General features: G+C 43.0%; 63 protein-coding genes, 1 tRNA gene and 2 pseudogenes (2 of these 66 running past the window's edge). 43 read left to right on the plus strand and 23 right to left on the minus strand.

Annotation, left to right across the window (positions count from 1 at the left end):
* The 4 genes in view from GB993_RS01000 to GB993_RS01015 are tightly spaced (at most 34 nt apart) and all read left to right on the plus strand, a layout consistent with a single transcriptional unit that may run on beyond the window.
* A protein-coding gene (locus GB993_RS01000; protein ID WP_161002722.1) for a zinc ribbon domain-containing protein crosses the window boundary here: on the plus strand, window positions 1–119 show its 3' end. The gene continues 718 nt to the left of window position 1, outside the view; 119 of the gene's 837 nt are visible here — the last part of the coding sequence; the start codon falls outside the window, past its left edge; the stop codon is at window positions 117–119.
* Between the two features lie 14 nt (window positions 120–133).
* Window positions 134–436, plus strand: a complete 303-nt coding sequence (locus tag GB993_RS01005) for a zinc-ribbon domain-containing protein (protein ID WP_161002723.1) — start codon at window positions 134–136, stop codon at window positions 434–436.
* A gap of 34 nt (window positions 437–470) precedes the next feature.
* The gene (locus tag GB993_RS01010) at window positions 471–1,046 is read left to right on the plus strand and encodes a hypothetical protein (RefSeq protein ID WP_161002724.1); all 576 of its coding nucleotides are present in this window, start codon (window positions 471–473) and stop codon (window positions 1,044–1,046) included.
* Window positions 1,047–1,070: 24 nt separating this feature from the next.
* Window positions 1,071–2,813 carry a zinc ribbon domain-containing protein gene (locus GB993_RS01015; protein WP_161002725.1) on the plus strand — a complete coding sequence of 581 codons (1,743 nt, stop codon included), beginning with the start codon at window positions 1,071–1,073 and terminating at the stop codon, window positions 2,811–2,813.
* Window positions 2,814–2,982: 169 nt separating this feature from the next.
* Here GB993_RS01015 and GB993_RS01020 read toward each other — a convergent pair whose 3' ends face one another.
* Complete coding sequence (locus GB993_RS01020) at window positions 2,983–3,516, minus strand: TetR/AcrR family transcriptional regulator (protein WP_161002726.1); 534 nt, start codon at window positions 3,514–3,516, stop codon at window positions 2,983–2,985.
* A 120-nt stretch (window positions 3,517–3,636) separates the two neighbouring features.
* Between GB993_RS01020 and GB993_RS01025 the strand changes: the two genes are divergently transcribed.
* Window positions 3,637–4,560, plus strand: a complete 924-nt coding sequence (locus tag GB993_RS01025; RefSeq protein ID WP_161002727.1) for an oxidoreductase — start codon at window positions 3,637–3,639, stop codon at window positions 4,558–4,560.
* Between the two features lie 457 nt (window positions 4,561–5,017).
* Here GB993_RS01025 and GB993_RS01030 read toward each other — a convergent pair.
* Both GB993_RS01030 and GB993_RS01035 read right to left on the minus strand, forming a co-directional pair.
* A tRNA-Lys gene (locus GB993_RS01030) sits at window positions 5,018–5,090 on the minus strand.
* 135 nt (window positions 5,091–5,225) lie between these two features.
* On the minus strand, window positions 5,226–5,639 hold the full coding sequence (locus GB993_RS01035) for a nuclear transport factor 2 family protein (protein ID WP_017262493.1): 414 nt from the start codon (window positions 5,637–5,639) through the stop codon (window positions 5,226–5,228).
* A gap of 145 nt (window positions 5,640–5,784) precedes the next feature.
* Here GB993_RS01035 and GB993_RS01040 point away from each other — a divergent pair, with 145 nt between their 5' ends.
* The 8 genes from GB993_RS01040 to GB993_RS01075 all read left to right on the plus strand — a co-directional run bounded on the left by GB993_RS01040 (window position 5,785) and on the right by GB993_RS01075 (window position 13,274).
* Entirely contained in the window at window positions 5,785–6,786 is a 1,002-nt protein-coding gene (locus tag GB993_RS01040; RefSeq protein ID WP_161002728.1) for a helix-turn-helix transcriptional regulator, read from the plus strand.
* A 49-nt stretch (window positions 6,787–6,835) separates the two neighbouring features.
* Window positions 6,836–7,165, plus strand: a complete 330-nt coding sequence (locus GB993_RS01045; protein WP_161002729.1) for a TMEM175 family protein — start codon at window positions 6,836–6,838, stop codon at window positions 7,163–7,165.
* A complete protein-coding gene (locus tag GB993_RS01050) occupies window positions 7,153–7,398 on the plus strand; it encodes a hypothetical protein (protein WP_161002730.1) in 246 nt (81 codons plus the stop codon). Before GB993_RS01045 ends, GB993_RS01050 begins: the two co-directional genes overlap by 13 nt.
* Before the next feature lie 107 nt (window positions 7,399–7,505).
* The gene (gene yycF, locus GB993_RS01055) at window positions 7,506–8,216 is read left to right on the plus strand and encodes a response regulator YycF (protein WP_017262496.1); all 711 of its coding nucleotides are present in this window, start codon (window positions 7,506–7,508) and stop codon (window positions 8,214–8,216) included.
* Between the two features lie 26 nt (window positions 8,217–8,242).
* A complete protein-coding gene (walK, locus tag GB993_RS01060) occupies window positions 8,243–10,096 on the plus strand; it encodes a cell wall metabolism sensor histidine kinase WalK (RefSeq protein ID WP_161002731.1) in 1,854 nt (617 codons plus the stop codon).
* Window positions 10,086–11,414 carry a YycH family regulatory protein gene (locus tag GB993_RS01065; RefSeq protein WP_161002732.1) on the plus strand — a complete coding sequence of 443 codons (1,329 nt, stop codon included), beginning with the start codon at window positions 10,086–10,088 and terminating at the stop codon, window positions 11,412–11,414. The genes walK and GB993_RS01065 overlap by 11 nt, the downstream gene beginning before the upstream one ends.
* Before the next feature lie 14 nt (window positions 11,415–11,428).
* Window positions 11,429–12,340, plus strand: a complete 912-nt coding sequence (locus GB993_RS01070) for a two-component system regulatory protein YycI (protein WP_161002733.1) — start codon at window positions 11,429–11,431, stop codon at window positions 12,338–12,340.
* A 145-nt stretch (window positions 12,341–12,485) separates the two neighbouring features.
* A complete protein-coding gene (locus tag GB993_RS01075; protein WP_161002825.1) occupies window positions 12,486–13,274 on the plus strand; it encodes an MBL fold metallo-hydrolase in 789 nt (262 codons plus the stop codon).
* Window positions 13,275–13,395: 121 nt separating this feature from the next.
* Here GB993_RS01075 and GB993_RS01080 read toward each other — a convergent pair whose 3' ends face one another.
* From GB993_RS01080 to GB993_RS01090, 3 genes are all read right to left on the minus strand, one after another.
* Window positions 13,396–14,751, minus strand: a complete 1,356-nt coding sequence (locus GB993_RS01080; RefSeq protein WP_161002734.1) for a threonine/serine exporter family protein — start codon at window positions 14,749–14,751, stop codon at window positions 13,396–13,398.
* A gap of 192 nt (window positions 14,752–14,943) precedes the next feature.
* The gene (locus GB993_RS01085) at window positions 14,944–15,420 is read right to left on the minus strand and encodes a GNAT family N-acetyltransferase (RefSeq protein ID WP_161002735.1); all 477 of its coding nucleotides are present in this window, start codon (window positions 15,418–15,420) and stop codon (window positions 14,944–14,946) included.
* 54 nt (window positions 15,421–15,474) lie between these two features.
* Window positions 15,475–16,110, minus strand: a complete 636-nt coding sequence (locus GB993_RS01090; protein WP_161002736.1) for an HAD family hydrolase — start codon at window positions 16,108–16,110, stop codon at window positions 15,475–15,477.
* A 241-nt stretch (window positions 16,111–16,351) separates the two neighbouring features.
* On the opposite strand from GB993_RS01090, the gene GB993_RS01095 reads away from it, so the two are divergent.
* The 5 genes from GB993_RS01095 to GB993_RS01115 all read left to right on the plus strand — a co-directional run bounded on the left by GB993_RS01095 (window position 16,352) and on the right by GB993_RS01115 (window position 20,228).
* Window positions 16,352–16,744, plus strand: a complete 393-nt coding sequence (locus tag GB993_RS01095) for a winged helix-turn-helix transcriptional regulator (RefSeq protein ID WP_161002737.1) — start codon at window positions 16,352–16,354, stop codon at window positions 16,742–16,744.
* Between the two features lie 102 nt (window positions 16,745–16,846).
* Complete coding sequence (locus GB993_RS01100) at window positions 16,847–17,167, plus strand: winged helix-turn-helix transcriptional regulator (protein WP_161002738.1); 321 nt, start codon at window positions 16,847–16,849, stop codon at window positions 17,165–17,167.
* Between the two features lie 85 nt (window positions 17,168–17,252).
* A complete protein-coding gene (locus GB993_RS01105; RefSeq protein ID WP_161002739.1) occupies window positions 17,253–18,440 on the plus strand; it encodes an NADH-dependent flavin oxidoreductase in 1,188 nt (395 codons plus the stop codon).
* A 59-nt stretch (window positions 18,441–18,499) separates the two neighbouring features.
* Window positions 18,500–19,285: a glucose-1-dehydrogenase gene (locus tag GB993_RS01110; RefSeq protein WP_161002740.1), complete on the plus strand. Its 786-nt coding sequence runs from the start codon at window positions 18,500–18,502 to the stop codon at window positions 19,283–19,285.
* 76 nt (window positions 19,286–19,361) lie between these two features.
* A complete protein-coding gene (locus GB993_RS01115) occupies window positions 19,362–20,228 on the plus strand; it encodes a GRP family sugar transporter (RefSeq protein WP_161002741.1) in 867 nt (288 codons plus the stop codon).
* A gap of 83 nt (window positions 20,229–20,311) precedes the next feature.
* On the opposite strand, the gene GB993_RS01120 is transcribed toward GB993_RS01115, so the two are convergent.
* Window positions 20,312–20,692 (minus strand): winged helix-turn-helix transcriptional regulator, encoded by a 381-nt coding sequence (locus tag GB993_RS01120; RefSeq protein WP_017262510.1) that lies wholly within the window; start codon window positions 20,690–20,692, stop codon window positions 20,312–20,314.
* Window positions 20,693–20,897: 205 nt separating this feature from the next.
* Between GB993_RS01120 and GB993_RS01125 the strand changes: the two genes are divergently transcribed.
* From GB993_RS01125 to rlmH, 4 genes are all read left to right on the plus strand, one after another.
* Window positions 20,898–21,647, plus strand: coding sequence for an SDR family oxidoreductase (locus GB993_RS01125; protein WP_161002742.1), 750 nt, complete (start codon window positions 20,898–20,900; stop codon window positions 21,645–21,647).
* Window positions 21,648–21,659: 12 nt separating this feature from the next.
* Window positions 21,660–22,277, plus strand: coding sequence for a putative quinol monooxygenase (locus GB993_RS01130; protein WP_161002743.1), 618 nt, complete (start codon window positions 21,660–21,662; stop codon window positions 22,275–22,277).
* 182 nt (window positions 22,278–22,459) lie between these two features.
* Complete coding sequence (locus tag GB993_RS01135; protein WP_161002744.1) at window positions 22,460–23,770, plus strand: S1C family serine protease; 1,311 nt, start codon at window positions 22,460–22,462, stop codon at window positions 23,768–23,770.
* Between the two features lie 894 nt (window positions 23,771–24,664).
* On the plus strand, window positions 24,665–25,144 hold the full coding sequence (gene rlmH, locus GB993_RS01140) for a 23S rRNA (pseudouridine(1915)-N(3))-methyltransferase RlmH (protein ID WP_161002089.1): 480 nt from the start codon (window positions 24,665–24,667) through the stop codon (window positions 25,142–25,144).
* Window positions 25,145–25,251: 107 nt separating this feature from the next.
* Here the strand turns inward: rlmH and GB993_RS01145 are convergent, their stop codons facing one another.
* The gene (locus tag GB993_RS01145; RefSeq protein WP_161002745.1) at window positions 25,252–25,614 is read right to left on the minus strand and encodes a TIGR02328 family protein; all 363 of its coding nucleotides are present in this window, start codon (window positions 25,612–25,614) and stop codon (window positions 25,252–25,254) included.
* A 222-nt stretch (window positions 25,615–25,836) separates the two neighbouring features.
* Here GB993_RS01145 and GB993_RS01150 point away from each other — a divergent pair, with 222 nt between their 5' ends.
* From GB993_RS01150 to GB993_RS01165, 4 genes are all read left to right on the plus strand, one after another.
* On the plus strand, window positions 25,837–26,433 hold the full coding sequence (locus GB993_RS01150; RefSeq protein WP_161002746.1) for a DUF3841 domain-containing protein: 597 nt from the start codon (window positions 25,837–25,839) through the stop codon (window positions 26,431–26,433).
* 88 nt (window positions 26,434–26,521) lie between these two features.
* Window positions 26,522–28,084, plus strand: coding sequence for a hypothetical protein (locus GB993_RS01155; protein WP_161002747.1), 1,563 nt, complete (start codon window positions 26,522–26,524; stop codon window positions 28,082–28,084).
* Window positions 28,085–28,172: 88 nt separating this feature from the next.
* Window positions 28,173–29,279 carry an ImmA/IrrE family metallo-endopeptidase gene (locus tag GB993_RS01160; protein ID WP_161002748.1) on the plus strand — a complete coding sequence of 369 codons (1,107 nt, stop codon included), beginning with the start codon at window positions 28,173–28,175 and terminating at the stop codon, window positions 29,277–29,279.
* Between the two features lie 93 nt (window positions 29,280–29,372).
* On the plus strand, window positions 29,373–29,771 hold the full coding sequence (locus GB993_RS01165) for a DUF4411 family protein (protein WP_161002749.1): 399 nt from the start codon (window positions 29,373–29,375) through the stop codon (window positions 29,769–29,771).
* Between the two features lie 76 nt (window positions 29,772–29,847).
* On the opposite strand, the gene GB993_RS01170 is transcribed toward GB993_RS01165, so the two are convergent.
* Window positions 29,848–31,017: a DUF2075 domain-containing protein gene (locus tag GB993_RS01170; protein ID WP_161002750.1), complete on the minus strand. Its 1,170-nt coding sequence runs from the start codon at window positions 31,015–31,017 to the stop codon at window positions 29,848–29,850.
* Between the two features lie 222 nt (window positions 31,018–31,239).
* On the opposite strand from GB993_RS01170, the gene GB993_RS01175 reads away from it, so the two are divergent.
* Window positions 31,240–33,186, plus strand: coding sequence for an elongation factor G (locus GB993_RS01175; RefSeq protein WP_161002751.1), 1,947 nt, complete (start codon window positions 31,240–31,242; stop codon window positions 33,184–33,186).
* Here the strand turns inward: GB993_RS01175 and yaaA are convergent, their stop codons facing one another.
* Entirely contained in the window at window positions 33,187–33,933 is a 747-nt protein-coding gene (yaaA, locus tag GB993_RS01180; RefSeq protein WP_161002752.1) for a peroxide stress protein YaaA, read from the minus strand.
* 242 nt (window positions 33,934–34,175) lie between these two features.
* Here yaaA and GB993_RS01185 point away from each other — a divergent pair, with 242 nt between their 5' ends.
* Together GB993_RS01185 and GB993_RS01190 are read left to right on the plus strand one after the other, a co-directional pair.
* Complete coding sequence (locus tag GB993_RS01185; RefSeq protein ID WP_161002753.1) at window positions 34,176–34,565, plus strand: type II toxin-antitoxin system RelE/ParE family toxin; 390 nt, start codon at window positions 34,176–34,178, stop codon at window positions 34,563–34,565.
* Entirely contained in the window at window positions 34,558–34,866 is a 309-nt protein-coding gene (locus tag GB993_RS01190) for a helix-turn-helix domain-containing protein (RefSeq protein WP_161002754.1), read from the plus strand. Before GB993_RS01185 ends, GB993_RS01190 begins: the two co-directional genes overlap by 8 nt.
* Window positions 34,867–34,876: 10 nt before the next feature.
* Here the strand turns inward: GB993_RS01190 and GB993_RS01195 are convergent, their stop codons facing one another.
* Both GB993_RS01195 and GB993_RS01200 read right to left on the minus strand, forming a co-directional pair.
* Window positions 34,877–35,821 (minus strand): linear amide C-N hydrolase, encoded by a 945-nt coding sequence (locus GB993_RS01195; RefSeq protein WP_161002755.1) that lies wholly within the window; start codon window positions 35,819–35,821, stop codon window positions 34,877–34,879.
* A gap of 65 nt (window positions 35,822–35,886) precedes the next feature.
* Window positions 35,887–36,693, minus strand: a complete 807-nt coding sequence (locus tag GB993_RS01200; RefSeq protein WP_161002756.1) for a MerR family transcriptional regulator — start codon at window positions 36,691–36,693, stop codon at window positions 35,887–35,889.
* 103 nt (window positions 36,694–36,796) lie between these two features.
* Between GB993_RS01200 and GB993_RS01205 the strand changes: the two genes are divergently transcribed.
* Both GB993_RS01205 and GB993_RS01210 read left to right on the plus strand, forming a co-directional pair.
* Entirely contained in the window at window positions 36,797–37,753 is a 957-nt protein-coding gene (locus GB993_RS01205; RefSeq protein ID WP_161002757.1) for a zinc-binding dehydrogenase, read from the plus strand.
* 12 nt (window positions 37,754–37,765) lie between these two features.
* A complete protein-coding gene (locus tag GB993_RS01210) occupies window positions 37,766–38,110 on the plus strand; it encodes an MmcQ/YjbR family DNA-binding protein (protein ID WP_161002758.1) in 345 nt (114 codons plus the stop codon).
* Window positions 38,111–38,319: 209 nt separating this feature from the next.
* On the opposite strand, the gene GB993_RS01215 is transcribed toward GB993_RS01210, so the two are convergent.
* Both GB993_RS01215 and GB993_RS01220 read right to left on the minus strand, forming a co-directional pair.
* Window positions 38,320–39,783 carry an MDR family MFS transporter gene (locus GB993_RS01215; RefSeq protein WP_238331558.1) on the minus strand — a complete coding sequence of 488 codons (1,464 nt, stop codon included), beginning with the start codon at window positions 39,781–39,783 and terminating at the stop codon, window positions 38,320–38,322.
* Window positions 39,784–39,932: 149 nt separating this feature from the next.
* On the minus strand, window positions 39,933–41,426 hold the full coding sequence (locus GB993_RS01220) for an amino acid permease (protein ID WP_161002759.1): 1,494 nt from the start codon (window positions 41,424–41,426) through the stop codon (window positions 39,933–39,935).
* A 241-nt stretch (window positions 41,427–41,667) separates the two neighbouring features.
* On the opposite strand from GB993_RS01220, the gene GB993_RS01225 reads away from it, so the two are divergent.
* Entirely contained in the window at window positions 41,668–42,402 is a 735-nt protein-coding gene (locus GB993_RS01225; RefSeq protein WP_161002760.1) for a class I SAM-dependent methyltransferase, read from the plus strand.
* A gap of 320 nt (window positions 42,403–42,722) precedes the next feature.
* Here GB993_RS01225 and GB993_RS13230 read toward each other — a convergent pair whose 3' ends face one another.
* From GB993_RS13230 to GB993_RS01240, 3 genes are all read right to left on the minus strand, one after another.
* A complete protein-coding gene (locus tag GB993_RS13230) occupies window positions 42,723–42,848 on the minus strand; it encodes a putative holin-like toxin (RefSeq protein ID WP_431188873.1) in 126 nt (41 codons plus the stop codon).
* Between the two features lie 425 nt (window positions 42,849–43,273).
* Window positions 43,274–44,038, minus strand: a complete 765-nt coding sequence (locus GB993_RS01235; protein ID WP_161002762.1) for an ABC transporter permease — start codon at window positions 44,036–44,038, stop codon at window positions 43,274–43,276.
* Entirely contained in the window at window positions 44,019–44,780 is a 762-nt protein-coding gene (locus GB993_RS01240) for an ABC transporter ATP-binding protein (RefSeq protein ID WP_161002763.1), read from the minus strand. Before GB993_RS01240 ends, GB993_RS01235 begins: the two co-directional genes overlap by 20 nt.
* A gap of 116 nt (window positions 44,781–44,896) precedes the next feature.
* Here GB993_RS01240 and GB993_RS01245 point away from each other — a divergent pair, with 116 nt between their 5' ends.
* The 4 genes and pseudogenes from GB993_RS01245 (at window position 44,897) to GB993_RS01260 (ending at window position 47,231) form a co-directional block, all read left to right on the plus strand.
* The gene (locus GB993_RS01245; protein ID WP_161002764.1) at window positions 44,897–45,586 is read left to right on the plus strand and encodes an ArsR/SmtB family transcription factor; all 690 of its coding nucleotides are present in this window, start codon (window positions 44,897–44,899) and stop codon (window positions 45,584–45,586) included.
* A gap of 172 nt (window positions 45,587–45,758) precedes the next feature.
* A pseudogene (locus GB993_RS01250) lies at window positions 45,759–46,166 on the plus strand (GNAT family N-acetyltransferase); the annotation flags it as partial.
* A 144-nt stretch (window positions 46,167–46,310) separates the two neighbouring features.
* Window positions 46,311–46,886 (plus strand): TetR/AcrR family transcriptional regulator, encoded by a 576-nt coding sequence (locus tag GB993_RS01255; protein WP_161002765.1) that lies wholly within the window; start codon window positions 46,311–46,313, stop codon window positions 46,884–46,886.
* Window positions 46,887–47,231: an iron-sulfur cluster biosynthesis family protein gene (locus GB993_RS01260; protein ID WP_161002766.1), complete on the plus strand. Its 345-nt coding sequence runs from the start codon at window positions 46,887–46,889 to the stop codon at window positions 47,229–47,231.
* Between the two features lie 60 nt (window positions 47,232–47,291).
* On the opposite strand, the gene GB993_RS01265 is transcribed toward GB993_RS01260, so the two are convergent.
* The gene (locus tag GB993_RS01265) at window positions 47,292–47,606 is read right to left on the minus strand and encodes a hypothetical protein (RefSeq protein WP_161002767.1); all 315 of its coding nucleotides are present in this window, start codon (window positions 47,604–47,606) and stop codon (window positions 47,292–47,294) included.
* A gap of 30 nt (window positions 47,607–47,636) precedes the next feature.
* The gene (locus tag GB993_RS01270; protein ID WP_161002768.1) at window positions 47,637–48,005 is read right to left on the minus strand and encodes a MerR family transcriptional regulator; all 369 of its coding nucleotides are present in this window, start codon (window positions 48,003–48,005) and stop codon (window positions 47,637–47,639) included.
* A gap of 131 nt (window positions 48,006–48,136) precedes the next feature.
* Here GB993_RS01270 and GB993_RS01275 point away from each other — a divergent pair, with 131 nt between their 5' ends.
* Entirely contained in the window at window positions 48,137–48,520 is a 384-nt protein-coding gene (locus GB993_RS01275) for a carboxymuconolactone decarboxylase family protein (protein WP_161002769.1), read from the plus strand.
* Window positions 48,521–48,609: 89 nt separating this feature from the next.
* On the opposite strand, the gene GB993_RS01280 is transcribed toward GB993_RS01275, so the two are convergent.
* The 4 genes from GB993_RS01280 to GB993_RS01295 all read right to left on the minus strand — a co-directional run bounded on the left by GB993_RS01280 (window position 48,610) and on the right by GB993_RS01295 (window position 50,007).
* On the minus strand, window positions 48,610–48,861 hold the full coding sequence (locus tag GB993_RS01280; protein ID WP_017262540.1) for a hypothetical protein: 252 nt from the start codon (window positions 48,859–48,861) through the stop codon (window positions 48,610–48,612).
* 175 nt (window positions 48,862–49,036) lie between these two features.
* A complete protein-coding gene (locus GB993_RS01285; RefSeq protein ID WP_161002770.1) occupies window positions 49,037–49,222 on the minus strand; it encodes a small multidrug resistance protein in 186 nt (61 codons plus the stop codon).
* Between the two features lie 138 nt (window positions 49,223–49,360).
* Complete coding sequence (locus GB993_RS01290) at window positions 49,361–49,675, minus strand: type II toxin-antitoxin system PemK/MazF family toxin (protein ID WP_347877336.1); 315 nt, start codon at window positions 49,673–49,675, stop codon at window positions 49,361–49,363.
* A gap of 29 nt (window positions 49,676–49,704) precedes the next feature.
* Window positions 49,705–50,007 (minus strand): AbrB/MazE/SpoVT family DNA-binding domain-containing protein, encoded by a 303-nt coding sequence (locus GB993_RS01295; RefSeq protein WP_238331559.1) that lies wholly within the window; start codon window positions 50,005–50,007, stop codon window positions 49,705–49,707.
* A 249-nt stretch (window positions 50,008–50,256) separates the two neighbouring features.
* Between GB993_RS01295 and GB993_RS01300 the strand changes: the two genes are divergently transcribed.
* The 6 genes and pseudogenes from GB993_RS01300 to GB993_RS01325 form a co-directional block, all read left to right on the plus strand.
* Window positions 50,257–51,948 carry a hypothetical protein gene (locus tag GB993_RS01300; RefSeq protein WP_161002771.1) on the plus strand — a complete coding sequence of 564 codons (1,692 nt, stop codon included), beginning with the start codon at window positions 50,257–50,259 and terminating at the stop codon, window positions 51,946–51,948.
* Between the two features lie 17 nt (window positions 51,949–51,965).
* On the plus strand, window positions 51,966–52,658 hold the full coding sequence (locus GB993_RS01305) for a response regulator transcription factor (RefSeq protein ID WP_161002772.1): 693 nt from the start codon (window positions 51,966–51,968) through the stop codon (window positions 52,656–52,658).
* A complete protein-coding gene (locus tag GB993_RS01310; protein WP_161002773.1) occupies window positions 52,655–54,034 on the plus strand; it encodes a HAMP domain-containing sensor histidine kinase in 1,380 nt (459 codons plus the stop codon). Before GB993_RS01305 ends, GB993_RS01310 begins: the two co-directional genes overlap by 4 nt.
* Before the next feature lie 117 nt (window positions 54,035–54,151).
* A complete protein-coding gene (locus GB993_RS01315; protein WP_161002774.1) occupies window positions 54,152–54,796 on the plus strand; it encodes a VTT domain-containing protein in 645 nt (214 codons plus the stop codon).
* A gap of 53 nt (window positions 54,797–54,849) precedes the next feature.
* Window positions 54,850–55,791, plus strand: a pseudogene (locus tag GB993_RS01320) (glycosyltransferase family 2 protein).
* A 29-nt stretch (window positions 55,792–55,820) separates the two neighbouring features.
* Window positions 55,821–56,424, plus strand: partial view of a phosphatase PAP2 family protein gene (locus GB993_RS01325; protein WP_161002775.1) — the 5' portion only. The gene runs 56 nt beyond the window's last position; only the first 604 of its 660 coding nucleotides appear in the window; it begins with the start codon at window positions 55,821–55,823; its stop codon lies beyond the right edge, outside the window.

A 56,424-nucleotide genomic window follows, 5' to 3' on the forward strand; every position in this document is an offset into this window, starting at 1 on the left:
ATTCCGCTTACACAGCAATTTTAACGACAGTCGTTATTAATGTACTTTTATTCATCGTTGCGGATATTGCCGCACAGTCCGCTTTATCAAGTTTGATGACGCTGCTTAAACAGTTCTAGTGGGGTATAGATAAATGGATGATAAGGTCTTTTGTTCAAACTGTGGCAAACAGATTTCGCGGACGACTAAGTTTTGTCCTTATTGTGGGGTGGCTAATCGTGAATATGCTAGTTCAGCAAATAGCGTAGAGGCGGCTCCGAGCAATAATGGGACAGATGTTCAGCAAGCAACGATGAGTCAAGGATCAGCAACACAACAACAGGCTACTAAACAAACCAGAAAGCCCCACCGACATGGAAAACTTACTAGAGGAAAGCTAGTCGCGTTGATTGTTGGTCTAATCGTGCTTATTGGGGGCAGGAGTTTTCGGAGCTAAACAATATTATGGAAATCGCTATGACATTTACTCAATGCCACATGATTATGATGCCGCGCCAGAGAGTTATACGCTTAAGTTTATTCCTAAGACATATATTCAAATTAATGATCATTTCATCAATATGGTGACTGTTGCGGTGCCGTCGGACAATAATAATCAAATATTTTTAGTTTCGAGCCGTATTCCGATTCATAAAAAAGGATCGCAGTTGCAGCTAGATTACAATGACGGGCAATATTTAACGAAGCTTTATTGTCCAGAACAATTCGCAAGTATACAAAAAGGATTGCCAAAGAATGATAAGGCTGAAATTAACTTGATTAAGTCGCTTGGAGTGTCTGATAAGTCTGCAGCTGGGGCCACCTTCAAGGGCAAAGTGGAAACAATGGGATGGTCAAAGAATTTCAAAGGCCAAAAGAACTTTAATTCGCGTCAGCAAATTGTTCACTATTTTTATGGGACAAAACATTTACGACTCCTAGATATTCATAAGCCTAGTTTTGATTTCGATGCTGCAATTTCAAGCAAAAAGGTTAAAACAATGCCAAATGGCGCGAAGTTTAACCAGGAAGTTACACGCATAGAAAATATGCATTATTTGAACTAAATAAAACAAGGAAAGGATCAACTCATGGCTCAACAAGATTCACTACAGTTCTGCCCAAATTGTGGTGCAAAATTAAAACCAGGCGCGCTATTCTGTGGCAATTGTGGATTTAACATTGCTAACTATAAGGCGTCAAAAAAGAATACCGGTAACGACAATCAAACAAGCCAACCGGCTAGTGCGTCGACTGCTCCTAAGTCTGGTAATCGTTTCAATCAGCCAAATCAGACAGGTGGCCAGAGCAATAGTGTGCTTCACACTGGCACTAGAGAAGCAAGTCAGCCTGTTCAGTCACAGGCTGACTCTAAACCAAAACCATCAGCTGTCAGTTCAACACCAACGCGAAGAACTAAAAAAACAAAAAAATGGCCGTGGATTACGGCCGCCATTGTGCTTATTATCTTAGCCGGTGGATATATGTTTGGCAAAAACTACTATTCCCAAGATAATCAATTGAAGCGCGCAATGACCTCTGTTAAAAAGAACGATAAGAATTTAGCGAAAAACTTTGCGGTTTCTGATAAACAATTCAAACTGAGTCACAAAAGTTTGCAACCCTTGATCAAGGAATTGAAAAATAAACCCTCGGGGATGAAGCAGTTTGAGTCACAACTCAAAAATAATGGTGTGACCGAAGATGGCGCGTATTCGTTTACCCCTTCTGGACGGGCATGGTTACTATTCCCACGATATAAAATCAAGGCCAAAACTTTTTCGGCTAAGTTACGAACCAATCAACCGAATATCAAATTGACTGTCAACGGTCAACATGCATATAAAACCACAATGACGAGCGTTTCGCATAGCTTTGGTCCATATATTGCCGGGCAGTACGAATTGACGGCTGAGGGAAATGTTCATGGGCACCACATGAAAAATGACGGTAACTATTGGCTTACGCCAAGTAATGCTAGCGATGTTTATCTAGAGTTAAAGACGATTTCCTTCACAGCAAAAGGTTATCCTGGTGCTGAGGTTAGGATCAACAACAAATCATATGGCAACCTAGATAATACAGGCTCCCTGTATCTTCAGGACATTCCGTGGTCTAATGACATGGAATTAACGATGGTTTACAGCGGCGACGGTGGGAAGGCTACGTCTAATCAACGCAAAATTCGTGATTCAGACGAAGATGAAGAAGTATCTGTCAGTTTCCCAGGAGTGATGTCTCATGATGATGCTCATAATTTAATTTCTGACGTCTTTACAGATATGGACTTACTGTCAGCTAGTGGTGATGTTCCTTCTGACCTTGCTTCTCTGTTTGACGATGGCACGTCGAGCCAACAGTACAAAGATATTGTTAGCATGGCTAAGAACTACAATAACGATAAAAAGATCAGTAGTGTAAACTTCACTGTCCAAGACTTCCACGTAGTGCCTAATAAGAACGCTGAAACAAAGGCCACCTATAACGTGAAGTACAAGTTTTACGGTGACAGTGGTGCTTCACATACACAGGTTTTCCAGTACGTAGCTGTACTCGATGGTACTGGCAGCGCTGGTAAGATTAAGAGCATCCATGCTACCAAGAAAATTAGTGATACGTCGGCACCGGGGGATGATGATTCGGATTCCAATAGTGATTCAAACTCCAGCAATGACGATGATTCCAGCTCAGACTCTTCGGATAGCGACTCAGATTCGACTGATAATTCTGATGATAGTAATTCAGATACGGATTCAACTGATAATGAAGCGTACCAAACGAACCAACGTTATGTTAGCCAAAATTTGAGTTATAAAATCGGACATACCGAATAGACTGTGGTTTTACGGAATGATTTATTAGAATTTTTCAATAAAGCGCGTGATCAGTTTAAATTGATCACGCGCTTTTAAAATTGCATGTGTTATTTAATTAAATGGGTCACCGAATAAGAAGCTACGAACTTATTCAATTATTCCGAAATCAGTTAAACGATGCGTTCTGTTAGCAGTATTCACTGAACAAATCCGCCAAGTATTCTTCGCTTTCCTTGAAGTCGTGTGACGCCCATTCAATTAACAAATTAAAAAAGCCGCCACATAAGAATTTGATTGTAAAAGTTTCTTTTATTGGAGAATAAAGTTTATCGCATACGGATTTTTCACAAATTTGTTCTAGGAAAGAATTACATTTATCAAGAAGAAGAAAGGTTAAATCGCATTTAATTAAGTTCACCAGCAGTTGCTGTTCAGATTTAAAATCAGAAAGAAACATTAATATGATATCGTGAGTGTTTTCTATACCCACCGAGGATATTTGCCGCTCGTACTCATTGAAGAAAGTATCAAGATAGTCCGTTATGACGTCTTCTAAAGTTTCATAGTTTCGATAAAATGCCATTCTGGAAACGCCGGCCTTAGCGGTGGTTTCAGTAATAGATATTTTATGGAAGTCCTTTTTCTCCATCAATTGCATTAACGCTGTAAAAATGCTTTCTTTTGTGATTGCGTTTCTATGCCCGTTAAATTTGTTTGGCATTACAATTCGCTCCAGTCTGTAACGTTTCGCTCTGATAGGCTTGAAACGCCTTAATGTCCAGAGTATATTGCAAATGTCGAGAGGTTACAACTGTAACGCTAAAAGGATGGATAATGTTATATGAGAGAGAATAGAAACGATAAAAAGAGATGGACACAAAGAGATATTGGTTCTCAAAAGGGCAAGAATATTGTGGTTACTGGCACAGGAGGACTGGGATTTGAAACTGCGATAGTTTTGGCAGGAGCTGGAGCAAATGTCATCATAACTGGTCGCAACGTAAGTAAAGGATCCAAGGCCGTTCAAAAAATTAAGGCTAAATATCCGAAGGCAAACATTGAGTTTCAACGACTTGATTTGGCCGATTTATCCTCAGTTGCAAGTTTTAGCAAAGCACTCAATTTGAAATTAAAAAAACTGGACGTCTTAATCAATAATGCTGGCGTGATGGCAGTACCGGATAGGCAGGTCACAAAAGATGGGTTTGAATTACAATTTGGTACGAATTATCTTGGCCATTTTGCTCTGACCGCGCACCTACTTCCTCTTTTGCGCAGAACCCGAAATGCTCGTGTTGTTACCGTTAGCAGCATGGCACACCGATCTGGTAGAATAAATTTTAACGACTTGCAATCACAACAAAGCTATAATCCGGACGTTGCCTATTCTCAATCTAAATTGGCTTGCTTGATGTTTTCTTCTGAATTACAAAGGCATAGTCTCGCAAATGGTTGGGGAATTACAAGCATTGGTGTTCATCCCGGTGGTGTTGCAACTAACTTAATTGAAAATGGTCCAGGAAAAACGTTGTATACTCGATTAATTTTTCGTTTTCTGCAGACCCCCAGTCAAGGGGCTAGATCAGCTTTGTTTGCAGCTACTTCGCCAAAAGCTAAGGGTGGATACTTTTATGGGCCAACTGGTTTAATGGAAATATGGGGCAAACCGAAATTAGATAAACCTGCCAAACAAGCAATGGATTTAAAAGTGTCAAATAAATTATGGGATGTATCAAGTCGCTTAGTTAACGTTGATTTTAGTTAGTTAGCAATTCATATGACTATCTTTGGTGTACATTCAGCCAGTTCATTACTTGTTGGCGTCCTAGCTGTGTCCGTCTATGTCTTTGCTAAGGTAACAGTTTTGTTTTCCAAGGCTTACGACATAATAAAAAAGGCTAATCGCAGTTAGCGACTAGCCGACTGTATAGCATCTATCCCAGCGGGTAGCGAGTGCCGGAATCACTCGCTATCTTTCCAATGACATTTTTATAGGCAAGTTTGCTAGATTTCGCGAACGTAAACTGTTGTTACATCTCAGAGAACCTAGATTTAGATTTTTAGGATTTCGTTCAAGGGCTGCTCACTGATGAGTAGCCCTTTATTTATGGGCAATTTGGCTATGTTTTCATGTTGTGTAGTACTTTTCAATAATCTATGAGAACGAGAAAAAACCACCAATCACGGGCTGAGCCAGCGTGATTGGTGGTTAATTGTTTTGATGGATCGCCAGGGGATCGAACCCTGGACCCACGGATTAAGAGTCCGTTGCTCTGCCAGCTGAGCTAGCGATCCATATCAATTCAACTTTTATATAGTATCATATGCTCCAAACCCTGACAACAGGTTTTTCAGAAAAAGTTTAGATTATGACAAAACAAAGCCGTTGCAGGCGTAGTGATTCGTCTACAGCGGTAATTTTAGTGCAAATTATACAGGTTGATAATTCAATCGATGAATCAACCAACGATTGTGATCTTGGCTACGGATCAGGCGATCCGACACGAGTGTCATCGTGAAGCTATAAGGTTCTGAATAATTATCAGTTCCTTGGATAACTACATGACCGTGAACAAGTGCGACTAATTCTAGTGATGGGACATCGATCGTCATGTTAGTTAGGTGTTGTGGGTTTGTTAGTAAGGTTTGAATCATTTCTAGAATGGCTGCATGACCAGCCCGTTCATGACTTTTAAAACGTAAAAAGGATTCAGAACAAAATAGACTCGTTAGCGTAGCTGCATCCATACCCCCATCCAATGCCTGAAAATAGGTTTCAATTGTATGCTTAACGGCCTCCTGCTTTGTTTGTTTTTGCAAACGTACTTCATCAATATTGAACATTTTAAAGCCCCCTAAATGTAATCAATCACTGACGTCTATTACTAACCCTTACCAACTGTTTAGAGTGTAATTAGTTCGCTTATATTCAGATATGATAAAGGCGACTTAATGGTTGAAATCCGTCGCGGATATGGAGGCAAAAAAGATGACTAGCAAGCAGCGTCTATTGGAATCAGAAATTGCTAAATTAATGAAAATTCAACTGGTTGAGTTGGACGAACTTGGACACATAAAAAGAAACGTTACAGACAATGACCTCGATATCCTAGATCGTGCCTTAATCAAGGCGGCCGTTCAAGAGGTGCAACAAACAGAAATAACGATGTTAAAGCACACGTCGGTAAAGCATCGGCAAGCCTTTTGTTTTAAGGCAGAGTTAGGCGTCATCGTTTGCGGCGTTGGCTTTTCGGATATGGACGAACAGCAGTTACGGTTATGTGCGCTCTGTTTATATGTCGGTTTGCTAGGCAGATCACCATTGATGGTACCGAAACTCAGCGAAGCCAGACTTGAGCCGTTTCACACAGAACCTGCGCACACGTTGATTCAAGCAATTGCCAAGGAAAACTGGGAAGTTTTAAGCAACTTTGTTAAAACACATTTTGTCAAAGTTACGCCGAGACCCCAACATCTGATCGGGCTAACGCTGATTGCAGGACTGTTTGTGGGGCATCAATTGACAGTAAACGGACGTTTACGCCACTTTACGGAGATTGTCAGTCAATGGTGGCAGGATGTCCGCAATGATGATATGACTAGCGCAAAACTGGCAGGACAGTTGGTGGTGGCGTTTGAGCGGCGTCGCGATCATAGTTCTCGCCTCAGTGGAGATCACTTGGTGAACCAGATTGTGAAGGATATCAATGTACATATAGAAACTCGCCTGCGTGTTGTGGATGTTGCCAAACGGATGCAACTGTCCCCAGATTACATTACCAGGCACTTTCACCAGCAAACGGGGTGGACGCTGAAACAGTACATTTTGATGCGTAAGGTGACGGTGGCTAAAACACTATTACTTCAGCAGAGTGTGACGGAAGTCTGCTATCAGCTGCATTTTGGTGATCAGAGCCATTTTGCCAAAGTGTTTAAACAGTATGTTGGGCTGACACCACATGAATATCAGCGCCAACAACAGGATCGTTAACGACAAGCACGCTGAATCTGTTAAACTCTGACATGGAGGCTGTAAACACATGTCAAAGTCACGAATAGAGGCATTTACTGATGGCGTTGTTGCTATCATTATTACCATTCTAGTTTTGGATCTAAAATTGCCCGAACAACACACTTGGGCCGCGTTGTGGCAAATGCGAATGCCGTTTGTCGTGTACGTCGCTAGTTTTCTAATGATTGCCGAAATTTGGAACTTCCATCATCAGATGTTTGCTGCAGTCGAAAAAACGGATGCACATGTTTTGTGGGCAAACATGAATTGGCTGTTTTGGATGTCCTTAATTCCTGCGGTAACGGCTGGTATGGGACGGACATCTTTGCTAGACCGAGTGCGGCATTGTACGCATTGATTGTCTTGCCGTTTAATATTTCGTTTATCATCTTGAACCATGCTGTTCAACACGCTAATCAACTGTCTACTAAAGAGGGCATATCGGCCGATTCCGAGAGAAGAAACCAGTGGTCCTTGATTATTAATGTTTTGATGATCATCATTACGTTCTTTTTTCCACCGTTTGCGTTGTTATCAATGATTTTAAACGTCATCATATGGTTAATTCCGCTTCGACGCGTGCATCGTTAGTCAATTTAGTGGCTGTGATATAATAGTAGAGGTTGCTCATAGTCTTGAGCGACGTTTTATATGAAATTCGTATTCAATTACTTAACTCCAATGGAGGATATGTTTACATGAGTAAAATTCTTGTTGTTGATGATGAAAAACCAATCTCTGATATTATCAAATTCAACCTTGAAAAAGAGGGCTACGACGTTGTTACGGCGGCTGATGGCGAAGAAGCAATTGCCAAAGTTGATGATGAACAGCCAGATTTGATATTACTTGATTTAATGTTGCCTAAAATTGATGGGCTGGAAGTTGCCCGTCGTGTTCGGACTAAGTACACCACGCCAATCATTATGGTTACGGCCAAGGATTCTGAAATCGATAAGGTTCTGGGATTGGAACTGGGTGCTGATGATTACGTCACGAAACCATTCTCAAACCGTGAGCTGGTTGCCCGTGTGAAGGCCAATTTACGCCGGCAGGATACAGTGGTTAAAAATTCTGCTGCTGCGGAAAATGAATCCAACTCAATTGAAGTCGGCGATCTAAAAATCGATCCAGATGCCTACATGGTTTCCAAACGTGGGGATGACATCGAGTTGACCCACCGTGAATTTGAATTGCTGTACTACCTTGCTCAGCACATCGGTCAGGTTATGACACGTGAACACTTGTTACAAACGGTTTGGGGCTATGACTATTTCGGTGATGTCCGGACTGTCGATGTTACGATGAGACGATTGCGTGAAAAAGTTGAAGATACACCAAGTCACCCAGCTTGGTTAGTTACCCGCCGGGGTGTCGGTTATTACTTACGCAACCCAGAAACAGATTAAGTTAAAAACTAGGAGCAGTTTGGATTGTGAACAAAAAGATTCGTTTTTTCCAATCAATTAATTTTAAAATTGCGCTCATTTTTGCCCTGATGCTATTGATTACGCTGGAAGTCGTCGGGGCTTTTTTCGTACGCCAATTGGAACAGCAGAACTTGAGTACGTTTAGACAGCAGATTCAATTGTCAGCTTATATTGATAATTCATTATCTGACCAGTTAATACGCAGTAATACTACAGCTGCCAATACGAGAATCCGTAGCATTTTATCCGAAGTGAATAACGCAAATATCACTGAAATTCGCGTTATCGATAACAAAGGAACAGTCCGTGGTACCAGTAATGTCAACGATCAAACGATTGTTGGCCAGAAGACCACGGATAGTAATGTTAAGAACGCAATTTACAACAATCGTTCCTATCAACGAGATGTTTACGATGCTCGCGATAATAATCGGTACTACGTTTCGATTGTGCCGTTGTTAAGTTCCTCGGGTAATAACGGGAACACGCTGGTTGGGGTGCTTTACATTCGTGCCTCACTAGAAGGTGTTTATCAGAACATTAATAACATCACGTTGATTTACCTGTCCGCAGCGGCGGTCGCTATCATTTTATGTTTGATCATGTCGATTGTTATTTCCCGGGCAATAACTCGCCCAATTGACGAAATGAAGCGACAAACGGTTCAAATTGCTCAAGGTGACTATTCTGGTCAAGTGCGTGTCTATGGAACCGATGAGCTAGGTCAATTGGCCAGTGCGGTTAATAACCTTTCTGTGCGTGTTGAAGAAGCGCAGGAGTCCACAGAGGCTGAGCGACGCCGGTTGGATTCGGTGCTGGCCCATATGAGTGACGGGGTCATCGCCACCGATCGACGCGGAAACATTAATATCATCAACTCGGCAGCTCGCGATTTCTTGAACGTTGATGAAATAGAAGCGGAAGGCACATCTATCCTAGATATTCTGCATATTCGTGATCAGTATACGCTCCGGGAGCTGCTGGAAAGCCAAGATGAGGTCGCTCTTGATTTATCAGAAGAGGGCCGTGATCTGATCTTGCATGCGACGTTCTCACTGATTCAACGTGAATCTGGGTTCATTTCAGGGCTGGTTTGTGTTCTTCATGATGTAACTGAACAGCAAAAGGAAGACGAAGACCGTAAGCAGTTTGTTTCGAATGTTTCTCACGAATTGCGGACACCGTTAACCTCCGTCCGCTCATACATCGATGCTTTAGTCGATGGCGCTTGGGAAGATAAAAAAGTTGCCCCTGGCTTTTTGAAGGTCGCTCAAGATGAAACGGAACGGATGATCCGGATGGTCAATGATCTGTTAGCCCTTAGCCGGATGGATTCTGGAACCACTAAACTTGAAATGGAAACGGTCAATTTGAACGAACTGTTCAACTATATTTTAAATCGTTTTGACATGATGATAAAAACGGATGACAATCCCGAAAAGCATTATCGAATTGAGCGCGACTTTACCGACAAAGACTTATGGGTTGAAATCGATACTGATCGGTTTACACAAGTGGTCGATAATATCATGAATAATGCAATCAAGTACTCGCCAGATGGTGGTGTGATTACTTGTCGTTTACTAGAGACGCATAACCAGGTCATCATGAGTATTTCCGATCAGGGATTAGGTATTCCACATAAGGATCTGACTCACATCTTTGACCGATTTTACCGAGTTGATAAGGCCCGTTCCCGTGCTCAAGGTGGTACAGGACTAGGACTAGCCATCTCGAAGGAAGTTATTCAGATGCTGGGCGGTAGAATCTGGGTTGATAGTACCGAAGGCAAGGGTTCCACGTTCTATATTTCACTGCCATTCGAGCAATTTGAGGAGGATGACTGGGATGTGGACTAGACTAAGAAATGGTTTATTACCGGTCGCACTAACGTTGTTGATCGGACTCAGTGTTGTTTTATCACTACTAATTTGGATTAATCCGGCCCGTTTTGATCGCGCTAGGACTGCTACTTCATCGACCCGGTCGGCTCATTCAACAGTATCGACCCGGTCCATTGATGATATTTACTTGCCAACGCAGGTAATCGTGACGGATTCGCGCGGACACGCTGAATCAATTTATAATCCCAAAATTAATTTGGTCACCACCGTTAAAAACGAAGTTAAGAATTGGCGCATGACGAATTTTCGCAAGGTTAGCCAAAAGGATAAAGACGCCTATCAAAAATTGCTGAATCAAAAGAACACAGTGCAGTTAAGTTACGCCGATAGCATTGGCCGCTCTATTTTTAACAGTTCTTATGATCAACGATTGCTTATGTCGCCCACTGCTAAGTTCTCACGGATTCTGTTTTCAACGACGAAACCAGGTGAGCTGTACCTGCTGAATGATAACGACCTAACGATTTACAAAATTAGTGTTTCCAAACAGCAATTGAGCAAGGTTCGTCGCGTGATTGCCAAGGGGGACAAGCGTTATCCAGTTGAGCAGATTACGTCAAAGGATCATACGCTAACTTACTATACTAATGAAGTTCATATTCCTAAATACAGTTACCTTATTGGTGAACAGAGCGCAAACTTTTTTGTTACGTCGTTGCTGAATTCTGGAGAAGCCACTTCCGTCAGTGTTCAGCGTCATGATGGTCACACGATTTATTTTGACGGTGCGTACAAACGGATGACCGTAAACGATAAGACGGGCGCAGTCATGTTTGAAAACTACAACGCTAAGAATTCAATTTCTCGTGATTTAGGCAGAAACCTAAAGACTTCGTTTGCTGGGCTGAGCAGCACTGGCATGCCGTTGGATTCTATACGGTATTTTGATAATGAAAACAATGGTCGGGAAGTAACCTACCGTTCGTTTGTTGAAGGATTTCCAATCTTTAACCAAACGGATTTTGGCGCGGTTCAGGTCAAAAACAAAAAGTCTGGTACCGAAGAAATTGACTTTACGTTGACCAATCTTCAGGTGCCACTGCCAACAGATTCTAATAGTAACGTGACGTTGCCAGCAACATCGACAGTGATGGCACAACTTGAGGCGGCTGGTATTTCGAAAAACAAAATTAAAGATATTGTGCTCGGCTATCAATGGGAAAATAATTACGATTCCAAACAGGTTGTGGATCTACAACCGACTTATTACGTTTACACGAGTGGTAAGTGGCAACTATATACGGATCTGCTTAATGGCGGCGGTACCCAGTAGGAAGGAGGGGCAGTATGGATTTTCGCAGAATTCAATGGATTTTTATTGTGGCCTTTGTAGCCATTAATACTTTTTTGTTTGTAACTTGGCAGAAGAGTGATTCAACCGTAACGGAATCCTCACAACGAAACGCGAATAATGCGACCACCATTCTTCGTGAAATGAAAAATGATGGCATTACGTTTACTACTCCCTCGTCTAAAGAGGCGGAAGGTTATTATGTATCCGCAAAGTCTGGCCTCTCACGCTTGCGCGCAGGTGTTGATAATTTAACCTACCAGGATCTCCGTTTTAACGCTACTGAAATGACCAGCTATCTGCATCAGACATTGACGGTTAGTCCTAAAAAGCCACAAACGCAATTGAACCGGTTTGTTAAGAGCAATGCCAACGTCACAGCCGGAGATGAATATGTTTACAGCGCGGAACTTTCTAAAGTTTCTGCCAACGAAGTAGTCTATGTTCAGAAAGTTCCATCCGGCACGATTATGGCGCCTTCTGGTCAATTGCGTTTCCGCATCGGTGCTAAAAATCAGGTGATTAGTTACACACAGAGTTATGTCATTCAGGCTGAACCACTTCGCGAAAAAACAACCACCATTAGCCAACAAAAGGCATTGATTTGGTTATACCAGTACAACGAATTGCCAAACAGCACGAAGGTATTGTGGTCTAAACTGGCTTACTCACGTTTGCTACGCGTATCGGATAATAATGTGTACGTGCCAACCTGGTTCATTGCCTTGAAGTCGAAGAACACGGATAACGTGGTCATCAAGCGGGTCAACGCGTTTACCGGCGCTGTTATGAAATCGACAGATTCAACAACTCAGGTGACAAATAGCAGTAGTTCCTCAGGCAGCAGTAGCAGTACATCAAGCATTACCGTGGATAATGAAGATGACACAGCGACCACTGGAAATTAAATTATGATTGCAGCACTAAAACTACCACGCATTTCATGTTACGATGAGTGGTAGTTTTTATTTGGACATAAATAATGGAGATGGCTCTGTGATTGATTTAAGTAATCCGCATTCCTTAAACGCAGTATCTACAGATACTGACGAAATGAAGATTAGTGTGCTGGCCAGCGGAAGTACTGGCAACACAACATATATCGAAACGCCCACGCATAAGGTCTTAGTCGATGCCGGACTCTCCGGGAAAAAGATTAATGAGCTGATGCATCAAATTGGGCGTGATTTGAACGATGTCGACAGTTTATTTGTAACGCACGAACATACCGATCATTCCAAGAGTGTTGGTGTTCTGGCGCGAAAATATGGCATTAACGTGTATGCAAACGAAAAAACATGGGATGCTATTTCTGGCAAGGTTGGCAAAATTCCGTTGGAACAAAAGTTTGATCTTGAGGCCGGTGAAATTCAGTCGATGGGCGACCTGGATGTTCAAAGCTTTCCAGTGTCACACGATGCTGTGGACCCTCAATTTTACGAATTACATTCTAACGGCAAATCATTTGTGATTTTAACAGACACGGGTTATGTGTCTGAACGAATGGCTGGTGTGATTAAAAACGCAGACGCCTATCTATTTGAATGTAATCACGACATGGAAATGTTGCGAATGGGCGGGTACCCGTGGCCATTAAAACAACGGATTTTGAGTGATACGGGTCACTTGTCCAACGAAGATGGCGCTAATGCCTTGATGCAGGTGCTGGGAAACCGGACCAAACGAATTTTTCTTGGCCACTTGAGTAAAGAAAACAACATGAAAACGTTGGCTCACTTAACGGTCGCGTCCATGATGGAAGAACATGATTTTGGTGTTGAACATGATTTCCGTATTTTAGATACGGATCCCGATTCAGCAACGAATTTGATGACTTTGTAAAAGTTACACATGAAACAGTTTTGTTTGAATAAGTGACAACAGTAAAACAGCTATCAATTATCGACATTTCATTATGCCGAGAATTGATAGCTGTTTTTGATTGATGCACATAAAGGTGTTTTTAGTCGAAATGACGCCAACTCTTATCTAGGATGGCTCGCGCCACAAACAACCCTAATGGCAGGAACATAATGATCAAAATTGCTTTTGTCAGCCATAGGGAGCCAACCGCAATCTGATTACTGCCGATGTTAAAGACGGCCCGATAAATGTACAAGCCAGGAACCATGATAACAATCGAAGGCACAGTCAAAGAAATTCGTGGGTAACCATTGAACCGATTAACCACTGAAGCAATCAGACCTGCTACAAGAGCCCCAAAGAATGCGGCAGATGCTGGTGGAATGTTTGTTAAGTCGACCAGTTCTAGTCGGAGTGTGTTTGCTACGGCGCCAATCAGTCCAGCAGTAATCGCCATTTTCTGAGAACTGTTAAACATAATCGAGAATCCGTAAACCCCGAAAAAACTAGCTGGCAAACGTAATAGCATTAATACTAATGGAGATAATCCAAGTGGCAAGAAGTTGGCAGGTTTAAATCCAAAAATTGTGGCCACTAACCAACCCACTAATGTTGCGACCAGCGTGATCATGATTGCGTAAGCTAGCCGTTCTAGACCAGAACGCATGTCCAGCTTGGAAATATCCAGCATGCTGGTAATAAACGGAAATCCTGGAATCACGAAGAGGAGCGCGCCAATATAGCCGGCTTCGTGTAACGCTAGGACATGGAAATACATTTCGAAAATTCGGAAAGCAAACATATAGGTTAGACAAGCGACGGCGACACTAACTGCAATGCTAGCAATTACTGTAATGGAATGTTTACCCATCAGAGCCCGAACAAAATTGCCAAGTCCCGCACCAATGAAGGTACAGATCATTTCAGGAATACCGCCACCTAGCAAAAATATAAATGATGCACAGGCAATTGCGGCAGCCAAACCAGAAACTAATGGCGAATATTGTTTTGGTCGTTGTTGAACTTTATCAATGAACTGATGAATTTTCTTAACTGGCAAGAACGAGAAATCGTTATTAAAGTTCTTGACCATTTCCTCTAGAATGTTTAATTTGTCGGTGTTAACACCGGTGCTTGGCAAGGATAACACCTGTGTGTAACTGTGCTCATCGCTGAAACAAGTATATGAAATCGAGATTAAGCTGATGTCAGCAGAACAGGTTAGTTTTAAGGATCTGGCGACCGTGTTCATTGCTTCTCTGACTCGCCAAGCCCCAGTACCACAGGACAACATCGTGATGCCAATTCGGCCGACAATGGATGCCCGTTCTTGCAAGCTGGCATCACGAGCCTCAACATCATTGTCCTCAATCAGATCCTTCCACGGGATTTTCATGTGATGTCGTCTTGATAGCGGCACATCTGACGTAGAACCCGTATGATTATCTTTATCCATGCTTTCCCCCATAATGACTGAAATAATTCAGATATAGTTTTAATTATGCCAGTATTGGTCTAATCTGCAACTTTTTCCGAAAGTAATATGACAAAAATGCTGTAGTGTAAATAAAAGGTCGACCGTTCCACGTGAAACAAATAGCGGATTAGCCAAACAAAATAAAATTTGGTTAATCCGCTATTTGTGTTATTAAATGTCTCTCGTAAAGTAAATGATGTGCATGTTACCGCTAATAGTTTTTTCTTTGTTTGGCAATCTTGTATAACCTGCTTTTTGGTATAGAGAAACTAACTTCTTTTCTTCTTTAATCGTATCAAGAGACCAATGATGAATAGATGGAAATTGAGATTCAACATCTTTCAACATCTTCTGAGCATAACCGTGTCCTTGAAAATCGGGCAAAATAAGTAATGGTGAAATTCTTCCCAGTGACATGGAAGAATCGGTAGTGAGTCGAAACATACCCACATTCTTTTTGTGTATGTGAAACAGATAGTAGGCACTATTAGGTTGCTCGGACTTTTTTCGCAAGGTTTCAAGCGTTTCCATGTATGGATTAGTGTATTTATCGTGATATTTTTCGAACAACTGTTTAAAGGCAAGTTTATACATTTGCTGAATGATAATTAATTGTTGGTCATCGACCAATTGAAATTCGTTTTCCATTATTACTCATGTTTCTGAAAAAATGAGTGTGCATTTAAACGACAACTAGTGCACTTATTCCGGCAACACAATCTGTCGGAAGTCAGCCACACTATGACACGTATAGTCAGGCTTCAACGCAGCCACTTTTTCTGGTTCAATGATGCTACCCCAAAGTGCGGCAGCAATCTTAATGTTAGCTGCGTGAGCGGATGTGATATCGCTTGGCGCATCACCGACGTAGAGAGCATCAGACGCATCAGTGCCAGTTTCTTTCAGGGCTTTGACAATATTTTCAGGTTTGTTAGGTCCTTTTGGAGAACCTGTCAGAATCATTTTGAAATCTTTTGTGAGTCCGTATTGTTCAAGTGAAATATCGGCGCTGGTGCGAGCTTTACCAGTAACAAGGATGTTTTGAAAACCAGCTTTAGCAGTGTCATCAAGCAATTCCGGAATGCCGTCAAATGCTTTAGGAGCCATGTATTGCAGTTCTTTGTAAGCTTGCCAATAAGCGTGAATTCCTTCGTCGAAGTGATCAGGAATTAAAGCCTGAATCGTACCCTCTTCACTGGGGCCAAACGTCGAGACAATTTCTTCGTCAGAAATGTCACGATCTAAAAAGGGGGTCACCGCTTTTTTGAAAGCAGCGATGCAAATTGGTAGTGTGTCGCCGATAGTGCCGTCAAAATCATAAATTAATGTTTTATACATATGAACCTCCAGTAGTGTTCGTTTGAAACGCTCAGTACCATAAGTATACGTTACTCACTGTCAGGATTCTAATTAGGTTAGATTGTAATCTTCAGTGAAAACTTTCTAAGCCAGCTAGTCGCCAGCAAATTGAACACTTCAGTTAAGTTCATGGCTAGGTTACCCAAAAGTACCTACTTCACACGTGAAGTTGAAGCCTGTAGACTGGTGAACAACCGATGATGGTTGAGGAGGTCTAAGAATGGCAAAGACATACAATATTGGGGTTGAAGCAACGTTAGAAGTGATTGGTGGTAAGTGGAAACCGATTATTTTGTGCCATTTGGGCAAGGGTCAACAACGCAGCAGTGAGTTACGACGTGAAATCCCTGACATTACCCAAAAAGTGCTGACCCAACAACTGCGTGAGCTAGAAGGCGATGGCATCATCGTTCGCCATGTTCATGGCACGAAGGCGCCGTTCTGTGTGACGTATGATTTAACGGAGTTTGGCAAAACATTGGGTGGTATTCTGGTTCAAATGTCTGTGTGGGGCGAACGAAGAATTGAGCAGTTAAACGAAGCCGGCGAACCCGTTGAAATTTTAAATCCTGATCATAGCGGTTACGCAGATATTTTGAATCAAGTTGGTTAAATTAAATTGTTTTTTAGGAAGGTACTCAAAAGTGCCTTCTTTTTTTGTCCATACAGAGTCAGTACACTAGCGTCATTCACTTGAGAAATTGGAGGATGGCTAATGGGTGATGAAGATAAAGGGCTCCGTTATACAACCAGCGTATTAGCTGGCACATGTCGACCATTGATTGTGACAGCACTGCTAGATGGCCCACAATCGCTACTGAATTTATATCAACACTTACCGAAACGTAATTTGTGTTCGTTTGTCTTTCAACTATGTAGTTTATGGCGAAATGGTCTGATTCAACTTCGGTTGACGACAAATCGGGGATTAAGCTGTCGGTTAACAAAGGCCGGTCAATCAACGCGTCCGTTTTTATTATTAATGGCTGAATGGGGTCAACATCGTCAAGAAGCATCTACCGACAGATCAATTTAATGGTACTAAAAAGTGCCTTATTTCAGTTTTAGATAGCAGCCATCAAACTATGAATCATTCAAGAAAACAGAGGGAGAGAAAAGTTATGAACTATCAATTTGAACAACCATATACGTTTGCTAACGGTGTCACGATTAAAAACCGCGTGGTGATGGCACCAACCACCACAATGTCTAGTTATTATGATGGTCATGTGACTAATGAAGAAATTGACTACTATAAAATGCGCGCGGGTGGTGTTGGCATGGTAGTCGCCGAGGTTGCCAATGTTGTTCCTGGTGGGAAGGGATTTGAAGGCGAACTGTCAATTGCAGATGATAGCGACATTGACGGATTGGCAGAGATGGCTCGTGCAATCAAACGGAACGGGACTAAGGCTGTGCTACAGATTTTTCATGCTGGACGAAAATCAAATTCACAGATTTTACGCGGCACGCAAACTGTCAGTGCCAGTGCTGTGAAACCTAATCGCCCTGAAGATGCAGAAACACCAAGGGCGTTGTCCGAAACGGAAATTGAGTCAATTATTCAAGCATTTGCCAACGCAACTCATAGGGCAATTGAAGCAGGTTTCGATGGCGTTGAACTCCATGGCGCTAACACGTATCTATTGCAACAATTTTACTCACCGCATTCCAACCGCCGCGAAGACCGTTGGGGCGGCAATCGTGACAAACGGATGAACTTTGCCAGAGCCGTTATTCAGTCCGTTCACAAGGTTATTTCCCAGGAAACGAATGGCAAGTTCTTGCTAGGGTATCGGATTTCACCGGAAGAAATCGGCGAACCAGGTATTCGTTTGGACGACACGATGGCTTTTATCGAAATGCTGAGTGAGACACCAATTGACTATGTACACACCTCAATGGGATCGGCATGGCGCACTTCGTTGAATGACGCAACGGATAAGGAACCGATTTTGGACAAAATAGTTCGGCAGTTAGATGGCCGTAAACCATTGATAAGCGTGGGCTCGATTGAAACGCCTGCTGATGCTGAGAAGGTGTTGGCTGCTGGCGCTAGTTTTGCTGCAATCGGTCGCGAAATGATTCGTGAACCGCAATGGTACGAAAAGGTTGCTGGGGATGATGAAGATAGTATTCGATACCGGATTTCACCGTTTGAAATGGACGAGTTGGGTATTCCAGTGGCGATGCAGCATTATTTAAAAGGTGCGTTTTATTCAGTTATGCACTTTAGTAATGATCACACACCGGTTGTGGACTATACGAATTCGGTCGCACCGATGGAAGGCTTTGAGAAGAAAATGTAAGGAACTAAATGGTCGGACAGAGTTCAGATCATTAACGAGAAGATTCGGAGGAAGAAAAAATGTATTCAGATTTAAAGAACAAAGTAGCGGTTGTAACAGGCGGTTCAAAGGGGATTGGTCAGGCAATTGCAAAACGGTTTGGCGAAGAGCACATGTCAGTTGTCATCAACTATCGGTCAGATAAAACGGGTGCCGATGAAGCGGTCAAACTGATTGAAGAAAATGGTGGCCAAGCAGTAGCCGTTCAAGCAGATATTAGCGAAGAAGACGGTGCCACGGCATTGCTGAATGCTGCGCTAAATAACTTCGGTACGCTTGATGTATGGGTTAACAACGCGGGGATGGAAAACCGTGTTGCGACAAACGAAATGCCACTATCAGATTGGCAACGTGTGTTGAACATTAATCTAACGGGTGTTTTCTTGGGATCACGCGCAGCGCTGGATTATTTCGTGAAGAACGATAAGAAGGGCAACATTATCAACATGTCCTCTGTGCATGAACAAATTCCGTGGCCTGGCTTTGCCCATTACGCTGCTTCAAAAGGCGGCGTGAAATTATTCAATGAGACGATTGCGATGGAATATGCTAACCGTGGCGTGCGCGTGAATGCCATTGGCCCTGGCGCCATCAACACGCCAATCAACGCTGCTAAGTTTGCTGATCCACAACAAATGAAGGACACGCTAGAAATGGTACCAATGAAACGAATCGGTGATCCAGAAGATGTTGCGGCCGCCGCAGCGTGGTTGGCATCCGACCAATCTAGTTACGTTACCGGTGTGACCCTGTTTGTGGATGGTGGGATGACGCTGTATCCATCATTCCAGAACGGTAAGGGCTAGTATTCAAGGATTTAGATGAGATAGAAAAATGCGGACAGTATAAGTCTGACGTAGCGACAGAAGAGGGGTTTTGATTGTGAGTATTTTGATTGGATTGATTCCGGCAATTGCGTGGGGCATTTTGCCAATCGTGGTAACTAAAATTGGTGGAAAGCCTGTTAATCAGATTATTGGTACGACGTTTGGCACCTTTATTGTGGCCGTCATCACGTGGCTGTTCATTCGCCCGGCAATTGGCGTTGGTCAGTTTTGGCTGACTGTTTTGTCTGGTGCTTCTTGGGCGTTTGGACAGTATCTGCAGTACATGGCGTTTCAGCGGATCGGCGTTTCGAAGGCGATGCCAATTTCTACGGGGCTGCAATTAGTTGGCACGTCGTTGTTGGGGGTACTGGCATTCGGTGAATGGTCAGGATCAGTGGAGTTATTGATTGGCTTCATTGCGCTAGTAGTTATTGTTGTTGGCATTGTGCTAACGACAGTTGATGGTGCCAAACAAACGGATGAAAAACGGCCATCTATTGGCGTGACAATTTTGATCTTCGCGCTATCCACCCTGGGGTATGTGGGCTACTCAGCCTTTCCACGTTTGGCAAACGTATCTGGATGGCAAGGATTCTTACCACAAGGATTGGGGATGGCCTTGATGGCACTTGTACTGACGCTTGTGACGGCTGGCCCGCACATTTTGAGCGAACGGGTTACGTGGATTAGCTTGATTGATGGTGTTGTTTTTTCCATTGCTGCGCTGACGTATCTGATTTCGGCTCAACGAAATGGCGTGGCCACTGGTTTCACACTTTCACAAATGAACGTTGTGTTGGCAACGCTTGGCGGCATCTTCATTTTACGTGAGCACCGCACTCCTCGAGGCTTAGTATGGACAGTTGTTGGTCTGCTATTGGTCGTGGTCGGTGGTGTCATGATTGGCAACATGGCCGTGTAATGAGTAGTTGACGATTGATTAAGACAAAAGAAAACAACGGTTTGATTTCGCGTGATAAACGTCAAATCAAACCGTTGTTTGCGTTAATTTTCATAGCCGTCATGATCTGGGAAAAGCAATGAGGCGTTTTGCCCCTGCGATTGAAGAATCTTAATTCGATCCTCGCCCCATTCCGACATGGCAATAAGAACGTTATTCAGCGTTTTACCGTATTCGGTCACGCTATATTCAACGTGCGGCGGCACTTCGTTGAATACTTTCCGGGTGACGATGCCGTCATGTTCCAGCTCACGCAGCTGTTCAGTCAGAACTTTAGGCGAAATACCGGTGACGTTGCGACGAATATCGGCGGTCCGCATCGGCCCGTGCCCTAGGTGGCATAAAATGAGCGGTTTCCATTTATTTCCCATGACGGCTAGTGTGGCTTGAACACCGTTTTTGTAGATTGGTTCAGCTTCACTCATACGTTAATTTGCTCCTCATCTATTATGGCATGAATGCTACACCACTTACGTTTAAAAATAAAACGAAAAAGTTAGACCTGCCAAACGGCGCTGGGGCACAAAACTTACCTGAAAGTGCATTAGTTAGGTCAAAGTGCGTAATTGTTTGCTTAAAAAAACCGGGTATATTGAATGTCATCAGGTTAAGGAAATGAGGTAATGAAAAATGGACAATGTTCGTGGAAAAGTTGTTGTTATTACAGGCGCTTCTAGTGGTATCGGTGCCAAAACGGCGACGCTATTAGCACAACGTGGAGCAAAGTTGGTTCTGGCTGCACGGCGGGAGCAGGCATTAACAGAACTTGCCAGTCAATTGACGCAAACCTATCAGGCAACGGTTATCTATAAGGTGACGGATGTAACAAACGCAGATGCCGTACAGGCGTTGTTGACGTTTGCTAAAACACAATTGGGGCGGGTTGACGTGTTGTTCAACAATGCTGGTTTGATGCCGGTCTCGATGTTGCGGGAAGGTAAGCTCAGTGAGTGGGAAGCGATGATCGATATCAATTTGAAAGGCGCACTCTACGGTATTCGGGCTGCGTTACCAATCATGGAAGCGCAACACAGCGGTCAAATCATTACAACAGATTCGGTAGCTGGGCACTTTGTCGGCGCCGGCTCTGCGGTTTATTCAGGCACCAAGTTTGCTATGCGTGCCATTATGGAAGGCTTGCGGGTAGAAGAAATCGGCAAAGGCATCAAGTCAACACTGATTTCACCCGGACACGCGCAAACAGCGCTGGCTTCCACGATTTCAGATCCAGAACTACGTGCGGCCGTGCTTAAAAGCGAGTCTGAGACTGGCTTGACGGCTGAAGATGTAGCGAATGCGGTGGTTTATGCAATTGACACACCGGAGAATGTTGGCATTAATGAAGTAGTGCTAAGGTCAACGGAACAGCGTGATTATTAAGGAGAATATGACATGAAAACAATTTTTGCAACAGTCCACGTGAAACCAGGGGAGGAAGATAACTTTATCAAAGCTGCAACACGTCTAGTGAGTGGTACTAGAAGCGAGCCTGGAAATGAGCAATTCAACCTGTACCATGGCATTGACTGCCCGAGTGATTTTATTTTTACAGAGGTTTATAAGAACGAATCAGCGATTGAGAATCACCGCAACGCCAATCATTTTCAAATTTTTTTGGCGCGGCTAGCTGACGTTTCTAATGCCCCGATGGATGTCATGATTTTTAATGGCGTTGGCAAAGACAATGATGAAGTTAATGAGGAGAATATAAAGATGATTACGATTAATGCAACGGTTTATGTGAAGGAAAATCAATTGAAAGCCTACGATGAGTTAGCACAAACGTTGATCCGTGGAACTCGAAACGAAAGGGGCAACCTTCGTTATGATATGTACCAATCTATGGAACGCCCAGGAGAATTTATCTTTATTGAACAATATGCAAATCAAGCAGCATTAGACGCTCATCATGAGGCAGATCATTTTACAACATTTTTGAAAATGGTAGAACCTTTGCTAGCTAAAGAAATGGACGTGGCCGTTTTTAGAGCGTTACCCGAAAAAGAATAGTAAGGAAGATAATTTCAAGGGCAGTTTGCAAATGAAACAATAATTAAGCCAAATAGTCATCATTAGAAAAAAATATGGGTTTGCGAGGCATCCGTTTAAGCCCGCTTTAAGTTGAAACTGTATAATGGTCTCTGTAGAGTAATCAATTTTTAGAGGAGGTAAGCGATTTTTCGCAAAAGCCTATGGATTATAATGACGAGAATAAGCAAACAGGTGGGCAAGGACCACAACGTCCACGCAAATCGAATTCAGGTTTAGTGAAGGTTGGTATTGTTGGCTTAGTTGCCGGATTATTAGGTGGCGGTATTGCTTATGGGGGTGCCTCTGCCCTGAATAACAATAATAATGGCGATACGTCATATAAAAATGGTACGACTAAGGTAGCCAATGTCACTGTAAAGAGCAACTCCGACGCTACGAAGGCCTTTAGCAAGGTTAAGGGCGCAGTTGTTTCGGTTGTTAACATGCAGAAGCAGTCATCTTCGAGTGATAGCGAAGGTTTGTACGGTATCTTTGGTGGTGGCTCATCATCAAATTCGAATGGTAATAATTCGGATTCCTCATCTAGTAAATCATCTTTGGAAACTGCCAGTGAAGGTTCTGGGGTTGTTTATAAGAAATCCGGAAATGATGCCTATATTGTGACGAACAATCACGTGGTCTCTGGTTCCAGTGCTTTGGAAATCATTCTCAGCAACGGGAAGAAGATTTCAGGTAAGCTGGTCGGCACGGATTCAACGACCGATTTAGCCGTTATCCGTGTGGATGCTAAGTATATCAACACGGTTGCTCAATTCGGTGATTCCACTGCGATTCAGGCTGGACAATCTGTCTTAGCCATCGGGTCACCACTTGGGTCACAGTATGCAACGTCAGTGACTGAAGGGATTATTTCAGCTAAGAAACGAACGGTGCCAGTAGAAGATGAATCTGGTAATCAAACTGGGGATGCGACCGTTATTCAAACGGACGCAGCAATCAACCCTGGCAACTCTGGTGGGGCATTGATCAACTTATCTGGTCAGGTCATCGGTATCAACTCGATGAAGTTGGCGTCATCTTCGAGTGGTACGTCGGTTGAAGGGATTGGATTTGCGATTCCTTCTAACGAAGTTGTGTCCATCATTAATCAGTTAATTACGAATGGTAAGGTTATTCGTCCAGCGTTGGGTGTCGGACTTGTGGATCTTTCAAACGTCGACAGTACCAGCCAAAAGAATACTTTGAAGCTGCCAAGCAGTGTAACTGGCGGTGTTGTGCTAGTTAATATTTACAACAATTCGGCTGCTGAAAAGTCCGGCCTGAAGAAGTACGATGTTATTACCGAGATAGATGGTACCAAGGTAACGTCACAAGCAGACTTACGTGATGTGCTTTATAACCATAAGATTGGGGATAAAGTTTCCGTTAAATACTATCGTGATGGTCAACAAAAGACCGGTACGATAACGTTGAGCGAGAGTACGAGTCAATTAAGTAGTTCAAGCAAGTAGATCTTTTAAAGAGTAATTGTGGAAAACAATTACTCTTTTTTTGTGTCTTCGGGGATTTCACAAACTCAAATCGAATCATGATAATCATTTCCTGGGAAATTTGATTACTTTCTATTTAGTCTAAACGACTGGTATGGGTGTATTTATAAGCTTTTTTTATCTATAATTAGGTGGTAAACAATCCACAAATGAATAATGTAATGTATACTTTTGAAAACGAGAAAGTCACGGAATGTGGGATAAAACAACGAAACGTGGTGTGGATAAACTGTCTTTATACAGAATAAAGTGTAAATATGCAGGATTAATTCTGCATAATAATCACCGTCACGTAAACAGCATTCTGCAGTTATCGTTTAGTTAGCTGGTGTCCAATTTGGAAAACCGAATGTTTTCCTGGGACATTACCCATTTTCGGCAAATTGCCCCATAAAAACATCGAGTTTTCCGAACAAACTAAGCCATGAAAAATAAAGTGGTTCGTTTCGGAAAATGCAATGAAAAAATTGTTTTGCACAGGTGTGGATAACTATGTGGAAAACTGTGGATAAGTTTGTGAATTGGAGATAAATGCCGAAAACTAAGGATTTCGAAACAGTGGGAAAAGTTATCCACAGGTCAAAAAAGTGCAGTGGATAAGTGGTCATAAAAACCTCTGTTCGATTTTAAAACCCTTTATTATCAATGGCTACGGGCTGCGTGTTCGTGTGAAGATGCCTTGTGGATAACTGTGGATAACTTTTATTCACAGGTTAAAATGACAGCGTCACATAGCGTCGCAAAATCGATTATTTTTGGTAAAGAAAGTTAAGGAAAAGTAAAAGCTGTGGATAACTTTTTCATAACAGATGTGCTTGTGGATGAAAACAAAATTTAGAAACGGAGTATATACACGTGAATATCAAGATTATTGGTGTTGGAAAACTGAAAGAAAAGTATTTTAAGCAGGGCATTGCCGAATATGCGAAACGTTTGTCTAAGTTTTGTAAGTTTGAAATTGTCGAAGTTGCGGACGAAAAAGCTCCCGAATCTTTAAGCCAGTCCGAAATGGATACGGTTATGGCTAAAGAGGGGGAGCGAATTCTGGATCATATTAAAGATAAGGAATATGTCTATGCGTTGGCTATTTTAGGCAAGGAACGGACATCAGAGGCGTTTGCCAAGGAAATAGAGGACTTAGGGACGTACGGACATTCTGACATAACGTTCGTTATCGGCGGTTCACTGGGGCTGACACCCGCAGTTTTGAAGCGTGCGAACGCACAAATTTCGTTTGGTAAGTTTACGCTACCACATCAGCTGATGCGTCTAGTGCTGAGTGAGCAGATCTACAGGGCATTTATGATTAACTCGGGTAGTCCATACCATAAGTGATGCGGCTCATTGTTTCCAATACAGGTGTCCTGAATTTAAAGTGACACATTTCGAGTAGCTTCCTCATAGAAACAGACAGTTGCTCTTCGAGTAGATGCACGCAACATCTATAGGTAAATGCCTTTTCCCTTCAGGTTATTAAGACATTCCCGCAGGTAGGCTTCGTTATGTTCGGGATAAATTGGCGCGGTTAACGGAACTTTTTCTAAGTTGCTATAGGGAGGACAGTTTTGCCCTCGGTATGCAGGATTGCACCACTTAGAATCTGGTTTGTAGCCGCGTTTTTTCATTTCAGTCATGACCAGCATGTGGAATTGATATAACTTGTATGGCGAATGAGTAAAAACATAATTGACGGTTGCGTGTTTTTTGCCCCAGCCCTTTCCCCGTAACGCGGCTATTTCACGATGCTGCCCTAGTAGTTGCTGTCGGGGTAGTTTACTGATTAACGCTTCATGCCAAAGTCTCAAGGTAATTATCCTCCCGTAAAATCAATGTGTTGAGGATGAAAAGTATCATTTTTCAGCGATTAAAAATATCGATACAAGTGCTTTAACTTCACTAAAATATATAACGGTCAGACTAGTTTACAAACTAATCAGCCTCTAAGACCTTAGCTCCCTAGCTGTTAGGTGGTTTATAAAATTAATGGTAAGTACCGGCTAAAGATTTTTGCTAGAGGATTAATACTTATGATTATTTGGACAATTCAGCCCTATGCAGTTTATCAGCAAATTATAAAAACGGGTCATTTTTATAGTGATCCTAAACTTTCATTCGACTTGAAGGATGCTATTGACTTTCAACGTTCATATCGCTGGATGATTGAACAAATGAGACGGAAAGTGGGCGCTCCAGAAAAAGAGGGAAGTTACCCTATTTGGGCCTGGTATCGACATGACTATCAACATAAACGTCCAGACTTTAGACGAGTTCGCGACTATTCGGATGAAGTCTGTATAGAATTAGAGATTCCAGACAAGAAAGTATTATTGAGTGACTTTGAAGCTTGGCACTATGTATTAAACAATTGGTATTATTCACCTGCAACTAGTGAAACAGAATGGAATCAAAGCATCGATTGGCTTGATAGTTTGCCTGAAAAAGAACAGCAGCAGGTCAAACATAAATCATGGAATAGAATATTCGATATAACTCCACGTAAAGGAGAATGGACTAAAAATGGGGACGTTGTCCAGGCCTGCTTTTGGTCATTAAGTAGAGATCAAATGCGTAAAGTCTGGCGATTACGAAAAGGACAAAAAACTCAGGAAATTTATGCAATATAATTTAGTCGAAGATATCGTTAAGCAAGATAAGTTTTTGACCAACAACATCTAATAGCGCAAAGCATGAAAAACAAAAGGAGCTGAATTAATGAAAGACTCGAACGACAAACTATTAAAATACTGGCCAATCTTTGAAGAATTTGACGAATATACTGACTTTGCTGGCTATCCAACACAGGCTTTAAAGGAGTCAATAAGATATTTTGGCGAAATGATGAGCCACATCACACAAAAGCCTGTTTCCAAATGGACTGTAAAAATAATTATGCGTGGAATAACGGAATTTGTTGAGGAGGCTGAGGCTGATCCAGATGAGGAATCGGTAACAATACTGATTTTAACCTACGACATTATCACGGCTTATATGCGTTGTTTATCCGTTCATCGGTTAATAGAGGCAAACTTGGACGACTTAAGGGCATCTCTGAATGACTTTGAAAAGCGACATGGGCTGAAAGGACCAGTGTTAGATCCGTCGGTATTTCAAGAACCACGGTCTGTCATAGAAGACCCGAATTTACCTCAGTGGTTGGATTATGTGGCACGTGATATTACAGGCTATACCAGTGAATGGTTACGAGATTATTTTGAAAGCAACGTTTGGAAGCACCGAAAAAATAAAATTTCTCGTGATTTAGTCGAGACTGCTTTCACAACTCTGGTTGAAAAAGGCTACGATGTCTATCGTAAGACGCCGAAGACGTGGACCAAAACTGCTATAACAGGTGTATTAACGGGTTATTTTGTTTCTAATATGACGTTGACTCCTGAAGAGTATCGTCAGGTGGCCCCCGCGATAACACCGTTGCTGGCGTTTGTGGCAGATCAAGGTTGGCTAAATGAAAAAAGAGCTAGTAATTACCAACGTTACATTAACGAAGCCGCATCCGTAATGATTGAACTGGCAGAGGATCCGCTAAATTCTAGCCCTGCAAAAATGTTAGGTCAGGCGTTACTAGAGAATGGTGTGGATCTTAACGATTCCGATGCTGTACAAAAATTCATTGAGCAAGTTAACGAAAATGGCGGCGTTGACAGCCTGTATGGCGACGATGATCAATTGTTTGACGATGAGGATGGTATTCCGAATGATCTTGTTCAGTTATTGGATAATCCCAAACAATTAACCGAAGCGGCTAAAGTGTATGATCCAGATCCTGAACGGGATTATTTGAATGATGCGCATCGTCCAGCTGCCAGCGGTTGGCGAAAATCTAGAGCTGTCGAAACGCACCAATTGGCAGTCGAAACTGGAATTCGGCTATGGTTGCAACGTGCACAATACGCTATTCCAAAGACGTTTGAGACAACAGACCTAATGTTTGCTGTGACGGATTTCATGGATGTTTTGTATGCTCGAAACTTAGTAACTCCGAGTCAGTGGACAGTAGCGGCGTTAAAAGAGATTGGCCAATGGTATGAAAGGACTCAAACCGTTAAGGACTATCGAGATATGCAAGTCGTGATTGCTGGCGTCATCGGTGTATTAAGGTCGACCGATGTGATATCACAAAAGCAATCTATTCAGTTAACCGCGGCCTTCAATGGCGAGAAGATTCCTGATGTCGGTGGACCCCAAAAGGTGACTGGTAAGGTCATGTCGATGAAACAGGCACGGAAATTGTTAAAGAATAAGCGGCGTAAACGTTGATGTATAAATAACTTTATATAGGCGTTACCTGTCGACAGCTTTGCGTTTTGCCCAGTATAATAACAAGTGAAGAAAGGAGGGTGTCAGAATGACAGTAAGTCGAATTGAAGTGAAATCTTCGTTAGTCGATTGGGCTTTTTCAGTGACAGATGTAAATAAAGATGCAATTGAATCAGTTATTAGTAAGTTTAGATGGCTTCAAGAAGACAGTGACACGTATCTTAAGCCGACCATTAAGCAACTGGCAGATTTTGCTGTGCGACTGCATGTTCCGTTTGGCAACCTTCTTTTAAGCGAGCCACCTAAAACAGAGGCAATGAAGTTGGCCTTTCGGACTGAAAAAAATGCGCCGGCACAAGTTAGCTTAACCGTTCGGGACGTTATCTACGAAATGAAACGAAAGCAGGCTTGGTTTAGAGAGGAAAGCGGTCTTGCGAATGAAAAGCTGACGTTTATTGGGAGTGCCGCTGGCTTTGATAGAGATGAGACATTAAGTGTTGTGTCTAATCTGTTACGATTAAATCACTTTAGAACTGCTCGAGAATTATATAGTGATTTACGAAATCAATTTGCCCATCTTGGAATTTTAAATATGCAAAAAGGTGGTGCTGGCCTAGGTGTAAATCGACCGTTGGATGTAAAAGAAATGCGTGCATTTGTTCTGCTGGATGATTTTGCACCACTCATATTTATCAATGAAGAGGATAGTTATACAGCGAGAGTCTTTTCACTTGTTCATGAATTTATTCACTTGTTACATGGAACTGATGAGCTACTTAGTGAACAGGAAAATGATGTTGTTGAAGAACAAAATATAAACAAAGTTGTCGCTGCATTCCTAATGCCTGAAGGCGAATTTACTCAACGTTTTAATAAAACGGATGTGGCTCAGGTTGGACGATACTTCAATGCGAGTCCTGAAACAGTTGCAATTCGAGCTCAGGAAATCGGGCTCATAAAAAACACAAATGAAATTCGCTTACCAGTGGTACAGGACAAGTTAAAGAAATCTACTGGTGGTAATCCATATAACACGGCACTTAGTTTGAATGATCAGCGCTATATGAATGCTGTTGTAGTTGCCCAAGATAGCGGGTTAGTGCAACCAACACGTGCTGCATCGCTGATTGGGATCAGTTATAAGATGTTAGATAAGACAGTTGAAAACTTCAATGAACGTGAGGCCACAGCATGACCGGTTATTTGGTGGATTCGAACATCCTGATTAATTCAAATCGATATTATCGACAACAATATTTTCCCGTTGTCTGGACCTTTTTTTAGACAAATGCCAAACTTCTATATGATTGGTCAGGTTTTCAAAGAGTTAGAATCAAAAAATGATGAACTGAGTGACTGGATCAAAAAGAATTACCTGAATAATACTGTATCTGTTGATGATTGTATCCCAGAATATGTCAAAGTTACTGAATACGTTTCACAATCCAATCTGTGGACAGCAGCGGGTTACGAAGAATGGACAATGAAATATGAAAAAGCGGATCCGTGGTTAATTGCTTCTGCGATGAAGCATTCATACACAATTATCACGGATGAAAGAGATACAGGACCAAACGGCAACAGAACAGATAATGAACCTAAAATTCCGTTTGTAGCGAAGCATTTTAACGTTCCGACAATTAACTTTTGGGATTTTCTATCTGCAAATCATTTTATTGCAAAGTGACTTCCGGCATAACTTGATGACATTTTAAAACAGGTGCTGATGAGTGTAACGTTTATCTCATCAGCACCTGTTTAAGTTATTTACCATTTTCGTACAAATCCACAAGTCGTTTCCGCAACGCATCATCGTACGCGGTCAAGTACAAGCCGTATTTCCCACGCTTCATCAGCACGTTCAACACGTCAGCGATGAACTTCTTGTACTCGTCACGGGAGAACTTCATGTCCTTACGTTTCTTGAAGACTTCTTTATGTGAATATTTTTCAGGAATCACTGTCATTGTGTCCGTTTTGGGGTCGTAACCAAACGACGGACCGATAATCATACCAACGTAATTGAGGTCGAAACCCTGGAGGGTATAAATCGTACCCACTTGGGTAATCGATCCTTCACGTTTGGCCCAGTGTGTCCGTTGAGGGTCCCATTCATCCCATGGCAAACTGAAGGAATCCATTTCCACGTTGTGTCGTCCGTCGATTCGGCGGAAGCCAGAGGTAGCAACCATCCGGCTCATACCGACCTCTTTGTTACGTTTCTTAATGGTTTCAAACATCTCACCGGCGGTATCGAACACTTTGAACTTGAAGTCACTGTTATTCGGGAATGGCTTCATCGGTTTTTCTTCGGTCAGATCGTCCATCCAGGCAACTTGTTCATCGCTAGCGACCATCCGGTACTGGAAGTTCATATCAAACGTTTTGTGGGGATGGTTACCGATAGTTTTCAGTAATAAATCGCGATCCCAATACATTTTTGATTGGAATACTTGGTCGAAATCATAAACAACGACGACTACTTTGGCTAAGTTCATCAAGTCAGTTAGCTGATTTTGACCGCGGTAGTGAGCGTAGGGTTCGGATTTTGAATATAAAAGGTGGGCTTCATCAACAAAGATGATGTCATACTTCTTGTTGTGCTTTTGGGCATCATTAATAAGCGATGTTGGTCGGCGAATTGTGTTTACCTTCATGTTGGGAATCGATTCTGCGATATCCTGATAGGCTTTATACAACTCAGGATGGTTAACAACTAACGATGTCTTGTAATGATTATCCGTCATGTATTGGCGAACTAGTTCCATGAGAACCACAGATTTACCGGTGCCAGCTGCACCTTCAATAATGGCAACGGAAGATGGTTTTGTGGTAAGCCCCTGTTTGATGTAGTTATTGATGTTTGTAATCACAGATTTCTGATCGTCTGAAAGATCGTCGACGAAAAATTGTGCTTTTAATATTTCGTTCATTAATAGGCTCCTAATTGGTTCGTTATTTTGCGGGCGACGGGTCTACCCGCGACTTAAAATGCTTTAAAACAATATTATACCGCTTAACGTGTGGAGAAATCTTACGACTGAACATTCCCATTGCAATCGTTTTTCTGGTCGACTGGGCAAATAAAGTTGATTATCAGCCGAGGCATTATTAAAGTTGTTATGTAAGAACACAAGTTATAAGGAGGTCACCACATGAAACACATTGTTGCCGGCGTCGTGGCGCACGTGGATGCAGGGAAAACGACCCTGTCGGAGGCGTTACTTTATAAAACTGGTGCCGTGCGCACATTAGGTCGTGTGGACAATGGGGATGCGTTTTTGGATCCAGACACGTTAGAAAAGCAGCGTGGGATCACTATTTTTTCGCATCAGGCCAACCTCCACTACGGTGATTTATCCTTAACATTACTGGACAGTCCCGGCCACGTTGACTTTGCCGCGCAAACGGAACAGATTTTACCGGTCCTCGATTATGCCATCCTAGTCGTCTCAGCTACTGATGGCGTTCAGGGATATACACAAACATTGTGGCGTTTATTAAAACGGTACCATGTGCCGACACTCATTTTCGTGAACAAAATGGACGCAGATGGTGTGGACCGTGAGGCTATTCTCCAACAGTTACAAACGGAATTAGCGCCAGGCTGCCTGCCGTTTGACTGGGACGGTGATGTTAATTCGATGCCAGAGGAAACCGCCGAGGCCATCGCATTACAAGATGAAACGGTCCTCGACGATTACTTAAATGGGACACCATTATCAACATCAACGATTCAAAACATGATTCAGCGACGTGAAGTCTTTCCCTGTTTCTTTGGATCAGGTCTTAAGATGACCGGCATTGATACATTGTTGGATGGTCTGTCACGTTGGACGCTTGAGTCAGAACCAGCGGCCGAATTTGGTGCGCGAGTATTCAAAATTTCTCACGATGAAAAGGGTGAACGGTTAACTTGGGTTCGCGTGACCGGCGGCGTGTTGAAAACGAAGGCAGAGGTCTTACCTGATCAGAAAGCCAACCAATTACGTGTTTATAATGGTGGCAAGAGTCAGATGGTTTCTGAAATCTCAGCGGGTGGCGTCGGCGTCATTCTCGGTTTAACCGATACGCGGCCTGGTCAAGGTCTCGGTGCTGCCGCAAATAGTCCGGCGCCGTTGCTACAACCGGTTTTGAACTATGCGGTCAAGTTGAATGGTGTGGATGCACATGCCTGCCTAACCGCGTTGCGCCAACTTGAGGACGAGGATCCACAATTACATGTGACTTGGTCCGAGCAGGTTCAAGAAATTCGTGTTCAAATCATGGGTCCAATTCAGTTAGAAGTCTTGCAGGAACAATTAAAGACTCGTTTCAACCTTGTTATCAGTTTTGGCGAAGGCAGCATCTTGTATCGTGAAACAATTACTGAACCAGTTGAGGGCGTCGGCCACTTTGAACCGCTGCGTCATTATGCGGAGGTTCATTTGCAGATGACACCAGCTGAACCTGGCAGCGGAATGATGTTTGACACAGACTGTCCGGTCGATGTCCTCGGCAAGAACTGGCAGCATCAAGTGTTGACCAGCCTACAGGCTAAAGAGCACCTAGGCGTTCTGATTGGTGCACCAATGACGGATATGCGCATTACGTTAATCACAGGCAAAGCCAGCATCGTGCACTCAGTTGGCGGCGATTTTCGTGAGGCGACGTGGCGCGCAGTCCGTCAGGGTCTCATGATGTTGTTGGCAAACGGTGGTGACCAGTTGCTGGAGCCTTGGTACCAGTTCCGTTTGACAGTTGATGGTGATAATGTTGGCCGTGCGATGACCGACATTCAGCGGATGCATGGGTCGTTTGAGACGCCCACGACAAACGGCGCCAACACCATTTTAAGTGGTGTGGCGCCGGTATCTGAAATGCAAGATTATGCCCGAACTGTCCAAGCCTATACGCATGGTCTGGGGCAGCTCGAATGTGTTGTCGATGGATACCGTCCATGTCATAATGCGGATGAAGTGATCGCTGACGCAGATTATCATCCGGTTAGTGATCTTGAAAATACACCAGATTCTGTATTTTGTGCACATGGTGCGGGATATCCAGTGGCATGGGCTCAGGTTCCGACCGCGGCTCACGTGCCTTACGTGATGGATCATTAATCAGTCTTGTTTTAAGAAGACGAGAGTCGTTTCATCGGAACGTTTGGCATCAAACCGATAGTTCAACCGGTTAAATTGTTTCAAATCACTAAGTTCATGAATATCATTTTCAGCTAAAAAACGAACCATCTCACCCCGTGCCATTTTTGCGAATGTGGCACGGGTTTTTAGTTTGCCGTCGACGAGGTGGCCGAAGACAACATTGATCAACGGTTCAGCAGGAATTAAATAACGCTGAACCGTTTTTGTGTATTCCTGTGAGGCGAGGTTAATTAACGGTTCATGATGCAGCCCCAGACCACGTTCAGGCTTGTTACCCCAAAAGTCATACAGATTCTTGTGGTTTGCCACATGAAGGGGTGCCTGCATTTCCAGGCGGTAGGGCGCAACGCCATCAAACGGACGCAGCACCCCGTAGAAACCAGACAGAATCCGCAAATGATCCTGCACGTATTGCAATGCGTGCGCCGTAAATACACTGGGTGCCATGTACTGATACTGAATGCCGGAGTAAGCCACCAGCGCAGGCGTTAACTGATGTTTGAGATTGATTTGCTGTAATTGTTGGTAGGCCTGTTGAGCGATTTTGTCGCTACAATGCCAAAGCTGATGCAGTTCTTCGTAACTCATTGATTGCAACGTTTGCAAAATTTCCTGCGTTTGTGGTAGGAATTGCGGTAAGGATGAAATATCGAAACTGTCTGAATCAATGGTCATTTTCTTAGCTGGTGAAATGATTATCTTCATGTCAGACCCTTTACTTTTAAATGCTGTTTTGTAAATGATAGCAGGTTTTTTCGTCCGATATTGCCATCATTCAAGCGTAAATATTTGTGCGGAAATTATATTTCAAACGAACATATTGGTTTGAACTGCGTATGTTAATGTAACTGGTTTTAGTAGCAGTGGATCAGTGAATTTTATTAATTGACAGGTACGATTGAACCGTATATTCTATAATCGTACTTCGGCAATGAACTGGAGTATGGATGGAACATCAGAAGATTCACTTTATTTACCCAAAGCTTTTTATAAAGAGATGGCAACAGTTAAACTTGAGTTTGCTCGATAAAGGTCGACTGGAGAGAAACATTACGCACTTCTTTAATAGTAGTCCCGAGAATAATAATGGGAGAAGATTTCCAGGTAATATCATTCGTGGCACTGGTGGTGCCTATAAACTCAGATTCTCGTCAATAGCCAGTAATCAAGGTCAAAGTGGTAGCTACCGAGTTATTTATTTCGTGGTTGCAGGTAGTCAGGTAATCTTTTTAGAAATGTATCAAAAGAATCGGCAAGAATCCTTGAGCGATGCAAAAAAACAAGAGATTCGAAAGATGATTAGTCTGATAAGGGAGGTAAATGAATCAGATGAGTAAGGATGAAAGTTATATCATGCAGAACTTGGCCGAAGTTGAGGCATATTTCAAAGGTGAGCCTAACAATGTTGAAGTGCACACGGTCACCATCGATGTGCCACCGCGTTTTGATGCCAAGACGGTTAAGCAGCTGCGCAAACGGCTAGATGTGACGCAAAATACAATGGCCCATTTGTTAGGCATTTCGCCACGAACTGTGGAAGCCTGGGAAATTGGCCGGGCTGAACCTAATGGCAGTTCACGTCGCCTCCTTGAACTTTTTCAGAAAGATCCTAAGATCATTGAATTGCTGCGCGATTAACAATAATCAACTACGTAAACGGATAGGCAACCACTTGTTGGGGGCTATCCGTTTTTATGTCGTCTAAACGTAGATGATGAATTTCACCGGTCCGCACGGATTTAAACGTCATGGTGCGTTCGGTTAAATCCAGTACGTCTTCATAATGTGTGTAGTCCATGTTGCTACGCCGCAAGCGCTCGGGTGTCCGAGGGATGACAACGTCGTCAAGTAGTGTGAGTAGTTGTTGTTCAGCGGCAAGAGACGTTTGCGGCACATTTTGGCGCCATAAGTTGATGACAGAGCGCTGGAAACGGTCCGTTGGCAAATTTGTGTGACGTAATTCACCATTAAAAGAGCGACAAGCTTGTTTGAAAGTATCAACCGAGGATTCGGGATCAATGCCAAGGGTTTTGGCCAAACGGACAATGTGCGCTGGATAGTTTGGCGTGTTTGTCAGCACATGTAGTGGTGCTTCAGTCAGCGTTAGCCCGTGGCCCCGCGGCTCCAAAATAGCAGTATTGCCCGCAACATCAGTCAGTAGCCAATGAAATGGTCGCCAATTATTCTCGCTATACCACTTTTGCGCGACGATATTGATATTTGGCAAGTCCAAACGCAATTCGGCAATTGAATGATGCGTTAGCGCCCAGTAAATGAAGTCCTGTGGCGTGATGTTCAGTTTGCCATCGACCATTGATGAAGCATAGCGAGCTTCAACCGGAAAGTAAAGTTCAGCGCAGGCAAGGCCCGCTTCGTTCATGCCATCACCCATTAAATAATGATTTCCCGGCGTCCAGCGACCACCGCCGAGAATCGCCATTGGCAATGGTTTACCAGAATTATCAGTAGATGGTTGCCACAAAAATCCAGCAGGTAGGTAAATTGGCCGCCATGGCGTAGTAGTCGGTAGATCCATGGTTCGTGCGAAAAAAGCGTGTTCATTTACGGATTGAAGCGTAATTGCGGTGCACATGAGAAAACCTCCTAAATGCGAGTGCCTATGTTCCACGTGTAACTTTCTTGTCCAATGTACCCAAATCAATCAAGCAGTCGATATTCAAGCAACATATATGACGATCCTGCTTTACTAGACAACTGTTCATCGAGATTCAACTGCCACAGTGTCCGGTCGATTTTGAGATCGTGGAGTTGAATGAAGTCATGTAAGATACTCAGTGAGTGACAAACATCTGCTGTCGTATTGAATGTTTTGACGGAGACGTATTCGCCAGCCGGGCGGTTAACTGTTGCGACGTTATTGGGAACGGCGGGGCTGACGGCTTTGATAATACAAAAAGAGGCTGTTTTATAGTCGTCGGCAACGCACCCAGGTAACGTTGTCATGAAGCCTGATTCGCGTTTGTCGATTAGCTTTAGCGTGCCGATTTTTTGGTAGAAGTCTTGATACAATTGACTGATTTCCTCGTCGGTACAGGTAACAGATTGAATTGAGCGCCAGTATTCCTGGTTAGAGTGGTCAACGATTACGGGTTTATTGAGATTGGTAGCCTGACTGGCAGGCACTGGTGAAAAACGCTGATTTAGCGTTTGTTTAAGTGTATTCAAACGTTGAATTTTAGCGTCGATAGTTTGGTTCAACGATTGTAGCTGATTATCTAAGTTCGGTGTTTGACCAGCGGTAAGCAAGCTCTTGATTTGCAGAACAGATAATCCTAGTTTTCTTAGTTCCAGAATGAAGGTTAAATCATACAGTTGATCGTAATTGTAATAACGATATCCATTTTCTGCGACCTTGGCGGGTTTAAACAAACCTTGTTCGTCGTAAAATAGTAGTGTGCGTCTCGTTGTATCTGCGAGTTCCGCAAATTTTCGAATTGTTAACATTCTTACCTCGTATTTCTTGACCTGTACGTTACGTAACAGTTTACACTGATTATAGTTTGAATAATGACAAAACGAAACAGGTTAATTCTAGGAGGAACAGAATATGAAAGCAGTTGTGATTAGCGAACCAGGTCATGCAGATGTGTTAAAAATCGTTGACCGGCCAATGCCTGTTGCGGATGCAGAGCACTCAGTCCTTAAGATTCACGCATTTGGTGTGCATCGCTATGAGGTGTTGACACGTGAAGGCGGTTCACCTAGCGTTAAATTTCCACGGGTCATCGGTGTTGAGGCCGTGGGTGAAGTTGCAGAGACAAGGCCTGGTTCAGGTCTCACAGTCGGTCAGAAAGTTATCACGCTGAATGGTGGTTTTGGTCGTGAATTCGATGGTAGTGAGCAAGAATATGCCTTGGTTCCGAACAAACAACTGTACACTGTTGATTTCGATGGATCGTGGATTGATTTGGCCCAATATCCTGAAACCTTTGTGACGGCGTTTGGTTCTATTAAATCGTTGCACTTGAATGCTGGTGATACGATGCTTGTTCGTGGTGGCACGACGGCGGTCGGGTTAGCGATGATCAAACTGGCAAAGGCAATGGGACTGAACGTGGCTGCCACAACACGGAAACCGGAACGGATGGCAGACGTTACTGCAAGTGGCGCCGATGAAGTCGTGTTGGACAAGGACGGTGAGTTGCAAACGGACAAGCAGTTTGACGGCATTGTTGATTTAGTCGGGACCGTAACGATGCGCGATTCGGTCAAACACGTGAAGAGCCAAGGGATTTGTTGTGTGATTGGCTTGCTGGCCGGTGAATGGGAAATGAAAGACTTTTCGCCGTTTGAAATGGTGGATAAATACTTAACGGCTTATGATTCAAATTACTTTGATCAGGCCATGATTGATGAGCTGTTTGGTCTTATTCGGGATCATCACATCAGTATTCCGATTTCAAAAGTGTTTACACTGGATGATATCGCGGCTGCTCAGGATTATGTGATGGCTAATTCAAAAATGGGTGAGGTCATTGTAACGACGGATGAGCTAACAAAGTGAGGACTGGCTTTCATGACTGAAAAAGAGCTTATTCAGATTGTCATAGACGAAACAGGTGGGGATCTTGACCATCCTTTTAATGGTGGTAGCAGTCATGAAAAAATTAACTGGAACATCATTCGCCATCACCGGAATCGAAAAATCCTCGCGATGGTATTCATCAAGGATGATAAACTGCTGATTAATCTAAAACTCAGTCCTGAACACGGTGAATTCGCACGCAAACTTAGGGGTGTTGAACCTGGCTACCATATGAATAAAACGCACTGGAACACCATTGATGTTAATCACTGTGAGGTTCAACCACAGGAGTTACTTGGGATGATCAGGGAAAGTAGCGCACTGACAGAGAAGTGAGTGTACTCTCTGATGCAAAATAACTTTGTTTTGTTCTGGAATTGGGCTGCTAGAAGATAATGCTAAACAAAACTGCCATGTCTGAAAAAATAGACATGGCAGTTTTTAGGCTACAAAGTTAAACCGATTGTGCTTATCAGTGCAAAAGTTAGCTCGATAGTTACGGAGACCTTGAGACGTTTGAATGTAGTTTATTTGTAATCGTTGTTTTAGTGCAAAACAGTTTTTTGCTTGTCGAAGATATTAACAACAATCGCGGCTGAAAACAAAATTAGCACGAGCAAAAATACGTGATGTAACGAGTAGAGCAGGATACTGGATAATGCTGGTCGTAAAGACGAAGGAACACCGGCATGGCCACTGGCATTAACGAAATTATCAACTGCTTTGGCGCTAATCCCGGTATGAACATGGAGCTGTTCACTGATAGCGCGATTAAAAATAAGACCGTAGATGCCCGCTGCTAATGTTTGGCCAAGTGTACGCCCCAGAGTCAAGATTGAAGAGGCTACCCCAACACTATCTTTGTTGACTAAATGCTGTGAGATGATGGTGTTAATTGTGATAATAATGCCAAGACCTGCACCAGTAAAGCCGGCAATGACATAAAACGCAGCCTGTGGAAACCGCGGTGTACTTATAAGAATTGGCACATAAGCAGCTAACATGATCAGCACGACAATGAAAATAATCGTTCGCGGTGCCCATCGTTTAAGCAAACCGCCCACAAGGAAGGAGGCCAACAGCCACATAATTGGGCTTGGTGTAATTGCTAACCCGGCTGTAGCCGCCGAAGCGCCATAGATAGATTGTAGCCAGATTGGAAAGTAAACTTGAAAGCTGATTTGAGCGCCGCTGAGTAGCAGCGCGATAATGATTTGCGCGGCAAAGGTCGAATTGCGAAACATTGATAGTGGAATTAGCGGGTCGGCGGCCCGTCTCTCAATTAAAATGAACGATAGAGTACCAGCCAAGAAGAGCATGAATAAAATGACGTTTGAAACGACGGCATGTGAGTGACTCAGATTTTGAAATAGGAGTAATAAACTGATTAAAGACAGTGAAATTGTTGCAATACCGCCAACGTCCATTGGCTGTTTATCGGTATCAAATGCCTTCTCATGATAGGTGAACACGACTAGTAGGAAGACCACGATGCCAATGGGAATATTAATAAAAAATACCCAGTGCCAATTTAATTGATCGACGATGAAGCCACCAAGTAACGGGCCTGCTAGTGCTGAAATTCCCCAAGCTGTATTATTCAGTGCCAAGACATTGGCGCGCTGCTCGTAACTGAATAAATCCGCAATAATTGTGAATGTGATTGGCATAATCGCGCCAGCACCAAGTCCCTGAATGGTTCTGGTCACGATTAAAAACAGCATGCTGGGCGCAAATCCGGACAAAAGTGAGCCCAGCGTGAAGAGGATTAATCCGACTAGAAACACTGGTTTGCGACCAATACGATCGCTAAATTTACCGTAGATAGGCGTAGAAATAGCCGTTGCAAGCAGGTAAACCGTAAATACCCAGCTTTGCAAAGAGAGACCGTGTAACTGGCTGATGATGGTTGGCAATGCTGTCGTGATAATGGTCGTTTCCACCGAACTCATAAAAGTAGCCAGCAGAATTGCAATCATCACAGGGGTTGTCGATGTTTTACGAGTCATATAGTGTGTCCTCGACCTTTGTCAGATTTGATGGCGTTATCTTAGGACATTTCAAAAATCTCAACAAATAAAAGGTATGACTATTTAAAGTGAACTCACAAAGTTGTTTTAGCCTAGCGTAACGCAAAGGATATTGAGTTAGGCAGGGCTTACTTATCCAACGGATCAATCGTGTGTTCACCACGTCCCTGAATTTGAGTAAAACGGGGGACTTCGTCGTGGTTGAGATGGCGGACGTGCCAAGGTCGCTGGGTTTTGGATGTCCGTCTGCGAGAGTAAAGCCACAAAGTTACGCCAAGAATGAGCAGGAAGAAACCACCCATGACGAGCGTATAAGTGAAGGCCGGTAGTTGTGCGTTGGCTGTTGGGAAGAATGTTGATCCAAACACTAGCGCAGAAGTGATGAACCCAATTACGCCAATAAGCAAACAGACAAAACGGCCACCGGGGAGTTTGAAAGCTGCTTGACGGCTTTTGCCAGTGATGTTAAGAACGATAAAACCGGCAAATAGAAGCAGATACGTGACAAGATAGAGCATAACAGTGAGGGCCATCGCCATGGCAAATGCACCATTGTTGCCGCCGATAACAACCGTTAATACGAAAGCAATGATGGAAACGATGATTCCTTGCAAGAGAACAAGGTGTACGGGTACCTGATGCTTATTCACTTTGTTAAACGTCGTTGGCAAAATTTCGTCCTCGGCTGTAACTAGCAATGATTTAACGGGACCAACGATCCAAGAACTGATTTCACCCAGCATACCGATTGCCATGAGCAAGCCAATGACTTTTACCAGCGGTGCAAAGGTCGGTCCGAGGATAATGGCCACCATGCTGTTGATAGCCTGAATAACACCTTGGTTAAGTGACAGGTCTTTTAAAGGCACGACGGCGGCTACAGATAAGCCACCAAACGAATCGATGATGATGGCAAAGGCGACCAGCGTCAGCATAATAATCGGGTAGTTACGCTGCGGTCGTTTGAGATTGTTAACGTAGGAAGCAGAGGCTTCAATACCGGTAAACGCAAGAATGTAAGGCACAATTAACGTTAATGGATGGCCACTTGTGAAGCTGTTAGTCGAGAGGGTTGTCGCAAACTGAAGGGGATGCCCCGTGGCAACGTAAATGCCGCTGAAAACTAACAGGATTAACGCAGGCAAAATAATCCCAAGAATAAATGTCCATTTTACCAACCGATCGGTATCATTGATGCCCTTAAGCTGGAAAACAGTCATGACCCAGTAAATCGTGAGAAAAGCGGCGAGCTTTAACCACGGATTGGTGTTAAGGGCCGGCAAGTTTAGCGCATAGGCCATTACCCCGATGATGAAGTAAGTCATGGTGATAAAGTTAACGGTAATTTGCAACCACTGAAAGAAGACGGCCACAAAACCGGCTCGATGTCCCAGCGTACCCTTGACCCAGGTATAGATGCCACCGTCACTCCATCCAGGCATCGTCGCCATTTGGGCAGAGGCTAGTGCCACCGGTAAAAACCAGAAGATACCTGCGACAACTAACAACAGGGTCGCCATCAGTCCCGACTGAGCAAAGGCTGGATATTCGTCGGCGGACATAAGCATGGCAGCCGTTAATGTGAAAAAGCCAAAAGCACTTAGTGAAGCATTCTTTTTCATGAGGGAAACCTCTCACTATACATAATTTAAAAATTATTGTTTACATTATTTTATCGATTTGAATTAGTGACTGTCAAAATCCTAATCTACTCCAGATTGCTTTTTTATTGGCGCCGATCCATTTTTCTCAACTGATGTTAGATTTTGGATAAAAATGGGTGTGGTCTAAACTTCTCAAAGCAAACTATCAATGTTACACTGTAAAAATTGTTGCAAAAGTGGGACTCGAAAGGGAAAATACATGAATCAACCAACACATAAACGCATCACCCGAGGAATTGACGCACCGTTTGTGCCGATAATGTACTTAATCGCTGGTATCCTGATACTTATTAACTGGGCATTTTCACACAGTTATCCAACATCGTGGGTAACGTTAACATTAGGAATCGTTATGCTGGCAGGTGGTCTAATCTTTTTCCACACTACTCTTCGTGGGAAATACATAATTTGGCAAAAAATCATGTCGAACATGTCAATTCCAAAGGATGCTCAAGTGCTTGATTTAGGTTGTGGTCATGGCGCAGTTCTAATTGAGTTTGCCCAGCGTCTTGGTGCGCATGGTCATGCGACTGGTTTGGATCTGTGGCGTCAACGTGATCAATCCAATAACGGCAGTGAACAAACGCAGGCTAACTTGGTGGCATCAGGTGTCGATGACCGAACATCGTTATTGACTGGTGATATGACGAAACTGCCAACGGGCGACAACGCTTATGATTTCGTTGTTTCTAGTTTCGCTTTTCATAACATTAAACCGGCTGCTCAACGCAAAATTGCTTTGAGTGAAGCAGTTAGAACGTTAAAACCAGGTGGCCGACTCATCATTGTGGATACGAATCACAATGACCGTGAATATAAAGTTGCGCTACAAGATTTGGGACTTAAAGATATTGAGCTCAAGTCAGCCGGTTTTAATGGCTGGTGGAGTGGTCCGTGGATGTCTTCGTATGTTATTCAGGGGATTAAAAAGTAATAATGTTTAAAAAGGTTAGCACTTCTGTGGACGGCGTTATGACCACGACAAGTACTAACCTTTTTTGATGAGGTGAATTGTACCTATTCTGGGCAGAACTCTACTTTTTAAAATCATAGAGTTATTTTGGAGAGGGCCTCTACCGACTATTTACTGATTAAAAAAATTGCTTTTAACAGTACCTTTGATGATATAATGAACACGTAAAAAGGGATGTCACTGCGAATGACATCCCTACCGATCCGCAAAAGCGGTGGTGCTTACGATAAACGAGTAATCGTCAGCTAGCCAAAGTTGAGACGACTGCCCGTTTTTTTATGTTAACAGCAGGTCATAATGACCACTATTAACTGAACGACTAACGCTAAAAGTGCCACCACAAACATGGCGAACTCTAGCATTAGCTGCAGTGCATCCTTTACGGACACGAGGTAACTCCTTTCCATCAGATTCTGTGACAATACGGTAAAAGTTTCTTACCCCATTAGCACCATCTTCTTTCAGGTGTAAAATACACCAAAAGTCACCAAACGTGTCACTGACGCACAGAAAGCTGTGCATAACCCAAACCGACAGATGTAAAGGCAAAGTTCACCTTCACATCTGTCGGTTTACGTTATTGCTCGCTTTCTCCCGTGCTTCATGAGCACTCTCAAAACCGTCTTCACTTCTCGGTAATCAAAATTATAGCAAAGCAAACGGCATGAAATCCTCAACTTTGATGAGGATTTCATGCCGTTTTAATAACAGCTACATGATGTTTTCGTGTGACTATAAATCCTTTAATATCAAGTCGTGTCACTGATTTTTTGCAAAATATATTATCTAGGTTTTTAAAGAAACAGAGGTGTGAAAATACTTGAAATTACATTTAGTAAACCAATCGTCGATGCACGAGATAAATTGGCAATCCGGCAATGAGTATGACAACCACAACTAGCCAACCCAGATGAAACCAAATGCCAGTTGGATTGCCCAACATCAGACCACGGCAGACTTTAACGGCATGGTATAGGGGCGACAGCCAGCAGTATGGTTGAAGCCAACGTGGCATATTGGCGACGGGAAAGAATGTATCCGAAAACATGTACATTGGTTGAATGACAAGCATGGCATAGTAATTAAGATAGTCGCGATTAGGCACAAGCAACGTAAAAATCAGGCCCAGTAATCCGAACAAGAGACCATTAAGGAATAAAAGAAATGGGACAAAGATAACTAGCCAGCTATGGATAGCACCTAAAAATCCTGCAATAATCAAAAACAGCGTGCCGAAAATGGTAGCACGAATGCCAGCCCAAATTGCTTGACCGATGATGATGTCTTGTAGGTTAACCGGCGTCATGCTAACAGCGTAATAAGTTTTTTCAACCCGCATCTGAATAAACGCGTTTGTCGTTGCCTCATTGGTTGCTGCATTCATGCTGGTGGCAGCGACTAAGCCTGATGTTACAAACAGAAAGTAGGGCATGCCTTCAACGTTACCAACAAAGTTTGCTAAGCCAATTCCCATTGCAATCAGATACAGAATTGGATCAAGTAAGTTTGGAAATACAGATACTTTGAAAAGTTTTCGAAAACTCATGTAATTACGCTGAATGACGTGTTTGATGGATCTAAGAGAGAGCTTGTACAATGTGATCATCCTCCTCGTGAAAATCGGTAAGTGCCAAAAAAGCTTCTTCTAGTGACTGATAACCATACTTTGCTGGCAACGTGTCTGGGGCACCAGAAGCGAGAATCTTGCCACGGTGAATAATTAATACTTGATCGGCTAACCGTTGGACTTCATCCATATAGTGAGACGTGAGCAACAGAGAAACGCCTTCACTTTTTAATTGATCCAATTTTTTCCAAATCACATGACGTGACTGAATGTCCAGACCGGTTGTTGGCTCATCAAGAATGATTACTTTGGGATGATTGAGAAGAGCGCGTGCCAGCACCAAACGGCGCCGCATGCCACCAGACAAATCACTGATTTGTTTGTCATCGTAATTTGCTAAACCGGCAAACGTTAGCAGGTTCTGTGTTCGCTTTTTCAGCTCACGTTTGGGGATGTCATAGCACAGGCCGTGAGCGATCATGTTTTCGTAAACAGTAAGTGAACCATCCAATAAGTCCTCTTGAGATACAATGCCAAGCGCCCTTTTTGTGCTTGAGGGCGACTTTTTAACGTCGAAGCCATCCACGGTGATCCTGCCGTGAGTAATGGATGCTGCTGCGTAGATCATTTTCATGGTTGTTGTCTTGCCTGCACCATTTGTGCCTAATAAAGCAATGCAATGGTTGCGTTGCAACTGAAACGAAATGTCATTAACGGCTGTAAAGGAACCATATTTTTTTGATAAATGAGAAACTTCAAGAATGGGTTTCATGGTTATCAACCTCCGAATTAACTAAATTTGGTGAAAAATGTCGTTTCTCACTGAAATTTAATGTATCATGAGGTCAACTCGATGATCTTCGAAATATGGAATTCGGCGGTGATAATATGAATGAGGCACCAGATGTGGCAGCAATCGTGGAAATTTTTAGTAACTCAGCACGAGTTAAAATGGTGGATATGTTAATGGATGGCCGTGCTCACACAGTCAATGAACTGGCCTTAGCTGCTAAAATCACCCCACAAACGGCAACATATCATTTACAAAAAATGGTCGGCCTTAACTGGCTAAAACTAGAGAAGTACGGGCGTTTTCATTACTACACGTTGATTCGATCAGACGTCGCAACACTGTTTGAAACGCTGAGTCCGGTTGCGCCTGAGAAGAAAGTCGCTTCTCTAAACAAGAGTTTGAAGTATAAAAAGTTATATTATTGTCGAACATGTTATGATCATGTGGCAGGTCGAATTGGTGTCGCTATTACGGATAAATTGCTTGAAAATGGCGCCATCGTTTTGGAAAGTACAAAGTTTAACGTAACACCAAGTGGTCAAACATTTTTATCGAGTACTTTTAATTTGAACTTAGATGAGTTGATGAAGAAAAAGCGTGCCTTTTGTAAACCTTGCTTAGATTGGAGCGAACGTAAAGATCACATTGGGGGCGCGGTTGGTCATGGTATTCTAACGTTTTTGTTGGATCATGAGTATTTGGTCCGTGGCAAAGATGCGCGAGCGTTGGTGGTGACAGATTCTGGTCATGATTTTCTTGAACAACGCCTTCAGCTCAGTGTTTAATGTTATGGACATAGATTTGAAAAATTTAAAAATCAGAAGCTGATAAAGAGATGATGAGCAATGATCTTACAAGTTAATAACCAACTCAAACTTAGTTCTTTGCAGCAAAGTGAAGCCCCAGCGTACTTTCAGCTAATTACGCAAAACCAGCAATACCCTTGGTAAGTGGTTACCATGGGCCCTCAAAGTTAAAACATTAGCTGATCAGGAACGCACTACTCGAATTGCAGTCTTGGCTGACCGCGGACAGCCCACGCAATTTAGTATTTATTGGCAAGAACGGCTGGTGGGTAGAATCAGATTTGTTGAATTAGATAGAATCAATCAAACGGCTGAGATTGGTTACTGGCTAAGCGAAGGTGCGCAGGGTCGCGGCATCATGCGTGCTTCCGTTGAACGTCTTGTCCGCTATGGTTTTGAAGACTTGCATTTTAAAAGAATTGATTTGAAAATTGCGACTCATAATCAAGCGAGTTTGGGAGTTGCTCATGCCTGTGGCTTTGAAGAACAGGAGATTTTACCCAATGCTATTAATTTTGGTAGGCGGCTCAGTCGATGCGCGTCGTTGGTCACGATTTAAAAGTTAATGAATTTAGTTTTGGCGAAGCAACGGTCATTTGTGACTGTTGCTTTTTTATTAATTGAAATAGTCACTTTATTCTTTAACGATTGTTCAAAATGGATTATACTTTTTTGAACAGTTGTTAAAGAAAGAAGAAAACACATGCCAAGACAGCGACAATTTGAAGAAGATGACCTATTAGAACAGGCAATGATTATTTTTTGGCAAGCCGGGTTTAACCAAACGGCAATAAGAGACTTAGCAACGCAAACGGGTGTGAAAGCACAGAGCTTATACAATACGTTTGGCAATAAGGATGCTTTGTATTTAAAAGCACTGAAGCATTATGTTGCGATGGCCGACAGCGAGATTGATGACATTATGGCAAGTGAGAGTGATGTTTGGACAAAAATGAAACAATTGTTAATTCTCAACTGGCCATTAGCGACTTATCCAAAGGGTTGTATGGTCATTAATTCAATTAGTGAACGTCACGACCAATCAGCTGAGTTAATGGCCACTTACAATACCTTATTTGATCACTTAACATCGGCGTTTGAACGACTCTTGTCACAATTACCGGCAATCAGTTTGACTACCTCAAGACAAGCACAATTAGCCAGCATGCTACGAACGATTCATAACGGAATCCAGATTGATTTAGCAAACGGTCGGCAGTCACAGGCCATTAATGAAACGGTTAACACTACGTTGGCAATGATTAAGGCGGAGGGATAAATGATGAAACTTTCATTTTCACATGAAGCGCAGGAAAAATTGGCGTCAAAAATGGCAGCGCATGAGGTACTTTTGCTAGATTTAGATGATGGGATCGGACCATTATCGCCGGTCTTGGGAGAAAACGGACTAATGTATCGAATATTCATCTGTCCACAAGCAAAGATACCCGACGACTTTACTGAACAATTTCAAACATCGCTTGGGCCAGTGTACTTTACGGATGAGACGGCGTTTTATTTAGATGAGAACATGGAGATTACGTACAAGAAAGTTCAAAATCGCTTCGAGTTGCAAAGTGACCAGGCAATTTTGGAATCAAACTTGAATATTATTCGTCTATAAAACAAAAAAACTTCCAAACTAGCCAGTTCAAGTCTGTGCAAGTTTAGAAGCTTTTTTAGTTTAGCTGGCAATGATAAACAGGACAAGCAAGACGATTTCAACGGCGAGGCGAAGCAGGTAATGTGACCAATGAATATCAGCACCAAATAGCCGCCGACTCGCCATTAGCGCACCGCTTGAAATCAACACCATCCCGATTACTAAGAACGGAATCGTTGCATTAGTGGGAAAATCGCCCACTGCGGCCAACAGGAATAGTGAACCGATGACCGTTGTAATAGCGCTGGCCCAACCACCTTTGCGGACATTGAACCAAGGCAAAATGAGATAAATAAGTGCATAGATGCCGATCAACCGACGCATAAAAATGAGCATGTAATTTCCCCCGAGTTTTCTGGTTGATACTTAGTTTTGATTGAGCTGTTGCTTTCGTTTGTGATAACTGTCGATTTTTTGGTCTAGAAAATCGAGATGTTGCTGGATCAACTGTTGTTGACCTTTCAAACGAAGGCGCTGTTTGGCTAAGAGGTCCAGTCGTTCATCGATGGTGGCGTCACCAATATCACGCAACTGGGCGTAGGCTTGAATCTGTTTCATCGGCATGCCAGTGCTTTTAAGTCGTTTGATAAACGCAATCCAGTGAATATCCGCGTCAGAGTACTCACGTTTGTTGGTGTGAGAACGAGCAGGCGTGATGAGATCGAGCTTCTCGTAATAACGTAACGTGTCGATCGGCATCCCGACTAGTTTTGAAAACTCACCAATACTGTACATATTTCGCCACCTAAGATAATTTTGGTCTAGAACAGTTGTCACCATAGAGAAAGTGTAAGACTTTAGTTGACATGGAGTTAACTCCAGATAGTAGGCTTATTCCAATCTTAAGGGAAAGGGAGTTCATATTGATGCAAGGAAATGAAAATAGTCGTTTGAAACGGGGCCAAGCAAAATTGAAGGAGGTTGATGCGGAAGCGGCGACAAATGTCATGTCAGGATTGGCGGGTGTGGCGCCAGACATTGCGACGTACATTGAAGAATTTGCGTTTGGTGACATTTATTCGCGGTCAGGGATCGATCTCAAGCAGCGTGAAATGATCACGGTCACGAGTTTATTGACGCAGGGCGATACCGCCGCACAAATGGAGGTTCACATTAATGGCTGCCTTAACGTTGGGCTGACCGAGCAGGAAGTTGTCGAAAGTTTCATTCAGTGCTTGCCATACGTTGGGTTTCCAAAGGTGTTAAATGCAGTCGCAGTAGCCAAACGAGTTTTTGCTTCACGTAAATAGTTAGTCTTGGGGCAGTCAAATAAACACAAAATAGCAGTTGTCAGTTTTTAGTTCTGGCAACTGCTATTTTCAATTGTTCAAACTGACGGTTAGCCCTTCAATCCTCGGGATTGCCGATCCATATCCTCAACGACAATGTCGAAAATTTCACCTAGTGAGGCGCAGTACTTTAGAATGTCCCATGGTTCGTTGGTGTGGAAGTGAATTTTAATAAGGTTGCTATCGCCAACGGCAATCAAACTGTCACCTTTGAAATGAGCTTTAATGTAGGCGTCAATTTTATCCTCGTCAAGGTCGTGACCATCAATTAGACATTGTGTATCGTAGCGAAATTCAATCATAAGTTAATTCTCCAATTTCAGTTTGATAATATCGAATGCCCTCATTGTACGTGGGTGGGACGATAAATGCATGAAATCTATCTTAACGAAAAACAACGTCACGGTTTCGACCAGCATAGAGGCTGGTCGAGATCGTGGCGTTGTTTTTTGCATTTTAAATCAAATCAGTTTTGTGTTAGAAACTGCGGCCGAGAAACGACAGTCCGCCGATGGCTAAGAAGATGAGTACTAACCAAATGGCGATGTGGGCGAAGAAAACAAATCCTGCGACCACGACCAGCGTACCCAAAATCCAGAAAACAGCCTTGCCGATGAACCGCCCAAAAATCAGTAAGATGGCCAGTCCAATTAATAGTCCCATTGAGGAACCCTCCTAAATTTTAAACGTGTCAATTAACGCAGTTCGTTAACTGTGCCCAAATTCTAGCATTTCTACTGGCGGATACAAGTAGTTAAATCGTAAGGATTGGTAAAGCTGATTATGGTAAGAATAAAATCGCTAAAGAAAGTGTTGCTGTTTGAGAAATGTAGATAAGTTAACGACGTCCAGCAAGGTCAGTTCACCGATTGGACGATGTGCAAAAACACGTTCACGTGTTAAAGCATAAGCCCGATGTGTATCAACATAGGATGGCTCATTTAGCCCTGCTAATTGCCATTGTTTGATTGGATAATACAACCGTTGTATAAAATCTGACTTATTAGAATACTGGCTGGTGATTTTAAAAACAATCACTTGCTGAGCGGTTACCTCAATAACCAATGCTGGCCGAACTTTTGAAATATGACCTTCATCGAAAGGGACGTTTGCAATTTAGAGCTGCATTGGATGGATGTTAGTCATTATTTTTCACGCATCCATTCATCAAAGTGTGGTGATTTTTGAGGGTCATAATGACCCTCTTTATCAATATCAACATCCTCAATAGGAATATTTTTGATGAGGTCGTGCCACTCGAGAGGGGTCGGTCGGCTTTTCAAAACAATATTATTATTTTTGTCAATATCGACAGAAAGTTGATCCCCAGCAGATAACCCGAGTTGTTTTCTGACTTCAGCAGGGATGACCACTTGGCCTTTGCTAGAGAGTCGCGTCGTAAGGGGTTCAAAATTATTTTTGGTCATGGCACTGCCTTCATTTGTCATATCTTAAATCTTACCTCCTTACCATATTTTGTAAAACTCACCAAGTCAATTTATTTGATTACATATAACATACGCAAGCACGATATAAAAAAATCGCGAGGATTAATAAAGATAATTATACTCTTGGTAAATTTTTCTGAGATTCTCTCATGTTTCTTTCAGGTTTAAGTACTTTTAAGCCTGGCGCGCTCAAATTAAGCTTAGATACAAGTCGCAGTTGGCAAATCTATTTAAAAAGAGATGAGCGAAATGATTAAAAAATCTGGGTGGCAGGTAACTTTGCTTGTTGAAGTGGGTTTTGTAATCTTAAGCATGATGTTGTTTGCGGCGCTGGTTCACGGAAACCAGGTGTTTGCGACAGGAGATTATCATTTTCATCAAAACCGAATTGAAAGTCTGTATGAAGCGTTAAAGCATGGTGATTTGTTACCACGAGTTGATACGTACTTCGCAGGTGGTTACGGGTATGCGGCGAGTCTGTTTTATCCAACCCTATTTTTGTATGTGCCAGCGGTGTTTAGATTGATCGGTTTTAGCTCCGCCCAAGTTTACTTTGGAACATTGATTGGAATTTTGTGGGCAACATTTGCGATGACAGAGTTTGCTGGTCGTCAAATGGGTCTCTCGCGTGTGCGCAGTGTCATGTTTGCACTCCTGTATGGCTTAAGTACCTATCATCTTCAGGATTTATTTAGTCGGCAAGACATGGGCGAGGCAATGGCAATGGTCTTCTTCCCGTTGGTTTTGGCGAGCCTGGTTAAGCTGAATCACGGCGACAAACGGGCATGGCTGTGGCTTGCACTTAGCATGACGGCAGTGGGCTATTCACACATGCTATCGCTCGAAATGATGGGGTTGTTTTGCGTTATTTACGCGTTCACTCATTGGCAGACGTTCGTGACTAAACGAACGCTCTTAGCTGTTGGTGCTGCTGCCATAACAGCGATTCTTTTATTGTCAGCCTATCTCGTTCCCGTTGGCGAACAGCTAATGTCACAAACTTTCCAAGTGACATCAACGCCGCTCGTTTACATTTCAAATGAAGCAGTCGCTCCCATGAATCTGGTGATAAATTCGCTGACAAACCAAGTTTTTCACGCCAACACGGTCAATGTTGGACCAGTTATTTTTATCGGCAGTCTTGCTGGTTTAGGAATGGCGCTAAAGCAGCGCCATAATCGTCGTTTGGCCGTTATTGCTGTGGCTATGTTGGTAATGACTACAAGTTTGTTTCCGTGGGCTTTATTAAATCACACAATGTTTAATACGCTACAATTTCCATGGCGTTTATTTTCGATTATTAGTTTATTGGTTAGCTACAATTTATCTGATTTGCAATACGGCCTGTCATTTAAGAGAGCCACCAATATTGTTGTACCAATGAGCATTAGCGTCCTTGTATTATTAGGACTGCAATTAGGCATGAAAACAGTAGCCGCATCTCCACAACGAGTTGAAACGGAGAGTAGTTTCAACAAGATCGACTCATATTACATTGGCGCTGGTCATGAATACCTGCCTAAGACATTGTCATACAATAAAATTTTGTCTAACAAACACCGGACACTCGTTTACAACAACGAAGATGTAACCGTCACAGCGGCCAAAGCGTCTGATGGGCATGTTGAATTTCATTACGTTGTTCACGATTCTCAAAGACACGCCAAAATAAGCCTGCCATTGGTTTATTATAAAGGCATGCAGGCGGTGAATACGCTGGACCATCAGTTTGTGACCACTAAGGAAAGTGGTACGGGCATGACCGAGTTAAATGTCACGGGTTCTGGAAACGTGGCCGTTGGTTACGCTGGGACAGCATTGCAACGAATTAGTGTGCTCGTTTCAATGGCTACCGTATTTGCAATGAGCTTGAGTATTAGGCGGCGACAACGTTCGTTTGCCCATGCTCGTTTGCGAACGCGTCATGGGAATGGATTTTAATGATCGTGGGGATGAACATGGAAAACCAAGTATTAATCGTTGAAGACGAAGATAGTCTCAGTTCGTATTTAAAAACGGAATTGACGTTTGAAAATTATGATGTGTTAGTGGCGGCTGATGGTGAAGAAGCAATGACAGCGTTCACCGAACACCAAGATACTCTGGGCGTTGTGCTACTGGATTGGATGATTCCAAAGCTTAACGGGCTTGAAGTCCTCCGTCGGATTCGCAAACAAACGGCCACGTTGCCAGTTATTTTTATGACGGCTCGTGATTACGTTGGTGATAAGGTAGCCGGCTTGGATAATGGTGCCGATGACTACATCACAAAGCCGTTTGAGATTGAAGAACTGTTGGCCCGTCTTCGTGTGATTTTTCGACACGAGGCACAACAGATGCAAGTTGCCCCAGTTTATGAAATTGCGAACCTCAAACTTGATACAAAGTCGCACCAAGTTACCCGCGACGATGATCATGTTCAATTGACACAGCGCGAATATACGTTGTTGCTGTACCTGCTACAACATAAAGAGGAGACCGTCACTCGTGACGAATTATTGGACAATGTTTGGGGCGTTGATTTTGTTGGGCAGACAAACATTGTCGATGTTTACATTCGTTATTTGCGGAACAAAGTAGATCGTGACCATACGCCAGAATTGATTCATACAATTCGTGGTGTGGGATACACGCTAAGGGAAGAAGAATGAAAAGGGTATTCGCAAGGCTGCATATTAACCGTAATTCAAATGCGTGGGTCATTATTCGCACATACATCGTCATTCTGCTCGTGACGACACTCTTGAATGTGATGGTGACAGCGGGCGTAGTTAGTACGCTGTTAATTCGAAATCGTGAAGCGGAAGCTGTTAACATGATTGATTCGCTACAAGATTCGTTTGTGCATAAGTCACCGAATTGGGATGCTTGGGAGGCGGCAAGCGAGGAAGATACGTCGGATACTTACGTTAAAATTCAAACCATCACTAAGAGTGGCAAGGTTAAAGACACATTTTATTCACCTAACACTCAAAAGTATTTAAAGGCGAAAGTAACGCGTATATCGGCATTTCCGGCGGTTAAAATCGTTGATGGTCATGGCGTGTTTTATTACCGTAGTAAGTTAACTCATCGCGCCTATTATCAAATCTGGTTAAGCATGAACTACATTTTGCACATGGTTCGTGTCGTCCTTGAGGCCGTTTTGTTGGTGGCTGCATTAAGCCTAATTGTTGGCGTTGCCTTAATTTTATTGATGTCACGTCGTCTAACTAAACCGCTGACCAATTTGACTAAAGCAGCCCAGGCGCGTGCCGCAGAAACGGGCCAGCTACAGCAGTCGCTGCCAGTGCCTGAGACACCTACTGAAGTTAACCAGTTAGCCATTAGTTTCAACCAGTTGTTGACATCGCTAAACGATCGGATGCAGCGTGAACACCAATTTGTATCAGACGCTTCACATGAATTGCGGACACCATTAGCTGGCATTCGTGGGCACGTTAGTTTGATTCGCCGGCGTGGGACGGAGCATCCTGAAATTGTTCCAGATTCTCTTAAATATTTGGATGAAGAATCACTTCGGATGCAACATCTAGTTGAAAATTTATTAGCGATTAGCCGTAATGATCAGTTGCAACTGGACCTAAAGCCACTTGATTTAACCGAATTATTAACAACAGTCGTGGCAAACTATCAGCATCAAACGGCGCATGAAATCACATTGAAACTCCCGAAACATGCAGAGGCGTTGGGCAATGAAGATAGTATTCGGCAGATTGTTTTGGCCATTTTAGACAATGCGGTCAAATATTCACCTGATGATTGGCCGATTGACATTGCTGTTGTTGAACTGGATAATGCAGCAGCACTAAGCATCAGCGACCAAGGCGCGGGTATTAGTGACGCGGACAAGGCTCATGTGTTTGAACGTTTTTATCGTGTTGATCAAGCACGTTCAAGCAAAACACCTGGCACAGGTTTAGGATTGGCCATTGTTTCGCAATTAGTTGCATTAAATCATGCCAAAATTGCTGTGACGGATAATCATCCACAAGGAACAACGTTTACCATCACATTTAGGAAGTAATCACTTAAACGAACGCAATCTGAGAAAAACTCATTTAATCTTCACGAACCGTAGATAGTTGCACCTCTCTTTTCTCGCTATTCTGTAAACATAGCAGGGGAAGGAGAGGTGCTTTTTATGATAACAGCCTTGTTAGCATCGATTATGCATATTAATACAATTATCCCGAGTTTGATGGCCGCACATGGTGTGCTGGTATACGTTGCGCTCTTTGTGATTATCTTTATTGAAACTGGTTTGGTTGTAATGCCGTTTTTACCTGGCGATTCAATTTTGTTTCTGTGTGGATCATTGGCAGCCGGCGCTGCTGGTGCCATGAACCCATGGTTGATGATTGGCATATTGACTGTGGCAGCGATTCTCGGTGACCTCGTGAACTTTGAAATTGGCAAACGTTTTGGGCGCTGGGCAATGCATAGTAAACGCATGCAACGATGGATTAAGCCTAAGTACCTACAACGCTCACAAACATTCTTTGAACGTTACGGTAACGTTGCTATCTTCCTAGGCCGGTTTATTCCAATCATTCGGACTTTAATTCCATTTACGGCAGGAATGGGTAAAATGCACTATCCGACATTTGCCAAGTACAACATTATCGGCGGCGCAACGTGGGTCACAGTCGCAATTGGTGCTGGATACTTCTTTGGTAATATCCCAGTGGTTAAGGCGAACTTTGAACTGATTATGTTGGCAATCGTGGTGATTTCACTGGTACCAGTTTTGTATACAACATTGAAGGCCCGTTCACAGGCTGAATAAAGTCGATTTATAAGTCTGCAAGGGTACGGACAAGATGATAGGAGGTTTTAGATATGAAAAAAATGACGATTATTGTGCCCTGTTATAACGAGCAAGCAGCAATCCCGCTATTTTATCAACGTTTGAAAGAGATTCTTGGTAACTATGTAGACGAATATGCAGGTCATCAATGGGACCTGTTGTTTGTTGATGATGGTTCGACGGATGATTCGTTGACTGAAATGGAACGGCTCCAAGTGAGTGATCCAGAGCATGTTCACTTTCTATCATTTTCGCGAAATTTTGGAAAAGAAGCGGCGTTATACGCTGGTTTGGAAAATGCAGATGCTGAATATGTGGGTGTGATGGATGTTGATTTGCAAGATCCACCGGAATTGTTGCCACAAATGAGCGCGTATTTAGACAGTGGCGACTACGACACGGTTGCAACCAAACGTGATTCATGAAAGGGTGAACCAATTGTCCGGTCGTTCTTTTCTAAAATGTTTTACAAACTGATCAACCGTATTTCACAAACACCGATTCCAGAAGGTGCCCGGGATTATCGTTTGATGAATCGTAAGGTGGTTGACGCCGTGTTAGCCATGCCAGAGGTGAACCGTTTTTCAAAGGGCATCTTCAACTGGGTTGGCTTTCGCACCAAGGTGTTGACGTTTGACCATCAGGAGCGGGTGGCCGGTGAAACACACTGGTCTTTCAAACAACTGGTGAGTTATTCGTTTGAAGGGATTATGGATTTTTCTGATAAACCACTCACGATTGCGTCAGTGGTTGGCGGGGCATCGTTTGTGTTATCCATTTTTTCACTGATATTCATCGTTATTAGAGCGTTGGCGTTTGGTGATCCGACTGCTGGCTGGCCGTCGTTGGTATCCATCATTTTAATGATTGGTGGCATCCAACTGTTTTGTCTAGGAATTGCTGGCAAGTATATTGCCAAAATTTATTTGGAAGTGAAGCAGCGGCCGGTTTACATTACGCGTGAACAAAAATAGTACTTAAAAAGTGGGTAGGGGTTGTAAAAATGGGTCTTTTAGAAGCATCGTCTTCATCAAAATGGCGTTGGTGGACGTCAATTAGTTTACTGGTTATCTTTGTGGCACTAGCAGTGAGCGTCAAACTACAGTCGGGCTTTGTCACTTGCATTGACAAAGGGCTTGCAGCCATGTTTGTTGGTTGGCAGACATCCTCGAAGACAGCGCTGTTTGTTGTAATTTCTAAATTTGGTAGCCCAGTAGTTGCTACGATTGCAGCGCTCGCATTGATTCTGTGGCTGTGGTGGCAACGAGAGCGAATCGCCGCTGGTATCAGTTTCCTTATTTATTTCGGTGGTAACGCAATCGCATTGCTGGTCAAATATATGGTTGGTCGTGTGCGACCAACACATGAGTTAGTTGCAGACAGTGGCTTTAGTTTTCCCAGTGGGCATATGTTTTCCAGTACCTTATTGATTCTGTTGCTATTATTGGTTTTGAGTCATTATTTGAAATTTAAACCGCAATTATTTGCGACAATAATTGCGGTTATCTGGTTGGTCATATTGATGATTGCGCGCGTATATCTGCGCAATCACTTTGCTACTGATGTTGTGGGTTCTGTGCTGCTGGCGGGCGGTTGGTTATTGCTTA

The organism is Furfurilactobacillus milii, from assembly GCF_009864005.1.
Taxonomy (GTDB): Bacteria; Bacillota; Bacilli; order Lactobacillales; family Lactobacillaceae; genus Furfurilactobacillus; species Furfurilactobacillus rossiae_B.

Bases quoted from the DNA above. Each gene is read 5' to 3' on its own strand.
- GB993_RS01025 (WP_161002727.1), top strand. From the start codon at position 3,637: ATGAGAGAGAATAGAAACGATAAAAAGAGATGGACACAAAGAGATATT.
- GB993_RS01110 (WP_161002740.1), top strand. From the start codon at position 18,500: ATGTATTCAGATTTAAAGAACAAAGTAGCGGTTGTAACAGGCGGTTCA.
- GB993_RS01295 (WP_238331559.1), bottom strand. From the start codon at position 50,007: ATGACAAATGAAGGCAGTGCCATGACCAAAAATAATTTTGAACCCCTT.
- GB993_RS01210 (WP_161002758.1), top strand. From the start codon at position 37,766: ATGACTGAAAAAGAGCTTATTCAGATTGTCATAGACGAAACAGGTGGG.
- GB993_RS01185 (WP_161002753.1), top strand. From the start codon at position 34,176: ATGGAACATCAGAAGATTCACTTTATTTACCCAAAGCTTTTTATAAAG.
- GB993_RS01105 (WP_161002739.1), top strand. From the start codon at position 17,253: ATGAACTATCAATTTGAACAACCATATACGTTTGCTAACGGTGTCACG.
- GB993_RS01095 (WP_161002737.1), top strand. From the start codon at position 16,352: ATGGCAAAGACATACAATATTGGGGTTGAAGCAACGTTAGAAGTGATT.
- GB993_RS01300 (WP_161002771.1), top strand. From the start codon at position 50,257: ATGATTAAAAAATCTGGGTGGCAGGTAACTTTGCTTGTTGAAGTGGGT.
- GB993_RS01175 (WP_161002751.1), top strand. From the start codon at position 31,240: ATGAAACACATTGTTGCCGGCGTCGTGGCGCACGTGGATGCAGGGAAA.
- GB993_RS01015 (WP_161002725.1), top strand. From the start codon at position 1,071: ATGGCTCAACAAGATTCACTACAGTTCTGCCCAAATTGTGGTGCAAAA.
- GB993_RS01305 (WP_161002772.1), top strand. From the start codon at position 51,966: ATGGAAAACCAAGTATTAATCGTTGAAGACGAAGATAGTCTCAGTTCG.
- GB993_RS01240 (WP_161002763.1), bottom strand. From the start codon at position 44,780: ATGAAACCCATTCTTGAAGTTTCTCATTTATCAAAAAAATATGGTTCC.
- GB993_RS13230 (WP_431188873.1), bottom strand. From the start codon at position 42,848: ATGGAAAGGAGTTACCTCGTGTCCGTAAAGGATGCACTGCAGCTAATG.
- GB993_RS01200 (WP_161002756.1), bottom strand. From the start codon at position 36,693: ATGTTAACAATTCGAAAATTTGCGGAACTCGCAGATACAACGAGACGC.
- GB993_RS01070 (WP_161002733.1), top strand. From the start codon at position 11,429: ATGGATTTTCGCAGAATTCAATGGATTTTTATTGTGGCCTTTGTAGCC.
- GB993_RS01275 (WP_161002769.1), top strand. From the start codon at position 48,137: ATGCAAGGAAATGAAAATAGTCGTTTGAAACGGGGCCAAGCAAAATTG.
- GB993_RS01125 (WP_161002742.1), top strand. From the start codon at position 20,898: ATGGACAATGTTCGTGGAAAAGTTGTTGTTATTACAGGCGCTTCTAGT.
- GB993_RS01130 (WP_161002743.1), top strand. From the start codon at position 21,660: ATGAAAACAATTTTTGCAACAGTCCACGTGAAACCAGGGGAGGAAGAT.
- GB993_RS01080 (WP_161002734.1), bottom strand. From the start codon at position 14,751: ATGGATAAAGATAATCATACGGGTTCTACGTCAGATGTGCCGCTATCA.
- GB993_RS01150 (WP_161002746.1), top strand. From the start codon at position 25,837: ATGATTATTTGGACAATTCAGCCCTATGCAGTTTATCAGCAAATTATA.
- GB993_RS01160 (WP_161002748.1), top strand. From the start codon at position 28,173: ATGACAGTAAGTCGAATTGAAGTGAAATCTTCGTTAGTCGATTGGGCT.
- GB993_RS01190 (WP_161002754.1), top strand. From the start codon at position 34,558: ATGAGTAAGGATGAAAGTTATATCATGCAGAACTTGGCCGAAGTTGAG.
- yycF (WP_017262496.1), top strand. From the start codon at position 7,506: ATGAGTAAAATTCTTGTTGTTGATGATGAAAAACCAATCTCTGATATT.
- GB993_RS01315 (WP_161002774.1), top strand. From the start codon at position 54,152: ATGATAACAGCCTTGTTAGCATCGATTATGCATATTAATACAATTATC.
- GB993_RS01010 (WP_161002724.1), top strand. From the start codon at position 471: ATGCCACATGATTATGATGCCGCGCCAGAGAGTTATACGCTTAAGTTT.
- GB993_RS01285 (WP_161002770.1), bottom strand. From the start codon at position 49,222: ATGGGACTATTAATTGGACTGGCCATCTTACTGATTTTTGGGCGGTTC.
- GB993_RS01020 (WP_161002726.1), bottom strand. From the start codon at position 3,516: ATGCCAAACAAATTTAACGGGCATAGAAACGCAATCACAAAAGAAAGC.
- GB993_RS01310 (WP_161002773.1), top strand. From the start codon at position 52,655: ATGAAAAGGGTATTCGCAAGGCTGCATATTAACCGTAATTCAAATGCG.
- yaaA (WP_161002752.1), bottom strand. From the start codon at position 33,933: ATGAAGATAATCATTTCACCAGCTAAGAAAATGACCATTGATTCAGAC.
- GB993_RS01220 (WP_161002759.1), bottom strand. From the start codon at position 41,426: ATGAAAAAGAATGCTTCACTAAGTGCTTTTGGCTTTTTCACATTAACG.
- GB993_RS01205 (WP_161002757.1), top strand. From the start codon at position 36,797: ATGAAAGCAGTTGTGATTAGCGAACCAGGTCATGCAGATGTGTTAAAA.
- GB993_RS01135 (WP_161002744.1), top strand. From the start codon at position 22,460: ATGGATTATAATGACGAGAATAAGCAAACAGGTGGGCAAGGACCACAA.
- GB993_RS01260 (WP_161002766.1), top strand. From the start codon at position 46,887: ATGATGAAACTTTCATTTTCACATGAAGCGCAGGAAAAATTGGCGTCA.
- GB993_RS01270 (WP_161002768.1), bottom strand. From the start codon at position 48,005: ATGTACAGTATTGGTGAGTTTTCAAAACTAGTCGGGATGCCGATCGAC.
- GB993_RS01225 (WP_161002760.1), top strand. From the start codon at position 41,668: ATGAATCAACCAACACATAAACGCATCACCCGAGGAATTGACGCACCG.
- GB993_RS01120 (WP_017262510.1), bottom strand. From the start codon at position 20,692: ATGAGTGAAGCTGAACCAATCTACAAAAACGGTGTTCAAGCCACACTA.
- GB993_RS01085 (WP_161002735.1), bottom strand. From the start codon at position 15,420: ATGGAAAACGAATTTCAATTGGTCGATGACCAACAATTAATTATCATT.
- GB993_RS01005 (WP_161002723.1), top strand. From the start codon at position 134: ATGGATGATAAGGTCTTTTGTTCAAACTGTGGCAAACAGATTTCGCGG.
- GB993_RS01170 (WP_161002750.1), bottom strand. From the start codon at position 31,017: ATGAACGAAATATTAAAAGCACAATTTTTCGTCGACGATCTTTCAGAC.
- GB993_RS01100 (WP_161002738.1), top strand. From the start codon at position 16,847: ATGGGTGATGAAGATAAAGGGCTCCGTTATACAACCAGCGTATTAGCT.
- GB993_RS01035 (WP_017262493.1), bottom strand. From the start codon at position 5,639: ATGTTCAATATTGATGAAGTACGTTTGCAAAAACAAACAAAGCAGGAG.
- GB993_RS01165 (WP_161002749.1), top strand. From the start codon at position 29,373: ATGCCAAACTTCTATATGATTGGTCAGGTTTTCAAAGAGTTAGAATCA.
- GB993_RS01195 (WP_161002755.1), bottom strand. From the start codon at position 35,821: ATGTGCACCGCAATTACGCTTCAATCCGTAAATGAACACGCTTTTTTC.
- GB993_RS01045 (WP_161002729.1), top strand. From the start codon at position 6,836: ATGTCAAAGTCACGAATAGAGGCATTTACTGATGGCGTTGTTGCTATC.
- GB993_RS01040 (WP_161002728.1), top strand. From the start codon at position 5,785: ATGACTAGCAAGCAGCGTCTATTGGAATCAGAAATTGCTAAATTAATG.
- GB993_RS01065 (WP_161002732.1), top strand. From the start codon at position 10,086: ATGTGGACTAGACTAAGAAATGGTTTATTACCGGTCGCACTAACGTTG.
- GB993_RS01245 (WP_161002764.1), top strand. From the start codon at position 44,897: ATGAATGAGGCACCAGATGTGGCAGCAATCGTGGAAATTTTTAGTAAC.
- GB993_RS01215 (WP_238331558.1), bottom strand. From the start codon at position 39,783: ATGACTCGTAAAACATCGACAACCCCTGTGATGATTGCAATTCTGCTG.
- GB993_RS01255 (WP_161002765.1), top strand. From the start codon at position 46,311: ATGCCAAGACAGCGACAATTTGAAGAAGATGACCTATTAGAACAGGCA.
- GB993_RS01265 (WP_161002767.1), bottom strand. From the start codon at position 47,606: ATGCTCATTTTTATGCGTCGGTTGATCGGCATCTATGCACTTATTTAT.
- GB993_RS01280 (WP_017262540.1), bottom strand. From the start codon at position 48,861: ATGATTGAATTTCGCTACGATACACAATGTCTAATTGATGGTCACGAC.
- GB993_RS01090 (WP_161002736.1), bottom strand. From the start codon at position 16,110: ATGTATAAAACATTAATTTATGATTTTGACGGCACTATCGGCGACACA.
- GB993_RS01075 (WP_161002825.1), top strand. From the start codon at position 12,486: ATGAAGATTAGTGTGCTGGCCAGCGGAAGTACTGGCAACACAACATAT.
- GB993_RS01155 (WP_161002747.1), top strand. From the start codon at position 26,522: ATGAAAGACTCGAACGACAAACTATTAAAATACTGGCCAATCTTTGAA.